Raw genomic sequence first — 57,671 nt, 5'->3', positions numbered from 1 at the left:
GATCGAGCATTATTTACCAATTGGGGAGGTGGCGGTTTATGGAATCGCTGTTTACATCGCCACGGTCATTTCGGTTCCTCAAAAGGCCATGCACCAAATCACGCATCCCCTTACAGCGAATTTACTTAATGAAAAGGACAGAGAGGGGCTGGATGACCTCTATAAACGAAGTTCTCTTAGCCTGCTCGTGGTAAGCGCCCTTATCTTTATCCTTATTATCGTGAATCTAAATATGCTTTACGAACTCATCCCCGAAGAATATCAAATGAGCACAATGATCGTCCTGTTGATCTCTCTTGTGAAATTATATGATAATATGCTCGGGAATAATAACAGTATTCTTTTTAATTCAGATTATTACCGGCTGGTCCTGGTAGTTGGTGTATTCCTGGCGATTCTGGCATTTGTATTTAATCTTATCTTCATTCCTTTATTAGGAATTTTTGGAGCGGCCCTGGCTACTTTTCTTGCATTTTCAATATATAATACCTCCAAGATCTTCCTGGTTTTTCAAAAGTTCAAAATGCATCCTTTCTCACGAAAAACGTTGATCATCCTGTTATTTACTGCTGTGCTTACTGCAGGATTCTATTATTGGGAATTTCCCTTTCACCCCATTATTAATATCATTTTAAAGTCTGCACTTGTAAGTATAGTGTATATGGGAGCGGCTTTACGCTTTGGTTTCTCCAGTGATGTTACCGGCCTTGTTTCAGGAATGTATTCAAAAGTAACTTCTTCGCATAAAAGCGGAAATCCCTAAGGCGATCTTGCGATACGACCTGTAGGGATCTCCTAACTAACCAACCAAAAAATTAAATTATGAATATGTTACCCTCTTATTCCTGAGCTTCTCGTTGTACCGGAGGAAGACCTGCCTGTTGTTGGTCTTACTGTGCTTGATCTTTGCGTTGGTACTGTTGATCTCACACTACTCCTGTTTGTATCATTCTGAGTACTTCTTACATTAGTACTTCTTTCACGTACATTAGATCTTGTTGCATTGGCCTGAACCCTTGTTGGAGTTGAACGGTTTACAGTTGTGGATTGTGAACTCGCAGCGTTCGTACTTCTCCTGGTTTCAACCGCTCTGGCCTGGGTGGGAGTACTGGTTCTTGAATTGCGAACCACAGCTTCCTGCCTTGCTTGATTTGCAGCTCTCCCGCTTAAAGTCTCATTCCTCGCGGTATTTCCTCGTTGGGCTTGTACCGCAGCCTCATGTCTTTCAACATTCGCGCGTTCCCTTGCAACATTCCCACTGTAAGTATTTCCTGTGGAGTTTCTCCCACTGTTGTTGTTACTTCTTACAGCAGCTTTATTACTCGTATCATTACTTGCATAATCCCTGCTTACGTTCTGGTTTGATCGCACTGCCGGGGAAAGGTCCCTTTCATTCGTGGTCCTGCGTCCATAATTATAGGAAGCAACCTGCTGCCCTGGACGGTAAAAATTGGACTTATTATAGTAGTAATTATTAGTTTGATACACATTGGTATACTGCATATAGTTCATCCTAACAGGCTGATAAAATGCTCTGTATGGTTCGTAATAAACTACCCTGTGGGACATATGAGGTCTAACATAATATCTGTGCCACGGCCTGTAGACATATCGTGTATTGTAATGATTGATAAAACCAATATACCTCACCGGCTGGTTGAAGCTGTTATACCTTATTTGAAGGTTTCCAACTCTTACTATATTCCCACGATTATTATAGTTTATCATTACATTACCGGCCTGGATGATCCTTCCGTAATAATCATAGAAAACAGGTACATTTTCAATTTGTATCACTGCTCCATAATCATCGAACTGCACAAAGGCATCATAATTATAACCGGCATTATAACTTACATTATAACCGGGGTGGGAGATATTTACCACGGGTGTGTTTATGAAACGGGGATTATAGTGAAAATCAAATTCCCCGTCTGGATATACCGCGAATTCTACTCCGCCTTCTACGAATATGAAGGCTTCCCCGTAGTTGGGTCTCAATATGTTATTTGTTGATGATGCATAAGTCGTCCATCCCGCAAAGAATAAAGCGACTATAAGTGTAAAATTTTTCATAAGGCGCAAATTTAGGTTGTGGTTAATAATTGAATGGACGTCTTTCTTTATTTAATGCAAAGTACGTGCCAAAAACCCAAATTACACTCTTAACCTCCTATCGCCGGGAGATGATATTTTATTGAGTCTCTATAAAAAATTGATTTAGAGATGTTTAATGGTAATTATAATTTTTCCTGAAGGTAAGGTGCGGTATAAGATCTTTTGTTTTTCGCTACTTCTTCTGGAGTTCCTGCAGAAATAAGGTAACCTCCCGTCTCTCCACCTTCCATTCCCAGGTCAATTACATAGTCTGCACACTTCACCAGGTCCATGTTATGTTCAATAACTATTATAGAATGGCCTTTTTCTATCAATGCATTAAAAGATTTAAGCAGCTTTTGAATATCATGGAAATGTAAGCCTGTTGTAGGTTCATCAAATATGAACAGGGCTTTCTCTTTCGTGATCCCCTTGACAAGGAAAGAAGCAAGTTTGATTCGTTGTGCTTCCCCGCCCGAGAGGGTAGAGGAGCTTTGTCCTAATTGAACATAACCTAATCCTACATCCTGTAGCGGTTTCAGTTTTTTGGTGATCTTCTTTTCCCCATTGGCCTTGAAGAACTCAATTGCATCATCTATAGTAAGATTAAGCACATCATCTATATTCTTTTCAGCAAAAGTAACTTCCAGCACCTCCTTTTTGAATCGTTTACCGTTACAAACCTCACACTCCAGGTGAACATCTGCCATGAATTGCATCTCAATGGTTACTTCTCCTTCTCCCTTACAGGTTTCACAGCGGCCCCCCTCCACATTGAAAGAAAAATGCTTTGGCTGAAACCCGCGGATATCTGATAGTTTTTGATTGGCAAACAAATTCCTTATATCATCATAGGCTTTGATATAGGTTACAGGATTGGATCTGGAGGACCTTCCAATTGGATTTTGATCCACAAACTCTATGGAAGTAGTGTTTTTAAAATTTCCTTCCAAACGGGTAAATTGTCCTGCTTTTTCACCATAGCCACCTGTTTCTTTTTGCAAAGCCGGGTAGAGTATCTTTTTGATAAGCGTACTTTTACCACTACCGGAAACTCCCGTTACAGCTGTAAACACTCCAAGAGGGAAAGTCACATCAATATTTTTGAGATTGTTTTCCCTGGCTCCAATTACCGTTACCTCCTGTTTCCAGCTTCTCCTCTTTGCAGGAACTTCAATGCGCATTTGGTTATTAAGATATTGAGCTGTAAGGGAATCTTGCTGCAGGATCTCCTTAAAGGTTCCTGTTGCTACTACATTTCCCCCGTGGGTACCTGCCTCCGGGCCTATGTCTATGATCTCATCTGCCGCCTTCATAATATCCTCATCATGTTCAACAACAATCACCGTATTACCAAGGTCCCTTAGTTTTTTAAGCACTCCAATGAGCCGTTCTGTATCCCTTGGGTGGAGCCCAATGGAAGGTTCGTCCAATATGTACATAGAACCAACTAGGCTGCTTCCCAAAGAAGTGGCAAGGTTAATCCTTTGGGATTCCCCACCGGAAAGTGTATTTGATTTTCGATTAAGGGTAAGGTAATTTAATCCCACATTGGAAAGGAATTCCAGTCGATTATTGATCTCGGCCAGTAATCTTTTCGCGATCTGGGCATCGTATTCATTCAGCTCCAGATCTTGGAAAAAAGCCCTCACCTTATCTATGGGTTTTTCAACCAGGTCGGTAATGGTGGTGCCTCCAATTTTTACATAGTTAGCTTCCGGGCGTAATCGTTTTCCTTTGCATAAAGTACATTTTGTCTTTCCCCTGTACCTTGAAAGCATAACCCTGTTTTGGATCTTATATGCTTTTGATTCAAGGAATTCAAAGAAACTATTAAGTCCTTCAAAATATTGATTACCGGTCCACACAAGCTCCTTCTGGGCATCGGTCAATTCAAAATATGGTTTATGAATTGGGAATTTGAATTTATGCGAGTTATTTACCAGTTGATCCCTGTACCAGCTCATACTCTCACCGCGCCAGGGAAAAATTGCATTTTCGTAAATGGACAAACCGGTATTGGGTATTACGAGGTCCTCGTCAATTCCTATGACATCGCCGTAACCTTCACATTTAGGACATGCCCCGTAAGGATTATTAAAGCTGAAGAGATGTACATTCGGCTCCAGAAAGTTAATTCCATCAAGTTCAAATTTATTGCTGAACTGCCTTAGGTCACCGGTTGATAGGCGCTCTATAAAAAGTTCGCCCTTACCTTCAAAAAATGCGGCCTGGGTGGCATCTGCCAGCCGGTTATAAAAATCTTCCTCGTCCTTTGTTACGATCCTGTCTACTACCAGCCATACTTCACCTTCTTTTAAGGGATCAAGATCTGTTTCATCTATTCTAACCACTTTATCTTTCACCTTGATCCTGCTATAGCCCTGCTGGAGAAGGACTTTTAATTTTTCGGCCAGGGTACGGCCTTCTTCAATATGAATTTCTGAAAGTAACAGGAGCTTTTCCCCCTGCTCAAAAGATTTGATGTAATTCACAACATCTGTAACTGTATCTTTTTTAACCTCATTACCAGAAACAGGGGAGTAGGTCCTGCCAATCCTTGCAAATAGCAATTTTAGATAATCGTAAATTTCGGTAGAAGTACCAACGGTCGAACGGGGATTGGTGGAATTCACCTTTTGTTCAATGGCTATGGCTGGAGCTATTCCTTTTATATAATCCACCTTGGGCTTATTGAGTCTTCCCAAAAATTGACGGGCGTAAGAGGAAAGGCTTTCTACATAACGGCGTTGTCCTTCAGCATACAGAGTATCAAACGCCAAACTGGATTTTCCAGATCCCGAAAGACCAGTTATAACCACGAGTTTATTCCGCGGGATTACAACATTAATATTCTTGAGATTATGAAGTTTTGCGCCTTTAATTACAATATTTTTCCTGGGATCTACCCCCGCAATATCTACAGCCATAGTGTGGATTTACCATTCAGGTGGCAAAGGTACTTAATAAGGAGGAGTGTAGAAAGTGAAGTATTTCAGTAAAAAATGTTAAAAAAAACAGTGGCCTCTTGCTTATGTTAAAAATATGTTGCTATATTTGAATCTCAAACGAACATACTAAAAAACTATTGCCTATTGCATAAAGTTACTTTTACACTTTTAACCTAACCTACAGGTATCCCCTAAAATACCTGGATTAAAGTAACTATTATGGAAAATACCAGTGCAACAGATGCTGCTTTAGTACGTTCGTACCTTCAGGGGAATGAGAATTCACTTTCAACCCTTATTACCAGACACCAACACCGCATTTATAGCTTTATTTATTCCAAGGTCTTTGATAAAGATATTGCGGAAGATGTATTTCAGGATACTTTTATTAAAGTGATCAATACCCTTAAGCGTGGTAAATATAATGAAGAAGGGAAATTCCTTCCCTGGGTGATGAGAATTGCTCATAACCTTATCATTGACCATTTCAGAAAGAACAAAAGGATGCCAATGTTTGAAAACAAAGGGGATTTTAATATCTTTTCTGTTCTATGCGATAGCGAGCTTAATGTAGAGAAGCAGCTTATCAAGGATCAAATCGAATGCGACGTACAGGAATTGATCAAAGAATTGCCTGCAGACCAGCTCGAAGTATTGACCATGCGTATATATAAAGATATGAGCTTCAAGGAAATATCAGAGCGCACCGGGGTGAGTATTAACACTGCCCTTGGACGAATGAGATATGCCTTAATAAATCTTCGTAAAATAATCGAAAAGCATAACTTAATTTTAACAAACTAAGCTGCAATATCCCCCAAAGGTTACGTTATTTTAAAACATTAACCACAAATTAATATAATGGGGAAACTTTACACTAAATCTTCGAAAGGAGAACATTTGAGAAATTTGAATCCAAAAAAAGAAACCATAAAATTTCTTCTTAATTATTCAAAGGCCCTACGCATCACGGAGTATAAGTCGATGAAATTTGACACACTCCTGAATTGAATAGAAAAAAGACCTGTTTATTAGCCTACAGGTCTTTTTTTTTGCTTTTAGTTGAAGGAAAGAAATTACATTTATTTCTTCTTGCTGTAATATTCTTTTATTACACTTTTTCTCCCAATAGTTTTGGTAATAATATCTTTTTCCAGGTCCCAGCCGCGGGCAGGAGAGTATTGCCTTCCATACCAGATTATCTGTAAATGTAAAATATTCCAAAGGTCTTTCGGAAATAACCGTTTTGCATCTTTTTCTGTCTGCACCACGTTTTTGCCATTGCTAAAATTCCAGCGATACATTAACCGGTGTATATGAGTATCTACGGGAAAAGCGGGTACATTAAAAGCCTGGGCCATCACGACACTTGCGGTTTTATGGCCCACTGCAGGGAGGGATTCCAGGGCTTCAAAATCGGCAGGGACCCTTCCCTCGTATTTGTCAATTAAGATGTGAGAAAGGCCGTAGATCCCCTTGGCTTTCATTGGTGACAGGCCTACCGGTTTAATGATATCCCTTATCTCGTCTACTGAAAGTTTGATCATATCATATGGATTATCGGCAATATTAAAAAGTATGGGAGTGATCTGGTTTACCTTAAGATCTGTACTCTGGGCTGAAAGTAATACTGCAATAAGCAGCGTGTAGGGATCTTTATGGTCTAACGGGATAGGAACCTGCGGATATATTTCTTTTAAGGTATCAATAACAAACTGTACCTTTTCCTTCTTGGTCATAATGCTTACATTTATAGCAAAAGTAATAATTATGACAACATTAAAAGAAGGAGATAAAGCTCCAGATTTCTCTGTCCCCGACCAGGATGGGAATACAAGAAATTTAAGCGACTATAAAGGGAAGAAACTGGTACTGTTTTTCTATCCCAAGGCCAGCACCCCGGGTTGTACGGCAGAAGCCTGTAACCTGCGAGATAACTGGGAGCATTTTCAGAAAAAAGGCTATGAGATCCTTGGCGTGAGTGCCGATTCTCAAAAAAAGCAACAGAACTTTAGGGATAAATATGAGCTGCCATACCCTTTACTTGCCGATGAGGATAAGGAAGTGATCCACGCTTATGGAGTTTGGGGCCCAAAGAAATTTATGGGAAAAGAATACGACGGGATCCACAGGACCACTTTTGTAATTGATGAAGAAGGGAAGATCGAAGATGTTATTGGAAAAGTAAAGACCAAGGAGCACGCCTCCCAGATACTTTAATTACGGTAAATTGTTTGCCACGAATGCACGAATGTTTTTTTTCTATCAGGTTTTTAAAGCACCTGCAAGATCAACGTTATTCGTGCATTAGTGGCTTAAAAATGTAACCGTCTTTACCTGTTCCGAAGGTCTAAGCCATTTAGATCCTGAAATGAATTCAGGATGGCGGTATCTGGATCGCTCTAAAGTCTAAAGTAGAACTCGCTATCGTTATGCTGAACTAGTTTCAGCATCTAACGTACGCGGGGAGTAACGCCGCTCTCTATTTCTCTTCATTATAATCTAGTGGATCCTGAATGAATTGAGCATTCAATGGTTTGCCACGAATGCACGGATGTATAAAATTTTCCTATTGGCATTTCCTTCCACGTCCTGAACTTAAAAATATTCGTGCATTAGTGGCTTACAATAATACCTGTTTGTGTCTGTTCCATAGTTCTAAGCCATTCTATCCTTAAATGAAGTCAGGATAACTGGGCCTTAAAAGGTTCAACTTTTTCCACATCTAACGTGCGGGTTAATCGAGGAGCTCTGCCTTTTGAATAGTCGCGGTGGTTTCGCAATTCTCGATTTGTAACTCCAGCACCTTTTCCTGGAATTCCCCTGATACAAAGTAGATATTACAGGGATCATTATCTGTTTTACTTTTTCCAAAATCTACTTTTCCATTTTTTAATATGGAGGAAACCCCACTTGTGTCAATATTTTGTACAGCGAAAAACTGGAGGGCTTCATCAGTAAAAATCCGGTCCTTGATTCTAATATTTTTAAGTACCCGGGCTGTGGGTGAATAATCACAGGAGGTTCTTTTTCCTCCCAGGAAGAATATAAGAATTACTATTCCAAAAAAAAGTCCGACTGAAAAGTAAGCGAAACGATGAATTATTTTCATTCTGGTATGCATGTAACCTTATAGGCCACTTTGCTTTAAATTAATAAACCGGTCGTGCCGGGGTTGAATCAACAGTTCTTTAAAAGATCAAAAGGTTGATATCCCGGTAAGAAAGATCAAACCAGTCTGCTATAGATTTGTTGGTTAAAATTCCGTGGTAAAAGTACAAACCATTTCGCAAACCTCTGTCAAATCTTAGGGTGTTTTCTATCCCACCCTCTTCAGCAATGTGTAACAGATAAGGAGTGAAGATGTTACTAATTGAAATTGATGAGGTCCTGGCGTATCTGGAAGGGATATTCGGGACACAATAATGAATCACATCGTGTTTTGTGAAAATAGGTTTATCATGAGAGGTGACTTCGCTTGTTTCAATGCAGCCTCCCATATCTATACTTACATCTATGACCACTGCACCTTTTTTCATTCCCTGTACCATTGCATCTGTAACAATTACAGGAGAGCGGTTTTTACCGCGAACGGCCCCTATTACAAGATCACATCTCTTTAAGGCTTTGGTAAGGGTTTTTGGTTGCAGGGTAGAGGTATACAGGGTCTGACCAAGGTTGGTCTGGATTTGGCGTAACCTGGTAAGGGAGCTGTCAAATACCTTGACGCTTGCGCCCAGCCCAACAGCACTTCGAGCTGCAAATTCGCCCACCGTTCCTGCACCAAGGATCACCACCTCAATAGGAGGTACCCCGCTTATATTTCCAAACATAAGTCCGTTACCCTCAGCATTATTGCTCATAATTTCTGAGGCTATAAGCACCGAGGCTGTTCCTGCGATCTCACTTAAAGCACGTACGGCAGGATAACTGCCATCATCATCCCTTATAAATTCAAACCCCAATGCTGTGATCCTTTTTGTAGCAAGTTTTTGAAAATATTCTTTGCACTGGGTCTTTAACTGAAGTGCAGAGATAATTGTGGTTTGAGGATTTATCATTTCCAGCTCTTCCAGGGAAGGTGGTTCCATTTTAAGGATAGTAGGACAGGAGAATACTTTTTTTGTATCCTTTGTGATCTCTGCACCCGCATTGGAAAAATCTTTATCGCTGAACCTGGCGTATTTTCCCGCTTCAGATTCTATCATGATCCTGTGGCCGTGTGCAGTGATTGCCGCAACAGCATCAGGCGTAAGGCAAATACGTTTCTCCTGGTAAGAGGTTTCTTTAGGGATACCAATGAATAACTGACCCTTATTTTTGTAAACTTCCAGTTTCTCTTCCTGGGGAATAAGCTGTTCTTTGGTAAATGGTGAGGTTTGGCTGGCCATGCTGATTGGTTGTTAACAAACTAAATTACAACATTTTTCAGCAAATATAAGAGGTATCTGGAATTTTCCGTCGCCCTGGCCGGGAGAATGGATTACTTTATAGCTTCCTGTAATAATCCTCTGCCGGTTCATTGGCTACAGCAAAATCCTGCTGGCGGAAGAAATCTAATTCTTTTTCGTCTTTAGAGGAAAGACCTTTAGAGAAAACTGAGATATCAGTTTCGTTTAATTCACTAAGATCAATTCCATATATGCGGTCGAAAATTTGGGTCCGAACTGTATATAAGATAATTAAAATAAGAAGGAAAAAAGGAGCTAAATAAATTAAACCGTTTGTATCCAAAAGGAATTCGCTTTCAAGATAAACATCATCATAAAATGTTACTAGTATTTGGAAAACATACATCGCGATAGGGATGAGAATTGCATGATACCACCAGTGTTTGCAGGTGAAGAACCAAATAAGTAAAAGAAAGAGTGGAGTGATCTTGCCTAAATAAGTCCAGGCAGCTGCCATTACACTTTCATAATATTTGCTTTCGTACGTAAATAAAGAATTTTCCCAGACGCGACCGTCTGGGAAAATTTCATATAAATAAAATATATAAGGTGAAAATGCTATGGAAAGAGCTAAAATACTACCCAGCAGAAGGTATCTTGATGAGCCTTTTGTCCATTGCTTGCTTTTCGATTTTTGTGTCATTTGCGTTGTTTTCAGTATTTGAAGTTACAAAAAAAGTTGCTCCAAAGATTGCTGCTGCGAAAAGTACTGCTTTAATTTTCATAATGTATAGGGTTTAGTGTGATTGTTTCGTTTGATTTCTGAAGCAAACCTATACAAATATAAAATGCTAATACTTACTACTTTAATCGTACCTTTGCACCCTTTTTTTAGGCACAAAAGAGCCGTATTTCCTGGATTTTTACTTTCCAAAAATAAGCTAAAATTCAACAATTTTCGTTGAAGAACTAAAAATTTAAAACTGCCCCTTTCACATACTCAAAAAATGTGGTATATTTCTTACAATTACTTTTCCGCGCCTCCTGCGCCACAATTTTAATCTGTTAACAAAACTTTAACTTTCTGGCGCCGTTGTCAAGAACCCCAATCTCCAGTTTTTGCATGTCATCGTCAAGTAAACTTTCAATTTTTTGTGGCCATTCAATCAGTTTCCAGGAATCGGTATTGAGGTAATCCTCAATCCCCATGTCCAGGGCTTCGGCCTCATCTTCTATTCGGTAAAAATCGAAATGGAAGATTCGTCCTTCAGCAGTTTGATATTCGTTAACCAGCGAGAAGGTAGGGCTGGAGGCCAGGTCTGGCGCACCAAGCGCTTTAACAAGCGCCTTTATGAGGGTGGTTTTTCCTGCCCCCATGTTCCCGTAAAATAATAGCGTTTTGCTTTTTACTTTGGAAAGTAATTGCACAGCTATACTATCAATTTCTGACAGCTCGTAGGTTAAGCTCATTCAAATATAGATTTATTAGGCGCTGTAAATATATGTAATATATTCTTATCTAGGCGATAAGACCACAAATGGGATGATCATTTCCTCCATAGAAACTCCTCCATGCTGGTAGGTGTTCTTAAAATAATTCACGTAATAATTATAATTATTTGGATAGGCAAAGAACATGTCCCCCTTCGCAAAGATGAAAGAGCTGCTCATATTAAGAGTTGGCAAGTGAATGGTTTTGGGATCCCTGGCGGCAAGCACATCCTTATCTTCATAGGTAAGGCTCTTACCTGTCTTATACCTTAGGTTAAGGCTGGTATTCTTATCTCCTATTACTTTTGACGGGGTCTTCACATTAATGGTTCCATGGTCTGTTGTAAGTATTAGCTTAAAACCAGATTGTTGCGCCTGCTGTATGATCTCCAATAGCGGCGAGTTCTTAAACCAGCTTTGAGTAAGGGAACGGTAGGATTTATCATTTGAAGCAAGTTCTTTTATCACCTCCATCTCTGTCTTGGAGTGGGAAAGCATATCTACAAAATTATAAACGACCACCGTAAGATCATTTTCCTTTTGAGTCTTGAAATTTTCTACAAGTTTTTTTCCTGCCTTTAAACTGGAGATCTTGTGATATTCATATTTAATATTAGATCCCAGGCGCTTTAACTGTGAAGTCAGGAATTCTTCTTCAAAAAGGTTTTTCCCACCTTCATCTGTATCATTAAGCCAGTACTTTGGAAACAATTTTTCCATATCACTTGGCATAAGGCCAGAGAAGATTGCATTACGCGCATATTGTGTAGCCGTGGGAAGAATACTATAATAAGGTGTCTCCTGTTCCTTTTTATAATAATTGTTGATGGTTGTCTCAAATGATTTCCACTGGTCATAGCGCAAATTGTCTACCACCACTAATAATGTTGGCCTCTCCTTACTTACCTCCGGCAGGATCCTGGTTTTAAAAAGGGTATGAGACATTACCGGGGCATCTGCATCTTTCTCAAACCAGTGCGGATAATTTTTATCAATGAATTTACAGAATTGATTGTTGGCTTCCACTTTTTGGCTCTCCAGGATCTCAAACATCCCGCTGTCCTCAATGTCCTCCAGCTGCATTTCCCAATAGATCAATCGCTGGTAAAGTTCTGCCCATCCCTCAAAAGAATTTACAGAAGACATATCCATGGCGATCTTCCTGAATTCCTGCTGATAGTTGGAAGTAGTCTTCTCTGTTACCAGCCGGGAATTATCCAGGTTCTTCTTAAGGCTCAATAGAATTTGATGTGGATTCACCGGTTTGATAAGATAATCGGCTATTTTGGATCCAATGGCATCCTCCATAATATATTCCTCTTCACTCTTGGTGATCATAACTATAGGAATTTCGGTTCTCTTCTCCTTGATCTCAGAGAGAGTCTCCAGGCCGGTCAATCCCGGCATATTCTCATCCAGAAAGACAATGTCAAAATTTTGTTTATCTATTTCTTCAACGGCTTCCATCCCGCTTTTGCAGGTGGTAACTTCATAATTTTTGGATTCCAGGAACATTATGTGTGGCTTTAGCAAATCGATCTCATCATCTGCCCAAAGTATTTTTATCTTATTCATGTATCAGTATTTTTGTTTCAGCTATAAACCCCTTTAATTTTGGGGCCAATCGGCATTTAGTTCTACAAATGTCCAATATGGACTTCATATATGTATATTTGTTTCTCATTTAAAGGATTTAAAGCTTTGGCCCTTAAAACGAAACTTAAAATATTCAACGATCCAATTTACGGTTTTATTACCATTCCAAGTGACCAGATATTCAGGATCATTGCACATCCTTACTTTCAAAGATTACGCCGAATTTCACAGATGGGGATGTCATACCTGGTTTATCCCGGCGCTCATCATACCAGGTTTCATCACGCCCTGGGTTGCCTGCATCTTATGCAAAAGGCAGTGGATATCCTAAGGTTTAAAGGAATAGGTATCTCAATTGATGAGGAAGAAGCCCTGTATATCGCTATTTTGTTGCACGATATTGGCCACGGTCCTTTCTCCCATGCTATGGAACACAGCATCGTCGAGGGGGTTTCTCATGAACGTATTTCCCTCCTTTTTATGGAGGAAATGAATGAGGAGTTTAACCAAAGTTTAACTCTTGGCATAGAGATCTTCAAAGGAACATTTGGCAGGAAATTTATGAATCAGCTAGTGTCAAGTCAGTTGGATATGGACCGGCTGGATTATCTTAAAAGGGATAGTTTCTATACCGGGGTGGCAGAGGGCAACATCAACAGTGAGCGTATTATTACTATGCTCAATGTGGTAGATGATCAAATAGTTGTGGAGGAAAAGGGCATTTATTCTGTAGAGAAATTTCTTGTTGCCCGCAGGTTGATGTACTGGCAGGTATATTTACATAAGACAGGGGTGGCAGCAGAGCAGTTACTAATTAGAGTCCTTAAACGAGCAAAAGAACTTATAGACAAAGGTGAGAAACTGGAATGCAGCCCCGCCTTCGGTTTTTTTCTGAATAATAAGGTAAGCCTGGAACAATTTGACAGTGAGGTGCTACATACATTTTCGAAGCTTGATGATTACGATATTATTTCAGCAATGAAAATATGGAAGGACCATAAGGATTTTGTATTGAGCAACTTAAGTGAAATGTTATTAAACCGGAATCTTTTAAAGGTTAAGCTGAAGAAAAAACCAGTGGCTGAGGAAAAGCTGCAAAAGCATAGGATAAAGGTGCAGGAGAAATATAATTTATCTGAAGCTGAAGCAAATTATTTTGTATTCTCGGGGGAGATCTTCAATATTGCTTATTCCACAGGTATTAACAACATTAGGATCCTTCATCCCAATGGAAAGGTGAGCGATGTCGCAAAGGCATCAGACCAGTTAAACCTGAAAGCGCTGTCCCGCCCGGTGACCAAATATTATATGTGTTATCCAAAGACTAAAGATTAAACCATTTTTTTTACTTTTGCCAGAATGAAGTTCAAAGCATCACAAATAGCCGAAATTTTAAACGGAACCGTTGAGGGAGATCCTGAGACTGAAGTTGACAAACTGGCAAAAATTGAAGAAGGTACCCGTGGATCCCTTACTTTTCTAAGTAATCCAAAATATACTTCTTATATATATTCAACCAATGCATCCATCGTTATTGTTAAGGATACCTTTAAGATAGAGGAGAAGATCAATACCACTTTGATTAGGGTTAAAGACCCTTATAAGGCATTTTCAACTTTGCTTGAATACTATAACCAGGTTAAGCTTAACAAAAGTGGAATAGAAGAACCTAACTTTATAAATGAATCTGCCACTCTGGGAGAGAACCTCTACCTGGGAGCTTTTACATATATAGGTAAGAATGTAAAGATTGGTAATGACGTTAAGATATATCCAAATTGTTACATTGGAGATAATGTAGCTATAGGTGACAATACGGTTGTTTTTGCCGGAGTGAAGGTCTATTCTGAAACTACCATTGGTAAAGACTGTGTCTTGCACGGTGGGGCAGTAATAGGTGCAGATGGATTTGGTTTTTCCCCGGGTGACTCGGGTGAATATTCCAAGGTACCTCAAATAGGGAATGTGATCCTTGAAGATATGGTAGATATTGGGGCAGGAACAACAATAGACCGTGCTACCCTTGGTTCTACCATAATAAGAAAGGGCGTAAAAATAGATAACCAGGTGCAAATAGCGCATAATGTAGAGATAGGAGAACACACAGCTATTGCCGCACAAACAGGAATTGCCGGCTCCACCAAGATTGGAAAGAATTGCCTTATAGGTGGGCAGGTTGGAATAGCCGGGCATTTGACCATTGGTAATAATGTGAAGATACAGGCCCAATCTGGAATAGGACGAAATATTCCAGATGGAGAGGCAATACAGGGCTCACCTTCCTTTGGTTATAATGATTTTAATAAATCCTATGTTCATTTTAAGAATCTTCCCAGGATCGTAGATAGACTAAACCAATTAGAAAAAAAACAACATAATGGCTGAAAACCCTATTAAACAGCGTACCATTCGCAAAGAGGTCTCTTTAGAGGGAGTGGGACTTCATACCGGGAAAAATGTAAAACTTGTCTTCAAACCTGCGCCTGCAAATACCGGTTACGTATTTCAACGTACAGATATCGAAGGTGAACCTATAGTTGAGGCAGATGCTTCTTACGTGGTGAACACACAGCGCGGGACAAACCTGGAAAAGAATGGTGTAAGTATACAAACTTCAGAACATGTTCTTGCAGCCTGTGTTGGTTTGGATCTCGATAATATTATCATTGCCATTGATTCCTCAGAGCCTCCAATTATGGATGGGTCCTCCAAATTCTTTGTGCAGGCACTGGAGGAAGCAGGAATTGAGGAGCAGGATGAGGAGAGAGAGGAATTTGAGATCAATGAGGTGATTACCTACAGGGATGAAAAAACCGGTAGTGAGATCATCGCTATGCCGGCCGATAATTACCAGGTGACTACCATGGTAGATTTTGGTACCAAAGTATTGGGAACCCAGAATGCCAGTATCCAGAATATATCTGAATTCAGGGATGAAATTGCGAATGCCCGTACTTTTAGTTTTCTGCATGAGATAGAAATGTTACTTGAGAAGGGACTTATTAAAGGGGGTGATCTCAATAATGCCATAGTATATGTCGACAAGGAATTGAGCTCTGCGACAATGGATAAACTCAGGGTAGCCTTTAAAAAGGACACAATTTCAGTAAAACCAAACGGGATACTTGATAACCTTACCCTTCACCATCCAAATGAGGCTGCGAGACATAAATTACTGGATGTTTTGGGAGATCTTGCTTTGGTAGGAACAAAGATTAAAGGAAAGATTATTGCAACAAAGCCCGGCCACCAGGTAAATACTGAATTTGCTAAAAAGCTCGCAAAGATCATCAAGGCAGAGAAGCGGAATAACATGCCAAAAATTGACTTTGATAAGCCGCCTTTGATGGATGTCAATGATATTATGAATACGCTTCCTCACAGGCCACCGTTCCTTTTGGTGGATAAAATTTATAGTATTACGGAAACCTGTGTAATCGGCATGAAAAATGTTACCATGAATGAGCCTTTCTTTGTGGGGCACTTCCCTGGAAAACCTGTTATGCCGGGAGTTCTTCAGGTCGAAGCCATGGCACAAACAGGAGGTATTTTGGCTTTAAAATCTGTCCCAGATCCTGAGAATTATCTTACCTATTTCATGAAAATAGATAATGTAAAATTCAAGCAACAGGTTGTGCCGGGGGACACATTGATCTTTAAATTGGAATTACTCGCACCAATACGCCGCGGTATTTGCCAAATGCAGGGATATGCCTATGTAAACGGCAAACTCGCCACAGAAGCCATACTAATGGCTCAAATTGTAAAATCTAAATAATATAAAATGAACCAACCCTTAGCATATGTTCATCCCGGAGCCAAAATAGCCAAGAACGTGGTTATCGAGCCTTTTACCACAATTCACAATGACGTGGTAATTGGAGAAGGATCCTGGATTGGTTCAAATGTGACTATAATGGAAGGTGCCCGTATAGGGAAGAATTGCAGTATCTTTCCGGGTGCTGTGATCTCTGCCGTTCCACAGGACAAAAAATTCAACGACGAGGAAACCACTACCGAGATTGGTGACAACACAACCATACGAGAATGTGTTACTATTAACCGTGGAACCACAGACAGGATGAAAACGGTTATTGGAAAGAATTGCTGGATCATGGCATATTGCCATATCGCTCATGATTGCCGTGTAGGTGACAATTGCATCTTTTCAAATAACAGCACTCTGGCCGGGCATATTAATGTAGGCGATTATGTTGTCCTTGCGGGAATGGCTGCCGTACAACAGTTTTGCAGTATAGGGAACCATGCCTTCGTAACCGGCGGGTCTCTTGTAAGGAAAGATGTGCCGCCTTTTGTGAAAGCAGGAAGAGAGCCTTTATCCTACGTGGGTATAAATTCCATAGGTTTAAGAAGAAGAGGCTTTAGTACAGAAAAGATCAGGGAAATTCAGGATATTTACAGGATCCTTTATCAAAAGAATTACAATAATTCCCAGGCAGTGGCAATTATAGAAGCAGAGATGCAGGCTACGGCAGAAAGGGATGAGATACTGGAGTTTATTAAAAACTCACAAAGGGGAATTATGAAAGGATATTTCAGTTCAAATTAAACTATATAACCAATGGCAAGTACAAGTGATATTAGAAACGGGTTGTGCATTAGGTACAATCACGACATTTATAAGATTATAGAGTTTTTACACGTTAAACCGGGGAAAGGTCCCGCTTTCGTAAGGACAAAACTTAAAAGTGTTACTACAGGAAAAGTGTTGGAGAATACCTTCTCTGCTGGTCATAAGATCGAAGATGTGAGGGTAGAGACCCATAAGTTCCAGTTCCTTTATAACGACGGGGAATTCTATCATTTTATGAATGTAGAGGATTATACCCAAATAAGGTTAACAGAGAACGCCCTGGATATGCCTAAACTTCTTAAGGAAGGGGAAGTGGTTACTATCCTTATTAATACTGAGGATAATATGCCGCTCTCTGTAGAGATGCCGGCAAGTGTGGTTCTGGAAGTTACCCATACAGAGCCGGGTGTTAAAGGAAATACGGCTACCAATGCCACCAAACCAGCAACTCTTGAAACAGGAGCAGAGGTAAATGTTCCTCTTTTTATCAATGAAGGTGACAAGGTGAGAATTGAAACCGAAAAAGGGACATACAAAGAGAGAATAAAAGAGTAATTACCGGGAAAGGGAAAGCAGGGAAGAATCCATTTGGTTAACAAAGGTCTTTTTTCTATTTTCTCTTTTCTTTTTTCTGAAATAGATTATGAGGTTTCCGCAAAAACATACACTTAAACAAATTGCCACCATAATTTCTGCTGAATTTGTGGGTGATGAGAACTTTCCGGTTCTGGGGATGAACGAGATACATGTGGTGACGGAAGGTGACATAGTTTTCGTGGACCATCCTAAATATTATGATAAAGCTTTAAATTCAGCAGCTACGGTTATACTTATCAATAAGAAAGTTGACTGCCCGCAAGGGAAAGCATTGCTTATATCTGATGATCCTTTCAGGGATTTCAATAAGCTTACCCAGTATTTCAAACCTTTCCAGGCAGCTTCAGAAAAGATAGCAGAATCGGCTCAAATAGGAGATAATACTATTATCCAGCCCAATGTCTTCATAGGTAATAATGTGAAAATTGGCGATAATTGTCTTATTCATTCCAACGTGAGTATCTATGATGATACTATCATTGGAAACAATGTGATCATCCACGCCGGGACAGTGCTTGGAGCAGATGCCTTTTATTACAAGAACAGGCCAGAAGGATATGATAAATTAAGGTCTGGTGGCCGGGTTGTTATTGACCATGATGTAGAGATTGGGGCGAATTGTACCATAGATAAGGGAGTTACCGGCGATACGTTCATTGGTGCCGGCACTAAACTGGACAATCTTATACAGGTGGGGCACGATACCATCATTGGCAAACGTTGCCTCATCGCATCACAGGTAGGAATAGCAGGAGCGGTGGTTATCGAGGATAATGTCACCGTTTGGGGACAGGTAGGAATGCGTAGCGGGATCGTTGTAAAAAGTGGTGGTGTCCTTATGGGTAAGGCCGGGATCACTAAATCCACCAAGGCCGATACTATATACACCGGAAATCCCGCAATGGAAGCCCGCTTAAAATTGAAAGAATACGCGTATATTAGAAAACTGCCTGAAATTATTGAAAAATTAAAATAAACAGATATGGGTTTAAGCGACAAAAAATTAGTAGAAGCCTTTTATAAGTCAGATTTTTACAAGAATCCAGATGAAATAAAGAATTTCCTACATCCTGAAGCTGAACTTTACTGGAACAGTAGCGCCGGGTTCAATAAAATGAACTTTGAAGACATCACCAGGCTTAGTGTCGGGATGTCACAATCATTTGAAACCTTACGTGCAGAGGTGAGCCATCTTTTAAGGGATAAGGACCAGGTAACCATTAGGTGGACATACCATATAAGGACTGTTGAAAATCCTGAGGAAGAAATTCCCCTTGCACATTTCATTGCCATTTGGAAAGTAGAAGATGGTAAAATGATGAAAGGGTATCAAATAAGTCAGCCGGCAGATGAAAACCCTGAAAATTTAAGCTCTTTTCTGGCAACAAAATTTTGAAAACCCTTTAGGGTTTATATATAAAAACCTACTTTTGTATCGCAAAAATCAACAAAAACTATGAGTGTTTTAGTCAATAAGGATTCAAAAATTATTGTGCAGGGATTTACCGGAAGTGAAGGTACTTTTCATGCAGAACAAATGATAGAATATGGAACCAATGTGGTGGGTGGTGTTACTCCCGGTAAAGGAGGGCAAACACACCTGGACAAACCAGTTTTTAATACAGTTTCTGAAGCTGTTAAAGAAACCGGAGCCGATGTTTCCATCATCTTTGTTCCACCGGCATTTGCGGCCGATGCTATTATGGAAGCGGCAGATGCTGGAATAGGTGTTATTATCACCATTACTGAAGGTATTCCTGTTGCAGATATGATCAAGGTATACAACTACATCCAAAATAAAAATTGCCGACTTATAGGCCCTAACTGTCCTGGAGTAATAACTCCGGGAGAGGCGAAGGTTGGAATTATGCCGGGCTTCGTTTTCAAAAAAGGAAAAGTTGGGATCGTTTCAAAATCTGGAACCCTTACTTACGAAGCTGCAGATCAGGTTGTGAAGCAAGGTCTTGGTATAACTACTGCTATAGGTATTGGAGGAGATCCTATTATTGGAACTACTACAAAGGAAGCAGTAGAACTTTTGATGAATGACGACGAGACAGAGATCATAGTGATGATAGGTGAAATTGGTGGCCAACTGGAGGCAGACGCTGCCCAGTGGATCAAAGCAAATGGAAACCGGAAGCCTGTAGTAGGATTTATCGCAGGTGAAACTGCACCCGCAGGCCGTACAATGGGTCACGCAGGAGCTATTGTAGGTGGAAGCGAAGACACTGCCCAGGCTAAAAAGGCAATTTTAAGGGAAAATGGAATTCACGTGGTTGATTCCCCTGCTGAAATTGGAAAGAAAGTTGCTGAAGTTTTAAAAGGCTAGGCAAAACACGATAAGATTTTGAAAGATCTTCCTGAAAACATCTAAAAACAGGTGAATTCAGGAAGATTTTTTAATTTAAAGCCTTTGGCTTTTGTTATATTTGATACGTTTTAAAAATAAAATCATCTAGATATGAAATTACTGGAAGGAAAAAATGCCATTATTACCGGAGGAAGCCGGGGGATAGGAAAAGGAATTGCTGAAGTTTTTGCTAAGCACGGAGCAAATGTAGCATTCACCTATGCCTCTTCTGTAAATGCAGCCAACGAACTGGAGGAGCAATTGTCTAAAACAGGAATTAAAGCCAAAGGATACAAGTCCAATGCAGCCAATTTTTCAGAATGTGAAGAATTGATCAAAAATGTAGCTGCCGATTTTGGCTCAATAGATATACTCATCAATAATGCCGGGATCACCAAAGATAACCTGCTTATGCGTATGAGCGAGGAGGACTTTGACCAGGTGATCGAAGTGAATCTTAAATCTGTTTTTAATATGACCAAGGCGGTGCAGCGTACTATGCTTAAACAACGTAATGGGAGTATTATAAATATGAGTTCTGTTGTTGGGGTTAAAGGAAATGCAGGTCAGTCAAATTATGCAGCTTCCAAGGCAGGAATTATTGGTTTTTCAAAATCTATGGCGCTTGAACTGGGTTCCCGAAATATTCGTACCAATGTTATAGCACCTGGTTTTATTGAGACCGAAATGACAGGAAAGCTGGATGAGAAAACCGTTGAGGGTTGGAGAGAATCCATTCCATTAAAAAGAGGTGGTACGCCCGAGGATATTGCAAATGCCTGTGTTTTTCTTGGTAGTGATCTTAGCAGTTATGTTACCGGGCAGGTATTACAGGTTAATGGGGGAATGCTTACATAGGATAACATCAAACCCACAAACATTGATTAAACCCGTAAGAAATAATTGGTAGTTGTTTTTGTATTTTAGTAAATTAAAACTCTGTTAGTCTATAGTAGTCGACCAGGGTTTATATATTACAACACCAATCCAGTTAATGTCTAATACAACTATAATTTTAATAACCCTGGCAGCAATCTTTGCGCTGGGGTTTGTTTTTTTTAAATATTTCCTAGGGTCGCGGGATAGGAGCACGAGGACATACCTGCTGGCTGGCTTGAGGTTTATTAGCGTTTTTGTCCTGCTACTGTTACTCATCAATCCAGAGATAAAACAAAAGGAATATGAGCTCGAGAAACAACAGCTGTTCCTTGCTTACGACCTCTCTGGATCTATGAAATACCTGGAAACGAAAGAAGAGGTAATAGCTCTGGCAGAAGAATTGAGAGGTAACGGCGAGCTTCGTGACAAATTTGATATCAGGGAATTTGGATTTGGACGGTCCTTAGTTTCCCTGCAGCAGGATTCTATGGAATTTAATGAAAACCAAACAAATATTAGAGTTGCCCTGGATCAACTCGAAAAATTAAGATCCTCCCAAAGAGCAGCAGTAGTTATGGTGACAGATGGAAATCAAACCATAGGGGAGGATTACCAGTATTACAGGCCGGGTCCACGGGTTGATCTCTTTCCCCTGGTTGCCGGGGATACCACAGCAAGAGTTGATCTTGCTATCAATAATCTTAATGTAAACCGGTATGCATTTCTAAATAACAGATTTCCGGTAGAGATCATTCTTAGTTATACGGGAAGCGAAGCTGTAACTTCAAGCATGAAGATAAAACTGGGAGAAACAGTGCTGTTCAGCCAGCAGGTAAATTTTTCAGCAGAAAACACCTCTGAGGTAATAACAACTACCTTACCTGCATCATCCCTGGGGTTAAAAGTTTATGAGGCAGAAATCACTCCCCTTGATTCAGAAAAAAATACTGCTAATAACACTCGTAGTTTTGGGGTGGAAGTTATAGATGAACGAACCTCTGTCCTTATCCTCACTTCCATTCTTCATCCCGATCTCGGCGCGGTAAAAAAGTCTATAGAAGCCAATGAGCAAAGACAGGCAGAGATTATCAATATTAAAGATGTTGACAATGTGGATATTAATGATTTTCAACTTGTTGTCCTATATCAGCCAAACAATAACTTTAACCGTATTATTTCCCGACTAAGAGAACAGGGCATCAACTATTTTTTAATAACAGGAACAAAAACAGACTGGAATTTTATTGCCTCGGTGATGCCATTCGGGAAGGATTTTACCACCCAATCCCAGGATTATTTACCAGTATATAATGCTAATTATTCCCGTTTCCAGTTCGAAGATATAGGCTTTAAATCTCTTCCGCCTTTACAGGATGTCTTTGGAAATATTGAGTTTGAGAATGCCAATCAAAGTGTATTGTTATATCAGCAAATTGAAGGGGTGTCCACTACCACACCTCTACTTGCAACATTGGAGGAGAATAGTTCAAGATATGCCACCCTTTTTGGGGAAAATATTTGGAGGTGGAGGTCCCAATCATATGCTGATAGTGGAAGTTTTGAAGATTTCGATAATTTCTTTGGTAAGCTGGTTCAATATCTTTCCTCTACCCAAAGGCGCGAGCGGTTGACAATAGATGCGGGTAATTTTTATGCAGAGAATGAAGAGGTACTTGTAACCGCCCGATATTTTGATGAAAACTACGAGTTCAACCCCGGTGGGCAACTGGAGATACAATTAAGGAATGTCACAAGCCAGGAGGAGCTGGAGTCTCAAATGCTTCTTAATAACAACAGGTTCACATTTCGTGTTGATGATCTTGCACCCGGCGAATATGAATTTGAGGTGCAGGAAATGACCTCAGGTATTAGCAGGGGCGGCAATTTTACTGTGATCGCATATAATGTCGAAGAGCAGTTTGGGGCAGCCAATATTTCAAAACTTAGGACCTTTGCCGGGACCGCGGGAAGTGATCTTTATTACCTGGATAATTACAGGGCTTTGATCACAGAGCTGCTGGAGGATAATCGTTACCTGCCAGTGCAGAAAAGCCGTGAAAAAGCAGTACCTTTGATAAGCTGGAAATTTTTGTTGATCCTCCTCATACTAAGCTTAAGTGCAGAGTGGTTTACCCGGAAATATTTCGGTTTAATTTAATTAATTTCAATTTTTAATTTATGGATAGATTACCCAAGATTGGTTTACCAATTTTATTTGCTGTAGTGGTCTTAATTATCATTATCGCGAAATCGACAGTTACTATTAACTCCGGAGAAGCCGGGGTGCTTTACAAAACATTTGGAGGTGGGGTTGTAACAGATGAGCCGCCATTAAGTGAAGGTTTTCACCTGGTGGCCCCATGGAACAGGGTTTTTGTATATGAAGTAAGACAGCAATCTCTTGATGAAAAAATGCAGGTTCTTTCTTCCAACGGTTTGGAGATCAACCTGGATGCTACAGTTTGGTTCCAGCCTACCTATGACAATTTAGGAAAGCTGCACCAGGAAAGGGGAGAAGCCTATGTTCAAAGAGTATTACAACCGGCTATTCGCAGTGCTGCACGTAGTGTGGTAGGCCGTTATATCCCCGAGCAACTCTATGCAAGCAAGAGAGAAGCTATCCAAAGAGAGATCTTTGAAGAAACTCAAATCTTACTTGCCAATCAATACGTTCAAATAAATGAAGTCTTAGTAAGGGATGTATCCCTTCCAAAATCTATAAAGGACGCTATTGAAAGGAAACTTGGACAGGAGCAGGAATCACTTGAGTATGTTTTCCGTCTTGAAAAGGCAGAACAGGAGGCAGAAAGACAACGTATAGATGCTGAAGGTAAGGCTCGTGCAAACCAGATCCTTAGTGCTTCCCTTAATGACCAGATCCTTAAGGAAAAAGGTATCCAGGCGACGGTTGAACTTGCAAGATCACCTAATGCCAAAGTTGTTGTAATTGGTGGTGGTGATGGTGGAATGCCGCTTATCCTGGGTAATAACTAAACTAAACAAGTCATAAATTTTTAAAAAGAAGTTTTATTTTTAAAAATTTAATTTAGATTTGCATCAACAATGAGAACAATACAACTACATCACCATCATTTTTACTACTGCGCTCAGGCGAGGTAAATTTGATATGTAGTTAATTCATATTTAAAACCCGTTTGAGCAATCGAACGGGTTTTTTTATTTATTAATTTCCCGGTTAATCCCGTGAGACTTACAAGAACAAAAATGAGCAATCAAAAATTACGTATCGCAATTCAAAAGAGCGGAAGGCTTAATGAAGATTCCCTGAAGATCCTAAAAGAAGCCGGAATCTCCATTGATAACGGGAAAGAACAATTAAAGGCCGTTTCGCGCAATTTCCCCCTGGAAGTTTTATATTTAAGGAATGGAGACATCCCCCAATATCTTCGGGATGGAGTGGTTGACATTGCCATCCTGGGTGAAAATGTTTTGGTGGAAAAAGGAGAGGACATTATTCGCGGCGAAAAATTGGGATTTTCAAAATGCCGTGTTTCAATGGCAGTGCCCAAATCAGTAAAATACAACGGGATCCAGGATTTGGATGGAAAAAAGATCGCCACTTCCTATCCTAATACGGTCAATGCATTTTTAAAAGAAAATGGAATACAGGCAGACCTGCATATTATTAATGGTTCTGTAGAGATTGCTCCAAATATAGGCCTGGCAGATGCTATTTGTGATATAGTGTCCAGTGGGAGTACTTTGTTTAAGAACAACCTTAAGGAAGTGGAAGTAATGCTTAAAAGTGAGGCTATCCTCGCAATTTCCCCTAAGATTACTGAAGAGCGACAGGTAATACTTGAAAAACTCCAGTTCAGGTTAAAATCTGTTCTTAATGCCAGGACCTCCAAGTATATACTGCTGAATGCTCCCAATGATAAGATCGAAGCTATTACAAAATTATTACCAGGGATGCGCAGCCCAACAATACTTCCTTTAGCTGAAAAAGGATGGAGTTCTGTTCACACTGTTATAAATGAAGAGCGTTTCTGGGAGGTTATAGACCAGCTTAAAGAAACAGGGGCAGAGGGAATACTGGTGGTGCCAATCGAAAAAATGGTGATCTAAGCTGAAGAAACATAGAAATAATCAAATTCTCATGAATAAAATTTATAATCCTACCAGGGAAGAATGGTCAAGTCTCCTCCAAAGGCCTACTCAAACAGTGGAGGACATCGAAGCGACCGTGAAGGAGGTTTTTGCAGAGATCCAGTCCAAGGGAGATATCGCTATTAAAAAATACACCCGCCTATTTGACGGGGTATCCTTTGAAAAGCTTAAAGTTTCTGAAGCAGAGATAGAGGAAGCTGCTGCCGGGGTTTCGAGGGAACTTAAAGATGCCATACAACTGGCTAAAGACAATATAGAAAAATTCCACGCCGCACAGCAAACCGGAAAAGTGGAAGTTACCACCTCAAAAGGGGTGAATTGCTGGCAGGAAAAGAGGCCAATTCAAAAAGTAGGTCTATATATCCCCGGCGGTTCCGCACCCTTATTTTCCACTATTTTAATGCTGGCTACGCCTGCAAATCTCGCAGGTTGCAAGGAGATCATCCTTTGTACCCCGCCAGATAAGGAAGGGAATATTAATCCGGCAATCCTTTATACGGCGGCTTTATGTGGAGTAACAAGTATTTTCAAAATTGGTGGGATCCAGGCCATTGGAGCTATGGCCTTTGGAACTGAGACTGTCCCCGCGGTATACAAGATCTTTGGGCCCGGTAACCAGTTCGTGACTGTTGCAAAACAATTGGCTACCCGGTACAATGTTTCTATCGACATGCCTGCTGGGCCCTCAGAATTACTGGTGGTGGCAGATGATACTGCAAATGCAGCCTTTGTAGCGTCCGATTTGCTTAGCCAGGCAGAACATGGGGGTGATAGCCAGGTAATTCTTGTTTCTACTTCAAAAGCCCTTATAGAGGCCGTAGAGCAGGAGGTTGAACAGCAGCTGCAGGAATTACCGAGGAAAGAGATCGCCACCAGGGCAATCGATAATTCCAGGTTGATATATGTGGAGAATGACCGCCAAGCTTTGGACCTCATAAACGAATACGGGCCGGAGCATTTTATAATTTGCACTGCCAATGAAGAATTCTATGTAGATGGTATTATGAATGCAGGATCTGTATTCATTGGGAATTTCACCCCGGAGAGTGCGGGAGATTATGCTTCTGGAACCAATCACACTTTGCCAACCAATGGGTATGCAAAACAATACAGCGGTGTAAATCTCGACAGCTTTCTTAAAAGTATGACCTTTCAAAAAATTACTGAGGAGGGTATGTCCACTATAGGCCCATCTATTGAACGTATGGCAGAGGCTGAAGGTTTACAGGCACATAAAAACGCTGTAAGCCTTAGATTACAGGAGATCGAAAAGAAATAATAACCACAAAAGCGGGAGTGATCAATTGAAGTTCTCCCTTATCGTTCATTAAGCAAAATGACAAATAAATTTAATTTAGATAATCTTACAAGGGAGAACATTCGGAATATAAGCCCGTACTCTTCAGCCAGGGATGAATTTCAATCTACGGGAAATTCTATGATCTTTCTCGATGCCAATGAGAACCCTTTTGAAACAGATGTTAACCGGTATCCCGATCCGCAGCAACGGGACCTGAAGGAAGAACTTTCAGCAATAAAAGGAGTACACCGTCACTGTATTCTTTTAGGGAATGGAAGTGATGAAGTGCTGGACCTGTTGTTTCGTGCTTTCTGTGAGCCGGGGAAGGACAATGTGATCACTTTGCCACCTACCTATGGAATGTATAAAGTTCTGGCAGGGATCAATAATATTGAGAACAGGGAGGTGTTGCTAACTACAGCTTTTGAACCCGATGTAAAGCAGATTTTGAAAAAAATTGATGAAGCTACAAAAATGATCTTTCTTTGCTCGCCGAACAATCCCACCGGTAATTCTTTTTCAGAAGCAAATGTGCTGGAGATCCTTGAAAATTTTAGCGGACTCGTAGTCATTGATGAGGCATATATAGATTTTTCAGAAAAGGAGAGCTGGATCAAAAGGCTGGAGGATTTTCCTAATTTGGTGATCACCCAAACTCTCTCAAAAGCATATGGGATGGCAGGTATAAGGTTGGGAATTTGCTATGCTTCAGAAGAAATAATCAGGATCCTCAACAGAATAAAACCACCCTACAATGTAAATGAGCTCACCCAGCAAAGGGCTCTGGAACGACTTCAGCACAAAGAGGATGTTGACAGCGAGGTATCTGGAATACTGGATGAAAGGAAAGGGTTATTTGAAGCTTTACTTGAAGTGAATTATATTAGTAAAGTATATCCCTCTGATGCTAATTTCTTCCTTATTCTAGTAGATGATGCCGGGAAGAGATATGAGCAGCTTCTGGAAAAGAATATAGTTATAAGAAACAGGACCAAAGAGCCTTTGTGTGAAAACACATTGAGAATTACGATAGGAACAGCCAAAGAAAACAAAGAACTTTTGCAGGCTTTAAAAGAATTGGAATAGCACATGAAAAAAGTATTATTTATAGACCGTGACGGTACTATTATTCACGAACCTGAAGGTTATCAAATTGACCACCTGGATAAACTTGAATTCTTTCCAAGGGCACTATATTATATCACCAAAATTGCCGAGGAATTGGATTATGAACTTGTGATGGTCACCAACCAGGACGGTCTGGGAACAGATTCCTTCCCGGAGGAAAATTTCTGGCCAATCCAGCGTTTCATAGAAAAGACCTTTGCCAATGAAGGTGCAAAGTTTGAACCCCCACTTATTGACCGCAGTTTTCCTGAAGACAATGCGCCTACCAGGAAGCCAGGAACAGGATTACTGGAGGAGAAATACTTAAATTCCAATGGCAATTATGACCTGGAAAATTCCTTTATGGTGGGAGACAGGATGACAGATATGGAATTTGCGCTTAACTTTGGAGGGAAGGGCATCTTCATAGATACTCACGCTGAACTTGGAGCCGGGGAACTAAAGGAGGATATAAGTGAAGTAGAGAAAAGCATTGTCCTTAAAACCGATAACTGGAAGGATATCTATGAGTTTTTAAAGTTAAAGGACCGTACCGCAGCGATCTCCAGGAAAACCAACGAAACCGACATTAAGATCAAACTCAATTTGGATGGAAATGGAAATTCTAATGTTTCTACCGGGATCGCATTCTTTGACCATATGCTGGACCAAATCGCCAGGCATGGTCAAATGGACCTGGAAATACAGGTGGATGGGGACCTGGAGGTAGATGAACATCATACTATTGAGGACACCGCAATTGCTCTTGGAGAAGTATTCAATAAAGCCCTTGGTAATAAACTAGGCATTGAACGTTACGGATTTTGCCTTCCCATGGATGACTGTCTGGCACAGGCTGCTATCGATTTTGGAGGACGTAACTGGCTGGTGTGGGACGCCACCTTTAACAGGGAAATGGTAGGAAAAATGCCAACAGAAATGTTCTACCACTTTTTTAAATCGTTTACAGACGGCGCAAAGGCCAATTTAAACATCAAGGCTGAAGGTACCAATGAGCATCACAAGATAGAAGCCATCTATAAAGCTTTTGCAAAAGCGATTAAAATGGCTGTAAAACGCGATGCAGAAAAAATGATCCTGCCTTCAACGAAGGGAATGCTTTAGTAGATATGAGATTTGAGATATGAGTATTGAGACGAGAGAGATGAGAAGTGAGATAAAGAATAGAGGGGGATTGTTGGTGATTATATGGACCACCTAGATCATTTCCTGAGAAATAAAGATATAAATATGAGTTATCATAGTTCATTTTAAAAAATCTAAAATCTCATATCTAACATCTAACATCTAACATCTAAAAAAATGAAAATAGCCATAATAAATTACGGGGCCGGGAATATACAGAGCATCAAATTTGCCATACAAAGGTTGGGATTTGAAGCTGTATTAAGTAGTGATGAGGCAGAAATAAGGGCAGCAGACAAGGTGATCTTTCCCGGAGTGGGAGAGGCGAGCAGTGCAATGAAGATGTTGAGAAGTACCGGTTTGGATAAGGTTATCCCCACCCTTAAGCAACCGGTCCTGGGTATTTGTCTTGGAATGCAACTTATGTGTGAACACTCTGAAGAGGGAGATACCCGGGGGCTTGGGATTTTCAAGGCAAAGGTAGAAAGGTTTGACAGTTCGAATAAAGTACCTCAAATAGGATGGAACAAGATCTTTAATCTCAAGACTCCGTTGTTTAACGGAGTAAAGGAAAATGACTATGTGTACCTGGTCCACTCATACTATATACCTGAATGTGCAGAAACTATAGCATCTACAGAATATGTGGTGGAATATACCTCGGCCATTCACAAGGATAACTTTTACGGGGTGCAATTCCATCCTGAAAAAAGCAGCAGTGCAGGAGAATTGATCCTGAAGAATTTTTTAAATATTGAAAGCCTCATTGCTACAGCAGCCGTGAACAGGAAGCAGGAAGAAGACTTGATCAAATAAATATAAAACTAAAAGGCTACGGAATTTTGAAATTCGTAATCTAATAAATATCAAAAAATGCGAATTATACCCGCCATAGACATTATCGACGGTAAATGTGTGAGACTTTCCAAAGGTGACTACAACACCAAGAAAATCTATAATGAGAATCCATTGGAGGTGGCAAAGGAATTTGAAGCCCATGGGATACAATATTTACATTTGGTTGACCTTGATGGCGCCAAATCCAAACATATAGTCAATCATAAGGTGCTGGAGGAGATAGCCTCGAAGACCGGCCTGCAAATAGATTTTGGGGGAGGTCTTAAATCAAATGAGGATCTCAGGATCGCTTTTGAAAGTGGTGCTAAACAGATAACAGGGGGGAGTATAGCAGTAAGCGAACCTCAAACCTTTCTTTCCTGGCTGGAGCAATTTGGTCCTGACAAGATCATCCTTGGTGCCGATGCTAATAATGAAAAGGTGGCAATAAGCGGCTGGCAGGAAGAATCTAAAAAGGAATTGATCCCGTTCATCCAGGACTACGGGAGCAAGGGAGTTCAATATGTGATTTGTACCGATATTTCCAAAGACGGAATGCTGGAAGGCCCTTCCTTTGATCTTTATAAGAAAATACTGGATGAAACCGGAAAAGAGGGATTGTCCATTAAACTCATTGCCTCCGGGGGTATATCAACCTTTGACGAATTACCGAAACTGGCTGAAATTGGCTGCGAAGGAACGATCATAGGTAAAGCCATCTATGAAGGAAGAATAAGCCTGAAGCAGCTGGAAAGTTATATACTGCAAGCCCCCCGGCACCCGAAGGGGGAGTAATGCTCTCGAATGGAATCAAGAAACAAAAGAAGAGAATAGAGAAAAAAGAATAGGGAGAAAAGAATAGAGAGAAGAGACTATAGAGCGAGAACACAAATCTAACGTCTCAAATCTCACTACTCAATACTCACTACTCACTACTCAATACTAAAAAAATATGCTGACAAAAAGAATAATTCCCTGCCTTGATATTAAGAACGGCAGGACCGTAAAAGGTGTAAATTTCCTGGACCTTAGGGATGCGGGAGATCCCGTGGAATTGGCTGCGCTGTATGCAGAAGGCGGGGCAGACGAGCTGGTTTTTCTCGATATATCAGCTACTGAAGAGAAAAGACGGACCCTGGCAGATCTAGTGCTTAAAGTAGCAGAACGAGTAAATATTCCGTTCACTGTGGGTGGGGGGATCTCATCCATTGAAGATGTGGATATCCTTCTTCAGAACGGGGCAGACAAGGTTTCCATAAACTCTTCAGCAGTAAAGAATCCGCAGCTTATTAATGATCTGGCAGCCAAGTTTGGCAGCCAGTGTATCACCGTGGCAATAGATGCCAAGGAAGTTGATGGGGAATGGCTGGTGCATTTGGTAGGGGGGAAGCAACCTACAAGCATAAACCTTTTTGACTGGGCTAAGGAAGTTGAACAAAGAGGGGCAGGGGAGATCCTTTTCACCTCGATGAATAATGACGGTACAAAAGAAGGATTTGCAAATAAGGCGCTTGCAAGATTATCACAGGAATTGAATATTCCAATCATTGCATCTGGCGGTGCTGGAAATATTGAGCATTTTTGTGATGCTTTCGTGGAAGGAAAGGCCGATGCTGCTCTTGCTGCCAGTGTTTTTCACTTCAAGGAAATCGAAATAAAAGACCTTAAGGAAGCTTTGAAGAGAAAAGGTGTTGAGGTGAGACTTTGAGGTAGTATTGAGTATTGAGTAGTGAGTATTGAGTAGTTAGAAGTTGATATAAGGTTTGATTTCAACCAGGAATAAAAAGTCCCGAAACAAGAACCAGGAATTTGGTGCTATAATAATTGGGCGTGTTTCATAGGATAAGATTAAAAAATAAAATTTTAATGATGATCATAGATTTTAATAAGAATAAAGACGGACTCGTGCCTGCAATCATTCAGGACTCCTTGACTAAAACGGTATTGATGCTGGGCTATATGAATGACGCAGCATTACAGAAGACCAGGGAAACAGGAAAGGTTACATTTTATAGCAGGACAAAGGAAAGATTGTGGACCAAAGGTGAGGAAAGTGGAAATTTCCTGATACTTGAGGAAATTAAGGTAGATTGTGACAACGATACTCTATTGATCACTGTGAAACCTCAGGGGCCAACCTGCCATAAGGGTACAGATACTTGCTGGGGAGAAAAGAATGAGCAGCACTTTGGTTTCATTTCCAATCTAGAGGGGATCATTACTCACAGAAAGATGCAGAGTGAAAAAAGCCCTGAGACCAGAGATGAAAAAAATAGTTACGTAGTTTCACTTTTTGATTCAGGCATCAATAAAATTGCCCAGAAAGTGGGGGAGGAAGCCGTGGAAACGGTAATTGAGGCCAAGGATAATAATGACGACCTCTTTCTTAATGAAAGTGCCGATCTATTTTTCCATTACCTCATATTACTGCAGGCAAAAGGATTTAAACTTCAGGATATAGTAAAAATCCTGGAAAAGAGACATTAAGCTAATCCTGCCACCTGCCAAGTCTGCCGGCCTGGAAGTCATCGTAGGCCTGGTTGATCTCCTGCATGGTATTCATCACAAAAGGGCCACGGGCTACAACTGGCTCATTAAAGGGTTTTGCAAATCCGAATAAAAGAGTGCTGTCTGCAAGGGCTTCAATTTGAAGTTCTTCATCGTCGTTTTGAAATTCCACCAGGTGGAGAGATTGTACTATTTGCTGGTTTACCCTTACCTCGCCTTTTATAAGATAGAAGAATATATTTTTATCCTTCGGGACCTTTAGCTCCAGTTTTGAGTTCTCTTTAAAATTAATGGTGGTAAGGGTAATATCTGTGAGGATATCAAAAGCACCTTTAGTTCCCTCAAAATTTCCGGAAACCACGCTGGCATTTATTTTTCCCTCATCAAAAACTGTAGTAGGGATTTCATCCTGTTGCAATCCTTCATAACGCGGTTCTGTCATTTTAAGTTTTGCCGGTAAATTAACCCACAATTGCAGGATCTCCAGGTCACCGCCAAATTTTTTAAAATCACTGGAAGAAACTTCTGCGTGTAGCAATCCGCTGCCTGCTGTCATCCATTGTACCCCGCCGCTGTATATGACGCTCTCATGTCCCCCGGAATCTTTATGAGAGATATCCCCGTCGAGGATAAAAGTCACGGTCTCCATGCCCCGGTGCGGGTGCGGGCCAAATGGCAAACCATTATTATTGGGGCCATAAGTTTGCGGCCCATGGTGGTTAAGGAAAAGAAAGGGATCTATCATTTCGAGATCCCTGGTAGGCATGGGGGAATAGGTTTTAAGGTCGGCTATTGGCCGGTACTCTGCAGTATGTATCTTTTTAATGGTTCGCATGAGGTTAGTTTTTTCCTAATCCTGTTTTTCTATTTAATCTTTATTCCGCACATATATAAGTTTGAAACGTCCCTTCTGGTTTTCCCTGGATTCAATTTCAAATTTATTGATAGAATTGATCATTGGGGTTAGCTTTTGAAAGCCATAATTCCTTGAGTCAAAATTGGGCTGCTTCTTTTGAAGTAAACTTCCCACATCTCCAAGGAATGCCCACCCGTCTTCATCGGCAACATCAGAGATTGTGCTGGAGAGCAATTTTATGACTTTTGGAGTGATCTTATCTACATCATCCTTTTTCGAGGTTTTTCCCTTACTTGGTTCCTGCCCGCTTTCACGGCCTGTACCTTTAAGGATCTCGATATATATAAATTTGTCACAAGCAACTATAAATGGTTCGGGAGTTTTCTTTTCTCCTATTCCTATTACATTTTTCCCTGCTTCCCTTAATCTGGTTGCAAGTCTTGTAAAATCACTATCACTTGAGACCAGGCAGAACCCGTCAACCCTGTCTGAATAAAGAATGTCCATGGCATCTATGATCATTGCAGAATCTGTTGCATTCTTTCCCTGGGTATATCCGTATTGTTGTATTGGATTAATAGCATTTTCTAATAATACTGCTTTCCATTTTGCAAGATGTGGCTTGGTCCAGTCCCCATATATCCGTTTAATAGTTGGGTTGCCGTATTTGGCTATTTCCTCCATCATTTCCTTGATATATGCAGAGGGGATATTGTCCCCATCAATTAGAACTGCAAGTTTATTTTCCATAAATTATAAATAATCTTTAAAGATAAAATTTTTTAATGATAAAAGGCGGCTGTACGGCCGCCTTCGATGAATATATTTAGAATTGTCCTAGTAATTATAACGCAGCAAGGCGTTCATTTTCGATTCTTTTTCAGGCATAAAAGCCGATTCAAGAAGGAAGATCGAGCCTCCCTGTTCCATTACTTTCTTGGCCGCCAGGTTCATTAGGGAAACATTATCCTCTGTTTGCCCGTCCTGGATCTCTACTTTCATATTCTCCTCATTAAAGGTTCCAAAGATATCTTCCCGGTTTTCCAGGAAAAGAGTATCCACCTTTCCTTCTATAATAGAGGGAAGGATATCTGTTATCTTTGTTGAGGTACGCTCCGGCGGCAATTCGTTAAACTCCTTAAGTTTTTCATTCTTCTCCTTTTCGAAGAATGGCTCCAGAGTCTCAATTGTTTTGGCATGTAAGTCCAGCATGTTCCTGTAATCTGAAGGGTTACCGGGTACACATTTTTGATATAGGTTTTTATAAGTATTTGCTTCCTGGTATATAGGGAAAAGATAATCCTGGCAAGCCACCACCAAAGGTACTTTCTCATCATGCAATATAGTATCAAGGCCCTGGTCTACAGCCCTGAAAAACCTAAGGAATTCATCCTTTCTTTCGCGGGTTGCAGGTTCATATCCATGTTGTGTAGCTACCCCGCCCATATTATGCTGGGTTTTATGCTTCCGGTTCTGGTCTTCATAATCATAGCCTACCCTGTCTTCAAGACGGGATGGGGTAAGGTCCTCTACATCAACCTTTCCTATGCTATATCTTGTAGCCTCATATAAGGCGACATTAAAAATTTGCAATTCCAGGATATAAAATCGGCCATTGCCAGAAAATATCGGGGCCAGCGGTTTAAGATAAAATTCTTTGGCTATGTAATGATGTGCTTCAAAATTAATTGGAAGCGTATACTTTTTCAGGATCCCTTCAGAAGCAAATATCGCGAGCCCATCAGACTGATGCCTCCAAAAACTTTTGTCATCAATTAATTTATTGATTGGCTCCCCAATAGTTGCAATTCTTTCTTTGGATATTCCTTTTTCTGAAAGTTTATCCTTTATTTCTTTCCATTGAGATTTAAGATGCAGGGAATTTTGTTCTTCTAAAACTTCTTTTCCACCTCTATGGGTTGGGATAAAAATGGATACACATATCTCATTGTTAAATTGTGCCAAATCTAAAAATTCCTCTTTACTAAGTATAGACATATTTCTTATTTTTTTGGTTGAAACGGGATTGAAATTCAGTAGGTTATCCCTTTGTTTCTTCTAATTATTAATATGTAAAAGATAAGCCGATTTGAGACAAAATCAAAGATAGCTACAGGTAGATACTGCTAAATGTTTCTTAATTGTTGTTATAGAAAACCTTTTAAATCCAATTATAGCTAAGGATTTTTGACTTTTAAAATAAGGTGTGCAACCAGAATTTTTGAGAGGTTTGTTTCAAACTAAATAAACCTTTTAACCAGGAACCGAATTATGAAACCCAGGAGAAGCAGACTGATGCCTGAAAGCATCACTTTTGCATCGAGGGATAAAGCTATAAGAAGGCAGCCTAACAGTCCCAGGACAGGAACTACTAATCCAAATCTGCGTTCATTTTTTGGCTGGACATAGGCGGCAATATTCGTAATACTATAATATAACAATATTGTAAAAGCGGCAGAGGCGAGGATGAATTCAAATGTCCCGAAGAGGCATAGAGCCACTATGATAAGCCCGGTGAAAAGAATTCCAAGATGGGGAACCTGATATTTGGAATGCACTCGCTCCAGCATAGGGAAGAGATCCTGCCTGCGTCCCATGGCAAGCATCATCCTGCTTATTCCAAGGATCTGGCTTAGCAGGACCCCTAACATGGCTGTTGAAGCCCCCAGTGTTATTACTGCGGAAATTCCGGGTGTCCTCATGGAGCTTGCAACCAGTTGGAGAGGAGATTTATTAAAAGCCATAGCCTCTGCGCCAACTACCCCAACAGCTACCAGGGATACTAACACATATAAAATGATAGCACTGGCGATGGTAATTATAACCGCCCTGGGAATAGTTATTTCCGGTTCTTTTACCTCTTCGGCCAGAGTGGCAATACGGGCATAGCCTGTGAATGCAAAAAATAATAAAGCTGTGGCTTCAGCAATACCAGACAGCCCGAAAGGAGCAAAAGGGATGAAATTATTTTCATCAATTTCAGGTAATCCACTTACGGCAAAATAAATAAGGGCCAGGATAGTTAATCCTACGATAAACAAATTAAGATAGCCGGTTTTTTTTATTCCGAAGAAATTTGCGAGAGTTAGCATAAACACAGCTGCAATTGAAAGTGCCAGGGGAGATCCGTAGGGTAAAAGCAGGTAAAAATAACTTCCGAAGCCAATTGCCACTACACTGCCTGCAGCGAGTTTACTCATTAAGAACATCCAGCCGGCAGCAAATCCCATATAGGGATTTAGTAGCCTGTAGCCATATTCATAAGTTCCTCCAGATTGAGGATAAACTGCTGCCAGTTGTGCAGAGCTGAGGGCATTGAATGTTGCCACAGTCCCGGCCAATAGCAAACTTATTAAAAAGGCCGGTCCTGCAATTCCCGCAGCTACTCCCGTAACTACAAATATACCGGCACCAATAATGGCTCCCAGACCTACACCTACTGCATCTTTTAAGGAAAGGACCCTTAGGAGATTTCCTGGTTTATCCATTTTTATATTATTAAATGCCGTAAGACTAATGTATACGAGCCAGAATTATTTGGACCACCAAACTATAAAAAATCGCTCAAATATTCCCGATTTATCATTCATCCATATTAAGGGTGATTTTTTTGCTTCGAGTGATCTTTGAACCTGTGGCATTATTTCCTGAAAAGAATGCCATGTATCATTTTTTGAAGGATCAATGGGCCAGTCCTGCTTTAGCGGAATAAAGAATTTGCAATCCCCGTAATCTTCTTTTGTGAAATCACTTTTATGTATCCATGTTCCAGACAGACACTCGGGATTGATGCAGGGAACGTCTCTTTGTTGTAAATCTTTGGGAAGGAATAAATGGGCAAGAAATGAAACCTGTTGTTTTACAGCCTTGCCGGCTATGTCCAGGGCTGCAGTCGCTCTTAAAGTTTCTTCCCTATAAAGCAACGGTAATTGTTTTTGTTCCAGTTTATTCAGCTTCTTAAGCAAGGTATCTTTTCGATTTGGTCCTATCCATTTTTCCAGTTCCCCATTTATATTCGGGTCATATATATAGAACTTATATACTACCTCCAGATGTATTACTTCTTCCTTTCCCGTTTTTTGCAGAAGAAAATCCAATTCGCCAAGGGTTATTTTATCACTAAAGATCTGCATTCCCTGTGCTATGATAGAATAGGGTTTAGATTTTTGAAGGACTAGACTGTAAAAGCTTTCAATGCGTTTTCCCAGGACAAAATTTGACTCCAGAGAAGGTATTTCCTCCTTAAGATTTGAAGGCCTATTAAATTCTACAGGGGGAAGAGTAAATTGGTCTAAGTTAAAGACTTCATTTTCTAACCAAAGCGGAGGGGTAGAAAGAAACCCCAGGAATTGAAACCATTCTCTATTTTCCATCTTTACGAAGATAAGGATAGGTGGCAGGTGTCGCAAATCCTTTAATTGACAAACTTAATAGCAAAAAAAATCCGGGCATTTTGCCCGGACTTTGTTTTTAAAAGTTTACCTGTGCCTGCAGCCTTAGTAGGCTACCTTCCTGCAAATTATCCTGTAGCAGGAAATCTTCATACCTTCTTGAAGAGAAAGTATACATAGCTACCAGTTCAAAGGCTTTAACAGGTCTCCATTCAATTCCTACTTCCAATTCACTTACTTCATAGCTACGGGCATCACGTTCAAATTTCTTACCTCCGTCATAATAGTGGTAACGGGTAAAAGGGTAGAATAGCTGGTTTCCTATAACTGTTTTATATGTAAGTGTGGCGTATCCACCATGAAGTGGAGTTTCTTCAATTGCACCTGTTTCCTTATTGAACTCGGGGCCGCGTCCAAAATTGTATTCTGCCTGGATCCCGAATGGTTGTGGATAAAGTACAAAGGTTGCTGCCACTCTTTGATCGAGATAATTAAGGTCTGGGTCCACCATAACCCCGGGACTTAAATTACCAGCCGGCATTTGATATTGTCCTGTATAACCCTGTATCCCCGGCTCAATTATTTGTCGGCCAATTTGAAAGGGGTAGGAGAGGCGGGCAACCACATGTAGATCATTATTTAATTCTGGGGCATTTCCGGTTTGGCCGTTGAAGACACCAAACCCAAAAACACCGTAATCACCAGATCCTTTTAGACCTTCCCGGGTCAACATAGAAAAGCGTTTTCGTATTTTCTCTGGCGCCCAATAGAAGAATACACCCAGTTCCCGCTCATTTCTAATAGAACTGTTAAGAGCATCATTACGATCAAGAGGGATCCTGTTTTGACTGGATTGCATGTTCTCAAATCCAAATGGAACCTTGCTTTGTCCTATTCTGAATCGATACTCACGTTTCTTATCCAGGCTTACATCGAAATATGCATCCCTTAATTGCCCGTAATGTATACCTCCTGCGGCAGAACTGGCAAAATCTGGTTGAATATAGAAATATACATAATCACCAATATTTCCCGAAAACTTTAGACGTACCCTTCTAAGAGAAAATCCGTTTCCTTCACCCCAGCTTCCGTCACATTGGGCGCAACCCAATTGGGGGTTGGTTTCAAAAAGCCTGTTATAACGTGCCTGCACATATCCTCCCAGATTGATGTTTTCAAACCATTTGGTGGTGGATTTTTGATAGGGTAAAGTATCATTTTGCGACCAGGTCGTAGTTGAAAATAAAAGTACTACCAGCAGTAGAATTAACCTTTTAAACATAATTTTTTAAAGTTTAAGATATTTTGTTCCTTAAAATTCGGTGCAAATAAATACAATATGAACTTAGGAAACATTAACTTAAAACAAGCATATCCTTTTCTTAACTATTTAGAAACATATAAAAATAGGAGTTTAATCTTTATCATTCTGCTTATCAGTACTTAAGAGATAGCCGAAAGGTTTTAAAGGTTTCACGTGACGTAAGATCACATTTAAAATCCCTAATACTGGAATTGCCAGGATCATACCCATAACCCCCCATATCATATTTCCTGCGATAATAGCAAGAATAACCAAAAAAGGGTGGAGGTTTACCTTATCTCCTACCACATAAGGCTCAAGAATATAGCTTTCTATAAACTGCACCAATGTGAAGGTGATAATTATGCCTATTAAAACTGTAGTTTCCCCGGTGGTAAGAAAACCAAACACAAGGGCAAGCATAAATCCTATAATGTTACCTATAAATGGTATAAGAGAGAGAAATGCTGCAATGAAAGAAATAAGTATAAAATTATCCACGCCAGAGAATCCCAACCCCACACTGTATAAGACGGAAAGAAAAACAATTAAAAAAGCTTTCCCTACGAGGTATTGCTGTACTATGGTAGCTGTGCGATGAATAATCTTCCTTGCATTTTGTTGCTGCTCTTTGGAGACAAGTCTTAAAAAGAAATTTTTAAATCTATTCCTGTAGTTTATAAGAAAGAAGATATAAATAAATGTGAGAAGATAGTTACTTATAAAATCCACAACTTTTTTCATAAAGGAAAAAGCACGCTCCCCACTGCTACCACTGGAAGCCAATGTGGAGAGATTATTCTGTTCCTTATATTCCTCAAAATCTTCTTTAGATAAATTCGTGTGTTCGTAAATATATTCTTCAGCCTGTTCAATTTTTGGCTGCATTTGTTCCTTTATTTCTTCCCAGTCATCTACAAAATTCTTAACCTGGAAGGAGAGAACTGCAAAAATACCCAGAGAGATAAGGAATAGAATAAATGTGCAAATTAGAGAGGCAAATGCCCTGTTGATTTTAGTTTTTTCAATTTTTTTTGCCAGCGGGATCATAAGCAGGGCCAGGACAATGGCCATTACAAGTGGGGCAAGAAAACCCTGGGCCTTAATTAAACTTAGAATTAAAAAATAAGAACCTACAATAAATAAGGTGGCTGTAAGTAAAATACTTTTTCCTCTGGATAGTTCCATTAAACTGGGATTTTCTTTAATTATTTGAAGGTAAATAATTTTAGTTCTCTCTTGTGGGGTTTTAAGAAAGTTTAACCACCCTGCTCCACCTTTTATTATTAAAAAAGCAATAAACCCCTTCCTTTCTTTAAGAAAAGTATAGGAATTATTTAACTGTGAGAAATTCTGAATATCCCCTTTATTTAAGATTTTTGGGATAGAACAAATAGAACCTGGAAATTATGGATAAAGGAGAAAGAAATGACAAGGAAACAAACAAAAAACTTGATGACCTGGAAAAGGAAAAAAAGGATGGCACAGGAGAATTTTTAACTACTTCTACCGGTGTGAAGGTCAATGATACCCAAAACCAGTTAACCGCCGGAGACAGGGGGCCTACCTTAATGGAGGATTTCATCTTTCGGGAAAAAATGCAACATTTTGATCACGAAAGGATTCCGGAAAGAGTAGTACATCCAAGAGGATCTGGAGCCCACGGTTATTTTCAGGTTTATGAGTCCATGAAAGAATATACAAAAGCGGGTTTCCTGCAGGATCCATCTAAAAAAACACCTGTCTTTGTGAGATTCTCTACCGTAGTAGGATTTAGAGGTTCTACAGACCTTGCAAGGGATGTTAGGGGATTCGCAACGAAATTCTATACTGAAGAAGGAAACTATGACCTGGTAGGCAATAATATGCCTGTCTTTTTTATTCAGGATGCAATGAAATTTCCAGATCTTGTACATGCTATTAAACCAGAGCCCGATAGTCAAACCCCGCAGGCTTCTGCAGCTCACGATACCTTCTGGGATTTTGCGTCATTAATGCCAGAGTCCATGCATATGCTTATGTGGGTAACATCAGACAGGGCAATACCAAGAAGCTTAAGAATGATGGAAGGCTTTGGAGTTCATACCTTTAGATTTATCAACGAAGAAGGAAAAGCTACATTCGTAAAATTTCACTGGAAACCTTTACTCGGTGCCCATGGGGTGCTTTGGGATGAAGCTCAGAAAATAGGAGGTAAAAACCCCGATTTTCACAGGATGGACCTTTGGAATGCCATTGAAGATGGAAATTATCCTGAATGGGAACTGGGTGTACAACTAGTGCCGGAAGAAGACGAACATAAATTTGATTTTGACCTTTTAGATCCTACCAAGATCATCCCAGAGGAGCTTGTACCGGTTAAGCGGATTGGAAAGATGACCCTTAATCGCAATCCAGATAATTTCTTTGCAGAGACCGAGCAGGTAGCATTTCACCCAGGACACGTGGTGCCGGGGATTGACTTTACGAATGACCCCTTGTTACAAGGAAGGTTATTCTCGTATCTGGATACTCAATTGATAAGGCTGGGTGGGCCCAATTTTAATGAGATCCCCATCAACCGGCCAATTGCTCCTATGCATAATAATCAACGGGATGGTTTTATGAGGCAACAAATAAATAAAGGTACCCATTATCATCCTAATTCAATTGGAGGTGGTTGTCCTTTCCAGGCAAAGATGAGTGAAGGCGGATTTGTACATCATGCAGAGAAAGTTGAAGGCAATAAGATTAGGACCCGTAGTAAAAGTTTCCTGGATTTCTTTAGCCAGGCAACCCTTTTCTATAATAGCCAGACAGATGTTGAGAAGAAGCATATAATTGATGCCTTTGGATTTGAATTAGGTAAGGTTAAAAGAATCGAAATAAGGGAGAGAATGGTAGGCCTGCTTACACAGGTGGACCAGGGACTAGCCCGGGGTGTTGCAAAAAAACTGGGAATGGACCCGGTGCCGCAACCAGAGAAACCTATGAATAAAGGTGTACCAGCAGATGCCGGCCCGGAGGAATTTGAACCTATACACGTGGAGCAATCCATTAAATCATCAAATGCTTTAAGTATGCTTAAGAATCTGGTGGAATTTATTGCCAGTAGAAAAGTGGCTTTATTGTGTGGAGATGGAGTAGATTCCTCCTCTCTGGATAACATTAAAAAGGCGCTTGAGGAGAAAGGTGCAACGGTGAAAATAGTAGCCCCGCATTCAGGAAAACTAAGGACATCCTCGGGGGAAATGATGATAGACGAGAGCTTTATCACCACCAGTTCTGTATTATTTGATGCTGTATTTGTTCCCGGTGGCGAGGAAAGTATTAAAGCCCTCAAAGAGGATGGAGAAGCAATCCATTTCCTTGATGAAGCTTTTAAGCATTGTAAAGCTATAGGAAGCGACGGCGGGAAAGGTCTTCTGGAAGAAACTCACTTTTGGAAAAAACTTACAGCCAATGAAATGATGGAGAAAGGGATCGTTCTTGATAAAGATCCTTCAGAATTTATTACTGCAGTTGGAAAACACCGTTTCTGGAACAGGGAAAGAGCCGATTCAATCCCGGCCTGATCATATTTTATTTTAATTGTTGTTAAAAGAGATACCCGCCGTAGCATATTTTCGGCGGGTATTTTAATTCTTATCTTTTTTGCCAAATAATCTTTTGAAGAAGCCTTTCTTTTCTTTCTTTTCTTCCTTTTGAGGCTTATCGGGATTCGTAAATAACCTTTTGAAGAAACCATCCCTTTTCTCAGGTTCACAATCTAATGAACTAACTACTGTTGCTGAAGGTGCGGTGAACCGAGAGGAGGTGATCTCCTTATATTCTTCCTGTGAATTCAATTCCTGCAGGAATAAGGCAAATATTGGTAAGGCTGAATTTGCTCCCTGTCCAATGGAGGTGCTTCTAAAACCGATACGATGATCATCTGCTCCCACCCAGGTGACGGTGACCAGGTTGGGTAAAAGTCCTACAAACCAGCCATCTTTATTGGATTGAGTGGTTCCCGTCTTCCCGGCTATATCATTCTTTAATCCATAAATAGTCCTTAATCGTACTGCAGTACCTTCATTTACTGTAGATTTCATCATCTCCAGCATAACCTGCCTGTTGGTATTTGAAAATGCAGGGGCAGAATTATTTTGCGGTTCAAATTCTGCAAGAAGGTTTCCCCTTCCATCTTCTATCCTGGTAATGTAGTAGGGGGTGCTGGGTTTTCCGCTATTAAGATAGGTGGTATAAGCTTTAGCAACTTCCCGTAGACTTAACTCTGCTGTGCCAAGGGCAATAGAAGGTACTGCAGGTAGCTCTGTAGTTATACCCATCTTGCGGGCTTGTTTGAGCACATTGCTAATACCGGTTTGCATAAGGACTTTTACGGCAATAGTATTAATAGACCTGCTTAATGCGGTTTGTAAATTATAATTTATATAGGGGTCTTCCTCAGGCTGTCCAGAATTTCCCGGGGTCCATCCCCCTTTGTAGGTTACCTCATTTAAGGAAAAATATGTGCACGGCTCCATCCCGCTTTCAAGAGCTGCGGTATAAACAATAGGTTTAAAAGTGGAACCCACCTGTCTCTTACTTTGGGACACATGGTCATATTTAAAGTGCTCAAAATCGATACCTCCAACCCAGGTCTTTACAGCACCTGTTGTTGGTTCTACTGCTAAAAAACCTGCATTAAGGAATTTCAAATAATGTGCAATACTGTCCAGGGTAGTTCCTTTTATAACCAGGTCTTCCCCATAATTAAACAGTTCTATTTCCCTTTCCTCCCTGTCCAGTCTTTCAAGGATCTCTCTGTCTTCCAGGCCTTCCTTTTGCAGGCGCTTATAGTGCTCTGTTTTTTTAACAGCTTCCAGTAGAAGATTTTCATTTTTCCAGGGCCCGCTGTTGCCATAGGATCTTTCGTGGGCTTCCTGTAGTTTTGACATATGAGTGCGCATAGCCTCTTCAGCTATTTCCTGCATTTGATGGTCCAGCGTGGTATGAACGATCAATCCATCCTTATAAATGTTGTATTTATCTCCGTTTTTATTTGGCAGGGTATCAAGAATGGCCACCAGGTCCTTTCTTAATTGTTCCCTGAAATAGGGAGCAAGCCCCTGGTCATGACTGTACCCCTGATAGGTCAATTGCAACTCCTTTAACTTGGCCTCTTCAGCTCTTTGGGGGGTGAGGTATCCATATTTTTCCATTTGAACAAGCACCACATCCCGTCTTAGCCTGCTTCTTTCAGGAAAAATTCGCGGATTGAAATAATGAGAAGCCTTAAGCATTCCTACCAAAACAGCGGCTTCCTCCAGCTCCAGTTCACTGGCATGTTTATCAAAAAATTTGACAGCTGCTGCCTCAATTCCAAAAGTATTATCACTAAAAGGTACAGTGTTAAGATAAAGGGTTAGGATTTCCTTTTTGGAGTAAATATCCTCAAGGCGTTTAGCTATAATCGCCTCCTGTACTTTATTGACTACAATCCCAAGAGGGCCAAAATCTTTTCTTCCATAAAGGTTTTTTGCCAGTTGCAGGCTTATGGTACTTCCTCCACCCGAGGAGCGATCCTGTAAAAGAAGGGTTTTAAAAAAGACTCTTAAGAGACTCCTGTTGTCTATGCCGTCATGTTCATAGAAACGAACATCCTCTGTTGCAATAAGTGCATCTATAAGATGCTGTGGGAGTTGGTCATAGGTAATAGGTTGCCTGTCAAAAATGTAATATTTACCTATGAGTTCGCCGGTTGAACTTAAGACCTGTGTGGCTTCATTTTGTTTGAGTTCTTTTAATTGAGAGGAGTTGGGGATCTTTCCAAAAAGCCCAAAATAAATACTTAGATAGAACAAAAGGAAAATACTCAGGACACCAAGAAAAATTCCTGCAACCCATTTTAACCTGGGGGATTCTTTAATTCGTTTAAGCATAATGAAGGTTATACCGCACAAATAAACGAATACTTGGAAAGAAATATTGGGGCGTTATATATTTTTTATGAAATGATAGTTGGTTATTAGGGGAAAAAATATAGCCGGTCGCTTACTGGCTACCGGCTATGGTTCTAGGGAGAGTTTCATATCTCGAGAATTTTTAGGGTTATTATTCTCTTCTAACATCGGCTGTAGCCGATAATTTCTGGGTTAACCTATATCGCAAATTTTAAATTAGCTTTCCTGCGGCTTAACCAGCTGTTTCTGTTCGTTTCTCGTATATTAAGGAAGTGCTTTCGGGAAATTATACCCCCCTCCTTAATTCCATTGTAATTGCCAATAATTCCTTCAAGAGTTTTCATAATATTTATTTTAAGGATTGATGTTAAGAGGAATAGCGTCTTTTGCTGTTCCATTTACTTTGGCCTGTTTCTTTCTCCTGGTTCCAAAATGCCCTGCGGTTGTTTGCTGAAGTTTTCATGATGACGATTTTTTTTAAGTTATTAATTAGAAGGAGTAGCGCCTTTTGCTGTTCCATTTACTTTGGCCGGTTTCTTTCTCCTGGTTCCAAAATGTCCTGCGGTTGTTTGCTGAAGTTTTCATGATGACGATTTTTTTTAAGTTATTAATTAGAAGGAGTAGCGCCTTTTGCTGTTCCATTTACTTTGGCCGGTTTCTTTCTCCTGGTTCCAAAATGTCCTGCGGTTGTTTGCTGAAGTTTTCATGATGTTGATATTTAATATTTTATTAATTAGAAGGAGTAGCGTCTTTTGCTGTTCCATTTACTTTGGCTGGTTTCTTTCTCCTGGTTCCAAAATGTCCTGCGGATGTTTGCTGAAGTTTTCATGATGATGATTTTTTACAAGTGAATAGTTAGAAGGAGTAGCGTCTTTTGCTGTTCCATTTACTTTGGCCGGTTTCTTTTTCCTGGTTCCAAAATGTTCTGCGGTTGTTTGCTGAAGTTTTCATTTTTAATTGTTTAAGGTTAAATAATACTTATATCTAAGAGACTGATGAACTATTCCTTTGTTACAGTACTATGTATAAAATAGTAGTATATTAACTTATAATTAACATATCCGGCTGGATCCAGCCAAAAAATAACACCCAATTGGATATTGTAACAAAGACGACAGGTCTTGAAAATAGTTAAATATGACTTAAAGTATAGCTTATAAACAGCGGGGGATTTTATTTTACAATGGAAAGCTGTAATATAGTAGAACATTGGCATGAATACCATGAAAGGGATGACTCGAATAGCTTTGGGAATTGTTATAGCTGTACTTCTGGTAGCGGCTTTTATCTATTTCTCTTTTAAATCCCGTCCATCTACTTATATACATCCTGCAGCAGAGGAAGTAGAGATCTCTCAAAAATGGGAATTGCCGGGGGAACTTGAAGAGGTGTCTGGTATAGCCTGGATAGGGGAAAACCAAATCGCTGCCGTACAGGATGAGGAAGGAATTATTTTTATTTATGACCTTATATCCTCGAAAATAATACGGGAGATCCCTTTTGGAGAAAGAGGTGATTACGAGGGGATAACCCTGGTAGATTCCACCGCTTACGTTTTAAGAAGCGATGGGGTTCTATTTGAAGTAAAGGATTTTCTTGAACCAAATCCTCAAACTAAAATCCATAAAACGGGATTAAAGCGAAATCTGGATGCAGAAGGTTTATGCTATGATCCCCGCGGCAACAGGTTGCTCATTGCCATTAAGGATCATACTGGAAAAGATTTTAAACCTGTTTATGCTTTCAGTCTTTCCGGTAATAATCTTGAAGAGGAACCTGCCTTGAAAATCAATTTTGATGATCCTGTTTTCGCCATATTAGATCAAAGGCGTAATCATAAAGTTTTGAGGCCTTCAGAAATTAATATTCATCCTGTTACCGGGGAGTATTATATCCTGGAAGGGGTAATTCCAAAATTATTGATACTGGATCCTCAGGGCAATTCGAAAAGGCTTTTGGTACTGGACAGGGAACAATTCCCCCAGGCAGAAGGTTTAACATTTAGCCCTAACGGGGACCTATATATATCAAACGAAAGTAATAATCAAAAACCAAATATTTTAAAAGTAGTATTGGAATAGAATTGTATGGAAGAAAAAATTGAATCGGCCTCAGTAAAAAAAAGTAAAGCTCCGTTATATATATCATTAACTATACTTGTCCTTATCCTGGCATCTTATTTCTTTATCCCGCAGGTAAAGGACTTTATAGATGAAGCCTGGGCTGCATTGAGCAGTGGGGATGAGCAAAGGATTGAGCAGTGGGTGTCACAATTTGGGTATATTGGACCATTGGTGATCATCCTTGCTATGATCCTGCAAATGTTCCTTCTTATTATTCCCACAATAGCATTAATGGTTGTTTCCATATTGGCTTATGGACCTTTATGGGGCAGCCTTATAGTTTTTGCGGCGGTATATTGTGCATCTACAGTGGGTTATCTTATAGGTGCCTACCTTGGGCCTGTCATTGTAGAAAAATTAATTGGTGCAAAAACTGAAAAAAAAATTGGGCAGTTCATTGAGGATTATGGCTTTTGGGCCATTATCATCACCCGCCTTAATCCTTTACTTTCAAACGATGCCATTAGTTTTGTTGCCGGCCTGTTACGCATGGGTTACTGGAGGTTCATTGGAGCAACCCTGGTGGGCATCGCGCCATTAACGATATTCATTGCAATAATGGGTCGAAGCAACGATACTTTAATACAAGGCCTGGTATGGGGTTCTGTGGTAAGTTTGATCTTATTTATTGGTTATGTTTGGTGGGATAAAAAAGCCAGGAAACAAAAAAGACAGGCTTAATGCCTGTCCCTCTATTTGCTTTTTTAGATAGAACTTAGATCTTTTGCATATTCTTTGCAACTGCTTCAACCTCGTCCATTACCCTTAACAGGTTTCCTCCCCATAATTTTCCAATTTCCTCCTCGCTATAACCTCGTCTAACTAATTCTATGGTCACATTCAGAGTTTCACTGGCATCGTTCCAGCCCTCGATGCCACCACCGCCGTCAAAGTCTGAACTTATACCCACATGCTCAAGCCCAATGAGGTCCACCATATAGTCTATGTGGTCAACAAAATCGGCCACATCTACAGGGGGAACTTCCTTTTTAAGAGCTTCGATTTGTGGTTTCGCAGCTTCAGCTATTTCCCTGAATTTTTTCATATACGCTGCTCTTTCTTCCTGCTCCAGCATTCTTACCTCGCTACGATCAAGAACTTTAAATCCTTCTTTTTCCCCCTCTGTTCTGTAAACCTCCATCTGGGCAGCAGTGAAGGCATTATGTTTTTCGGTGTTGACGTATGCACTAAAAGCTACTGTTTGCACCACCCCACCATGCTCCTTAAATAACATAAGGAGCTCGTCATCCAAATTCCTGCTGTGGTCACACAAAGCCCTTGCTGAAGAATGAGAAGCTATAAGCGGGGCTTTGGAGATCTCGAACATTTGCTTTATCGCTTCTTTTGAGGGGTGGGATACGTCAATCATCATACCTACCCGGTTCATTTCTCTTACTGCTTCCTTGCCCATATCGCTTAAACCATTATGAAGCCAAACGTTATCTTCTTCGCCGGTATTACTATCACTTAACTGGCTGTGGCCATTATGTGAAAGGGACATATATCTGGCACCCAGGTTATAGAATTTCTCAATATTTCCCAGGTCCTCGCCAACAGGATAGGCATTTTCAACCCCAATCATCCCTACCAGTTTCCCCCGGTTAACCAGGTTGCGCACCTCAGTCGAGGAAGTTGCAAGACCAATCTTATCTGGCGCGATCTCATTTACCAGCCTGTGAATAGCATCAAATTTTGACATGGCATTCTCGTATGCCTTTTCATATCCTGCGGGTGTGAGTTCCCCCTGGCCGGTATAAACAATGAACCAGGCCACGTCCAATCCACCGGCTTCCATCTTTGGCAGGTTTACCTGGGTGTCAATATCTGTAGTGTAATTTTTTTCAGCAGTAAAATTATTCACGTTTATATCGGCATGGGTGTCGATCGTAATGACATTCTTATGTATTGCTTTGGCTTTTTCAAGGAGTTGGTTCTCATTTTGATCCTGAGCAACAGCAAGGTTGAAACCTAAAATACTTAGTAACAGGCAAATTGGTAATTTCATTTTCTTGTTTTATTTATACCTGCGGAATTTACATAATTTATTTTTAAATGCTTGTGTGGAATATGGTGTGGGATAGAATAATTTATATGAATAGCCTTATTTGTGAATGGTATTTTTATCTAACTTTGATAGAATTTTAAAAGCTGTAATGAATAAGTTTATAGTTGTAAACAACCCCGAAAAGTGGCCTGTTCCGGTAGAGAATATCACCCTTGTTTCGTCTAAAGAATACCTGACCAATCCTGAATTTGCAAAAATAAAAAAGGCAAGGATCTTTAATTTATGTAAAGATTATTCCTACCAGTCTAAAGGCTATTACGTTTCACTACTGGCAGAAGCCCGGGGGCATTTGGCCATACCAACTGTCAAGAATATAGTAGACCTGCGGGAACCTAAACTTGTGAAGATAGTTTCCAATGAATTTGAGGACCTCATCCAAAGCAGTCTTAAAAATATCAAATCCCAGGAATTTACCCTTAGTATTTATTTTGGACAAAATGTCGCTCAAAAATATAAGGAACTTAGTGCCATGTTCTTCCGGCATTTTCAAATTCCCTTCCTGCGGGTTAAATTTAATTACACTACTCGTTGGAACATAAGGAGCATTAAAGCTATATCTGAATCTGAAATACCTGTCGAGCACCGTGATCTCATGCAGTCTTATGCCATGGATTACTTTGCAAAAAAGCGCTACGACATCCCGCGGCAACAGTCCTATGAATATGACCTTGCGATCCTGGTAAACCCAAAGGATCCTGCCCCTCCCAGCAATGCCAAAGCCTTACGAAAATTTATTGATCTTGCTGAGAAAATGAACTTTTATGTGGAAATCGTTGGTCCGGAAGATCTGTCAAGGTTATCCTCATTCGATGCCCTTTTCATTAGACAGAGTACAGAGGTTAATAATGAAGCCTATGCCTTTGCCCGTAAAGCCCAGCAGGAGGATATTGCTATTATCGATTATCCAGATGCAATACTCAAATGCTGTAATAAGGTTTTTATGGCAGAGGCGTTGGAAAATGCCAATATTCCAACCCCTAAAACAGTTATAGTCCATAAATCAAATGTCGAGCAGGTTATGGGCATCACCGGCCTCCCCTGTGTTCTGAAGTCCCCGGATTCCACTTTTTCGTTCGGCGTGAAAAAAGCAAAGACACAAGAGGAATTTGAAAGCCTTGTCAATGGAATGCTCCGGGAATCAGATCTTATAATTGCCCAGGAATATACCCCTTCGAACTTTGACTGGAGAATTGGGATACTTGATAATATTCCCATTTTTGCCTGTAAATATTATATGGCAAAAGGGCACTGGCAAATCTATAACTGGAACGCCGTAAAAAAAGATGACCAGGATGGCAATGCCGATTGTATGCCAATAGAAGAGGTGCCCCGCAAAATACTGCAGGTGGCACTGAGAGCAGCCCGGTTAATGGGAAAAGGCCTTTATGGAATAGATGTGAAGGAAGTGAACGGGAAACCATTGGTGATTGAGATCAATGATAATCCAAATATAGATTTTGGAGTAGAAGATGGTTACTATGGCGATGAAGTTTATATCAATATATTATCTGCATTAAAAAAGCGACTGGAAAAGAATTTTTTATGAGTTATCACCTTTTTGAAGTTTTCGGGATTGAGCTGGAATACATGCTCGTAAATAAAAATTCTCTCAAGATCTCCCCTCATGTGGATCGTCTTATGATCCTTAAAACAGGAGAGATTATGAGTGATGTTGATAACGGCAAAATAGAATGGAGCAATGAACTTGTGGCGCATGTGGTGGAACTAAAAACAAATGGTCCAACTGCGAACCTTGAAACCCTGGATGAGCTTTTTGCTGAAAATATTACTGAGATCAACAAACTTTTACTGAAGGAGGATCTCATGCTACTTCCCACTGCAGCCCATCCCATGATGCTCCCCGATAGAGAAATGAAGCTATGGGAGCACAGTTATAGTAAAATCTATGCCTTATATAACAGGATCTTTGATTGCAGGGGGCACGGCTGGAGCAATCTTCAAAGTATGCATATTAACCTGCCATTCTTTGATGATGCCGAATTTGAAAAACTTCATGCTGCAGTAAGGATCCTGCTTCCTATTATTCCTGCATTAAGTGCCAGTTCACCTGTTCTTGAAAACAAATTGACGGGCTTCAAGGATATGAGGATGCAGGTATATAAGACCAACCAAAAGGAAATTCCTGAAATGACAGGAAAAGTGATACCGGAGCAGGTTTTCTCGCGTGAGGAATATTTTCAAAACATATTTACTCCAATTATTAAGGCTGTCAAACCTTATGATACAGAAGGGATCCTTGACCATCACTTTCTTAATTCCCGGGGTGCCATAGCACGCTTTGACAGGAAAGCTATAGAAATAAGGGTAATAGATTTACAGGAATGTCCTGCGGCCGATGTTGCCATTGCTGTACTAATTATCGAAAGCCTAAAATTACTGGCAGGGGAGGAGCTGGTTTCCTTAAAAGACCAAAAGAACTGGCACGAGGATGATCTTCTTCAGATTTTTAACGAGGTGATAATAGATGCAGAAGCTACTCCTATAAAGGATCAAAGATATTTAGCGCTCTTTGATATACAAGGCAATTGCAGCGCAGGAGCCTTATGGCAATCGATCTATCAAAGGGTGAAGAATGAAATTTCAGTTAAACACAGAAATATTCTGGATTTATTGTTTCTCCACGGTAGCTTATCTACGCGGATAATAAAAGCTTTGGAAGGAGATCTTTCCGAAGAAAGTATTACAAAGACTTACAGGCAACTGGCAAATTGCCTGGCCAGGAATGAATTTTTTATCCCATGAAAGTAGTTTTAACCTGTGAACACGGTGGTAACAATATCCCGGGGGACTTCGCCGGTCTGTTCAACGGCAAGGAAGAGGTGTTAAACTCACACAGGGGTTATGACCCAGGGGCTTTGGAATTATTTATGCAACTTAAAGATCTAGCCGATTATAGTTTTTACAGTACCACTAGCAGGTTGCTGGTGGAGCTTAATCGCTCTCCACACAACCGGCAATTGTTTTCTGAATTCACTAAACCTTTATCCAGGGATGTGAAGCAGCGTATTATGCAGGATCATTATTTTTTCTACCGGGACAAAATAGAACAGCTTATACAAAGGGAGATCTCGCAAGGAGAGAAAGTCCTTCACATTTCTGTTCATACGTTTACTCCCGTTCTTAACGCTAAGGTAAGAAATGCCGATGTGGGCTTATTATTTGATCCCTCAAAAGCTTTGGAGAAGGATTTTGTGCGGATATGGAAATTCAATTTTAAAAAGATAGCCCCGGGGTTGAATATACGTTTCAACTATCCTTATCTGGGCCGCGATGATGGATTCACAACATACCTTAGAAAGAAAAATCCAACAAATTATCTGGGAATTGAATTGGAAGTGAACCAGGCATTTTTTAGAACCGGCAGTATGGATGATGAGATATGCGGTGGTTTATATAAATCCCTACAGCAAACATTAAAATAAAAAAGAAGACAAAAACTTACTTCGGGATAGAGACCGTGGGGGTCCTTGAAAGAGCTTTTTTGTCTTCTTTTTATTTTTTAAACCTTCAACGGAAGAAATTCCTTGATTTCCTTTGGCATTTGATTGATAACTTCTTCAAGTTGGTTTCCTTTTAAAAATCTTTTTAGCGAGGCAAGCGTAATTGCTATGATCTCTTCTGTAGATTTGCTCCAGGGGAAATCTTCTTCCCCATATCTCGCCTGCAGGTCTTTAACCTGTGTCTTCATTTCTTCCAGGGTTGTATAATTAAGAGGTGGTTTTTCCCGGTACTTCCAGTTCTCCACATAGATCCCTTTAAAGATCATTGGCAGGGGATCCATTATTTGAAATGATTCTCCCAAATGTATCCTGTCCCGCACTGTATGCATAACCGCTCTCCATATCTTTAACACCCTGCTTTTTTCTTCTGGATGTCCAAGGTCATCAGCGAGTTCATTCACATATGTATGGGCATCCTGTGCAAAACTTTCGAAATTTAAATGTGACTGTGACATAACTATAATATTTTAGTTAGTAAATCCAATCATTGATTTAGCACAGCATCTACGGTAATTTTGGTATCAAGTAGTTTGGAAACAGGACAATTATCCTTCGCTTTATTAACAAGTTCCTGGAATTTATCATTATCAATATCCCTCACCCTGGCTTTTAAATTTAAATGGGATTGGGTAATAGAACCATCATCCAGGGTTACTTCTCCTGTAGCTTCCAGCGATTGGGGTTCAAAACCTTCTTCGCCTAAAAAAGCTGACAATTGCATTGCAAAACATCCTGCATGTGCGGCTGCTATTAACTCCTCAGGATTTGTTCCCGTACCAGATTCGAACCTGGATTTAAAGGAATACTGGGTTTCCTTTAAAGTTCCACTTTGAGTGGTAAGATTTCCTTTTCCTTCCTTAATGGTACCATTCCAAATGGCTGTTGCTTTTCTCTTCATGATTGTTTTAATTATTTCCATTAATTTAAGGATAGGGAAGATCAAATGAAAATTTTTACCATAACCTTAAGTCATGATTAACAAGCATTTGATAGTGTGCTTTCTGGGCATCAATAAAATGAAAAAAGGCCGGAATCATTGATACCGGCCTTTTTTAAAATAATTCTTTAATCTTACTTGATCTCTACAACTTCAAGATCAAAAACAAGGTCTTTACCTGCAAGTGGGTGATTACCATCTACCACAATACTGTTTTCCTTAACATCTTTTACTATAAGGTTCATTTCACGGCCATCTGGGCTTTTAGAAACAAGTCCCATTCCAACCTCAGGCTTAATCTCCTCTGGCAGCTGGCTCTTGTCCACTTCCTGTACAAGGTCCTCTCTTGGCTCCCCGTATGCTTCTTCCTTTGGAATATTTATAGTTTTCTTTTCGTTGACTTTCATATCGATAAGGCCTTTTTCAAATCCCGGGATCAATTGTCCCTGGCCTAAAGTAAACTCTATTGGCTCACCTCTTTCTACAGAACTGTCAAATACCTGTCCATCAGTTAATTTTCCAGTGTAATGTACTTTTACCGTGTCATTTGCTTTTACTTGACTCATAATATTGTTTTTCAAATTTTGAAGGCCATTTTGTCCCTCTTGTTTTTATACGATTATTCTGCATTGTGCCAAAACCAAGCCAAAGTCAGGTTTCAGCATTCTTGCTTTCGGATTCATGGTATTAGAGATAAATTAACGGAATAATTCTGATGGGATGTAGGTCATATCGGCTGTTAAGGGATTTTTTAGAGATTTTATTTAGGGTGGTAAAGATTGATAAAAATTCTCTGAAATTATGTCAGGTACAGGTTTTTTCTGGTTTTTTGGAGGTTTTAAATGGGAAGATTGGATTAAAAGTATTTTACTTCAGAAATATTTCATACTTTTTTCCCTTCAAATTCCAACTAACTTAAATTTTTACCTGGCTTATGAAAAAAAAGAGCACTTCCCTTAGTAGTTCCAGAAGATCGTTTTTAAAGAATACTGCCCTAGCGGCAACCGGCGTTATGATAGTACCCCGACATGTGCTTGGGGGCCCCGGATTTATAGCTCCAAGTGACCGGCTAATTGTAGCTGGAATTGGTGTAGGAGGAAAGGGAGAAAGCGATTTGGCAAATTTTGCAAAAAGCGGGAAAGCGGAAATAGGATTTTTATGTGATGTAGATGACAGGAGGGCGGCAGCATCAAGAGCCCGTTTTCCAAAAGCAAAATATTATAAAGACTACCGGGAAATGCTGGATAAGGAAGGTAAGAATTTTGATGCTGTATCTGTTTCCACACCAGACCATAATCATGCTGTACAAACCATGGCTGCCATGGAAATGGGGAAACATGTGTATGTGCAAAAACCTCTAACGCATGATATTTACGAAGCCCGGGCATTGACAAAAGCAGCCCGTGATTATAAAGTAGTGACACAAATGGGAAACCAGGGAGCATCTGGTGATGGGGTGAGGATCATGCAGGAATGGTTCAATGCCGGGTTGCTTGGAAAGGTTCATACAGTTTATTGCTGGACAGACAGGCCTGTATGGCCGCAGGGAATTCCATGGCCCAGTGAACCTGCCCCTGTGCCAGAAGGTTTAGATTGGGATCTATGGCTTGGAACTGCCCCCAAAAAGAATTATATTGAAGGACTGGTACCTTTTAACTGGCGAGGCTGGTGGGATTATGGTACAGGTGCCCTGGGAGATATGGGTTGTCATCTTGTAGAAGCCCCGTATAAAGTCCTGGATCTAAGTTATCCAAAAGATGTTCAATGTAGCGTGGGAAGTGTATATGTGGGCGAGTTCCAGCGAGGTTATTTCCCAGAAAGTTGCCCTCCTTCAAGCCATGTGATCATGACTTTCCCGGGCAATGAACGTACAGATGGTGACCTTACCATGCACTGGATGGATGGTGGTATTAAGCCAAAACGACCTGAAGAACTGGGACCAAATGAGACTTTTGGTGATGGTGGTAACGGGGTTCTTTTTATAGGAACAAAAGGTAAGATGATGTGTGGTACCTATGGTACGAATCCAAGGCTGCTTCCAACGTCAAGGACTGAAGAGGTGAATGTGCCTCAACAGCTTGATCGTGTTCCTGGAGGAGCCCAGGGTCATTATGCTCAATGGGTGGAAGGTGCCATCGCGGGATACGGAAAAAAAGATTTAAGTTCCCCATTTGAGATTGCCGGCCCTCTTACTGAAACTTTATTAATAGCCAACCTTGCCATAAGAGGACAGGATATTAGAAATGAATCACAAAATGAACAGGGGCGCACAGTCTACCAATTCCCAGGACGCGATATTAAAATGCTGTGGGATGCAGAGAATATGAAAGTGACAAATTTTGAGGAGGCCAACCAGTACGTGAAAAGGGAATACAGGCAGGGCTGGAGTTTATAAAACATTGAAATGAACAACCGGAAAAGTAAGAGACATACATACTTTAAACCCCTATTACAGGTACTACTTGTAACGGGATTTTTATATTTATCTGCAGGTTTTTCCGGTTGTAATTTTAACAGTGAAGCAGAGGAGCCTGTAGAGATATGGGACAGCCTTACGGTAACTGCCTCTGCCTATAATTCTCTGGGTTATCAAACCGGGGGAAATCCCAGGGTAACGGCCTGGGGTGATACCATCGAGCCCGGTATGAAGGTGATTGCAGTATCCAGGGACCTCATTGAAAAGGGACTGGACCATAACACCCCGGTAAAGATCGAAGGGTTTGAAGGTGTATTTTTAGTTAAGGATAAAATGCATTACCGCTGGAAAAACAAGATTGATATTTATATGGGCGAGGATGTCAAGCGTGCCCGTAAATGGGGCCGTAAAAAAGTAAATATCGCCTACCAGATCATTCCTGCCGATACATTACAGACAACGGAAGATTAATGCTCTGGCTCGTAGATCAACCTTATAAAAGAACTAAATCTTTCCTCATCCCTGTTTAATGAGATACCCGGTACAATTCCTATTTTCAAGGAGTCCTTTATCTCTACTCTCATTTGCGGCCTTAATACCGTTTTTAATTGCCCGTCCTCGATCAATTGATTCACCTCCAGTCCAATAAAGTTGGAGGTATTTGGAATCATATAGTGCAGGTTTGAGTTAATTTCGTAGGCAAAACTGTTTTCATGTCCATTCCAGCCTGTAAAGAACCTTGGTCCCGTGTATAATAAGGCGTGCCAGGAGGATGTAAGCCTTGTGGCGGCAACAAAGAAGGGATTGATAACCAGCCCTTGTGTGAGATTATTAAAAGAAAGGCTGTTTAGATCTACAAGTTCTATCTCTGCAATATTTCCAATTGCTAGGGAGGTTTGAAGTTTTTCTGAGACGAGAAAAGTATATTGTCCTGCCAGTTTCAGGCTTTCTATCCTGTCATTGGGCCGGTTAAACATTCCCCGGTTTAAAGCATTACGGCTGAAGATTGTTACCGGAACTTCAATTTCCAGGCCCAGCCTGTCTGCCACTGCCCACTCATATTCAACTAAGAATTCGTAACTGTCAAAATCGAGGTTATCTGAAATTCCTGCACCTATGTTCCACTCCTTTTCACCCTTTCTGGCACCCAGATCCCTTATGAGGTCAATATAAAGAGGCTCGGCATGTTCAAGTTTTAATGGTAGGTCTTCCTCACTCCGGTTGCCGTTTTCCTGGGCTTTCATAGCATTAGGAACCATGAATAATATAAATAAAAAAAGAAATGAGGTGGATGTACTATTCATAGTCTGAATTTTTTCTGCAAAGAAATTCAGAAACACTAAAAATGGCTTGTGAAAGAGATTAGAATATAATTAAAAGTTTACTGCCTTTGGTAGCTCTACCTTTATAATTGATCCCTTGTTTGGACGGGATTCTATATTGATCTCCCCTTTATGGATTTTTACAATATTGCGGGTAAGCGCGAGACCTATGCCGTAGCCTTTTTTCGTCCCGGCATTGCTGCCACGGTAGAACGGCGTGAAGATCTTTTCTATCTCATCATTTGCAATTCCAATGCCTTTATCTTCAACAAAAACCTCGACCTTTTCCCTGGCATGAAGGAGGGTGACTTTCACAGGTTTGTTTCCGGAATACTTGAGGGCATTTGTGAGCAGGTTGGTAAAAGCTATTTCCAGCCATAGCTCATTTCCAAGGATCTCAAAGGAATCTGTCGATAGGGTTTCAGTATCCTTATATTCGAGATGAATCTTTCCTGCTGAAATTGTTTGGTTGGTATTTATAACAACTTGTTGCACAAGCTCATCCAGGCGCAGGATCTCGAAACTTGATTGGAAATTATCATTCCTTATTTCTGAAAGCTGTAACAAGGAATTTAATAATTGCCTTAAATGATCTGCCTGTTGATATATTTTTTGCATTGCCATTTCCTGGTCCTCCTCTAATTTGCCCGATTTAAGCGCATATTCTGCCTCACCGAGGATTACAGTAAGAGGGGTGCGCAATTCGTGAGATGCATTTTGAATAAATTTCCTTTGTGTGTAAAATGAATTTTCAAGACGGGAGAGCATCTCATTAAACGTTTGTGCAAGCCTGGAAATCTCATCCTTACCCTTTCCCTCATCAAGACGCAGT

General features: G+C 40.4%; 54 protein-coding genes (2 of these 54 cut by a window edge). 30 read left to right on the top strand and 24 right to left on the bottom strand.

Annotated elements, in window-relative coordinates:
* On the top strand, positions 1-763 hold the 3' portion of the coding sequence (locus tag FHG64_RS01870) for an oligosaccharide flippase family protein (protein WP_139064822.1). It extends 722 nt beyond the left edge of the window; only the last 763 of its 1,485 coding nucleotides appear in the window; its start codon lies beyond the left edge, outside the window; its stop codon occupies positions 761-763.
* A 68-nt stretch (positions 764-831) separates the two neighbouring features.
* Here FHG64_RS01870 and FHG64_RS01865 read toward each other — a convergent pair whose 3' ends face one another.
* Positions 832-2,076 carry a hypothetical protein gene (locus FHG64_RS01865; protein ID WP_139064821.1) on the bottom strand — a complete coding sequence of 415 codons (1,245 nt, stop codon included), beginning with the start codon at positions 2,074-2,076 and terminating at the stop codon, positions 832-834.
* A gap of 164 nt (positions 2,077-2,240) precedes the next feature.
* Positions 2,241-5,027, bottom strand: a complete 2,787-nt coding sequence (uvrA, locus tag FHG64_RS01860) for an excinuclease ABC subunit UvrA (RefSeq protein WP_139064820.1) — start codon at positions 5,025-5,027, stop codon at positions 2,241-2,243.
* 240 nt (positions 5,028-5,267) lie between these two features.
* On the opposite strand from uvrA, the gene FHG64_RS01855 reads away from it, so the two are divergent.
* A complete protein-coding gene (locus tag FHG64_RS01855; RefSeq protein WP_139064819.1) occupies positions 5,268-5,852 on the top strand; it encodes an RNA polymerase sigma factor in 585 nt (194 codons plus the stop codon).
* 278 nt (positions 5,853-6,130) lie between these two features.
* On the opposite strand, the gene FHG64_RS01850 is transcribed toward FHG64_RS01855, so the two are convergent.
* Positions 6,131-6,787, bottom strand: coding sequence for an endonuclease III domain-containing protein (locus FHG64_RS01850; protein WP_139064818.1), 657 nt, complete (start codon positions 6,785-6,787; stop codon positions 6,131-6,133).
* A gap of 31 nt (positions 6,788-6,818) precedes the next feature.
* Between FHG64_RS01850 and bcp the strand changes: the two genes are divergently transcribed.
* Positions 6,819-7,268 (top strand): thioredoxin-dependent thiol peroxidase, encoded by a 450-nt coding sequence (gene bcp, locus FHG64_RS01845; protein WP_139064817.1) that lies wholly within the window; start codon positions 6,819-6,821, stop codon positions 7,266-7,268.
* A gap of 517 nt (positions 7,269-7,785) precedes the next feature.
* On the opposite strand, the gene FHG64_RS01840 is transcribed toward bcp, so the two are convergent.
* From FHG64_RS01840 to porX, 6 genes are all read right to left on the bottom strand, one after another.
* Complete coding sequence (locus FHG64_RS01840) at positions 7,786-8,160, bottom strand: DUF4258 domain-containing protein (RefSeq protein ID WP_139064816.1); 375 nt, start codon at positions 8,158-8,160, stop codon at positions 7,786-7,788.
* A 79-nt stretch (positions 8,161-8,239) separates the two neighbouring features.
* On the bottom strand, positions 8,240-9,439 hold the full coding sequence (locus tag FHG64_RS01835; RefSeq protein WP_139064815.1) for an alanine dehydrogenase: 1,200 nt from the start codon (positions 9,437-9,439) through the stop codon (positions 8,240-8,242).
* Between the two features lie 97 nt (positions 9,440-9,536).
* Positions 9,537-9,956, bottom strand: a complete 420-nt coding sequence (locus tag FHG64_RS01830) for a hypothetical protein (protein WP_246054244.1) — start codon at positions 9,954-9,956, stop codon at positions 9,537-9,539.
* Between the two features lie 121 nt (positions 9,957-10,077).
* Complete coding sequence (locus FHG64_RS19080; RefSeq protein ID WP_168191287.1) at positions 10,078-10,224, bottom strand: hypothetical protein; 147 nt, start codon at positions 10,222-10,224, stop codon at positions 10,078-10,080.
* Positions 10,225-10,504: 280 nt separating this feature from the next.
* Positions 10,505-10,909 carry a tRNA (adenosine(37)-N6)-threonylcarbamoyltransferase complex ATPase subunit type 1 TsaE gene (gene tsaE / locus FHG64_RS01825; protein ID WP_139064813.1) on the bottom strand — a complete coding sequence of 135 codons (405 nt, stop codon included), beginning with the start codon at positions 10,907-10,909 and terminating at the stop codon, positions 10,505-10,507.
* Between the two features lie 45 nt (positions 10,910-10,954).
* The gene (gene porX / locus FHG64_RS01820; RefSeq protein WP_139064812.1) at positions 10,955-12,505 is read right to left on the bottom strand and encodes a T9SS response regulator signal transducer PorX; all 1,551 of its coding nucleotides are present in this window, start codon (positions 12,503-12,505) and stop codon (positions 10,955-10,957) included.
* A gap of 126 nt (positions 12,506-12,631) precedes the next feature.
* Here porX and FHG64_RS01815 point away from each other — a divergent pair, with 126 nt between their 5' ends.
* The 19 genes from FHG64_RS01815 to hisIE all read left to right on the top strand — a co-directional run bounded on the left by FHG64_RS01815 (position 12,632) and on the right by hisIE (position 31,957).
* Complete coding sequence (locus FHG64_RS01815) at positions 12,632-13,861, top strand: HD domain-containing protein (protein ID WP_139064811.1); 1,230 nt, start codon at positions 12,632-12,634, stop codon at positions 13,859-13,861.
* A 24-nt stretch (positions 13,862-13,885) separates the two neighbouring features.
* Positions 13,886-14,911, top strand: coding sequence for a UDP-3-O-(3-hydroxymyristoyl)glucosamine N-acyltransferase (lpxD, locus tag FHG64_RS01810; protein WP_139064810.1), 1,026 nt, complete (start codon positions 13,886-13,888; stop codon positions 14,909-14,911).
* Positions 14,904-16,304, top strand: coding sequence for a bifunctional UDP-3-O-[3-hydroxymyristoyl] N-acetylglucosamine deacetylase/3-hydroxyacyl-ACP dehydratase (locus FHG64_RS01805; protein WP_139064809.1), 1,401 nt, complete (start codon positions 14,904-14,906; stop codon positions 16,302-16,304). Before lpxD ends, FHG64_RS01805 begins: the two co-directional genes overlap by 8 nt.
* Before the next feature lie 6 nt (positions 16,305-16,310).
* Positions 16,311-17,096, top strand: a complete 786-nt coding sequence (lpxA, locus tag FHG64_RS01800; protein WP_139064808.1) for an acyl-ACP--UDP-N-acetylglucosamine O-acyltransferase — start codon at positions 16,311-16,313, stop codon at positions 17,094-17,096.
* 12 nt (positions 17,097-17,108) lie between these two features.
* Positions 17,109-17,675: an elongation factor P gene (gene efp, locus FHG64_RS01795; RefSeq protein WP_139064807.1), complete on the top strand. Its 567-nt coding sequence runs from the start codon at positions 17,109-17,111 to the stop codon at positions 17,673-17,675.
* 88 nt (positions 17,676-17,763) lie between these two features.
* On the top strand, positions 17,764-18,693 hold the full coding sequence (locus FHG64_RS01790; RefSeq protein WP_139064806.1) for a UDP-3-O-(3-hydroxymyristoyl)glucosamine N-acyltransferase: 930 nt from the start codon (positions 17,764-17,766) through the stop codon (positions 18,691-18,693).
* Positions 18,694-18,699: 6 nt separating this feature from the next.
* On the top strand, positions 18,700-19,113 hold the full coding sequence (locus tag FHG64_RS01785; RefSeq protein WP_139064805.1) for a nuclear transport factor 2 family protein: 414 nt from the start codon (positions 18,700-18,702) through the stop codon (positions 19,111-19,113).
* A gap of 60 nt (positions 19,114-19,173) precedes the next feature.
* Positions 19,174-20,049: a succinate--CoA ligase subunit alpha gene (gene sucD, locus FHG64_RS01780; RefSeq protein ID WP_139064804.1), complete on the top strand. Its 876-nt coding sequence runs from the start codon at positions 19,174-19,176 to the stop codon at positions 20,047-20,049.
* A gap of 132 nt (positions 20,050-20,181) precedes the next feature.
* Positions 20,182-20,928 carry a 3-oxoacyl-[acyl-carrier-protein] reductase gene (fabG, locus tag FHG64_RS01775; RefSeq protein WP_139064803.1) on the top strand — a complete coding sequence of 249 codons (747 nt, stop codon included), beginning with the start codon at positions 20,182-20,184 and terminating at the stop codon, positions 20,926-20,928.
* A 136-nt stretch (positions 20,929-21,064) separates the two neighbouring features.
* Positions 21,065-23,107 (top strand): vWA domain-containing protein, encoded by a 2,043-nt coding sequence (locus tag FHG64_RS01770; RefSeq protein ID WP_168191298.1) that lies wholly within the window; start codon positions 21,065-21,067, stop codon positions 23,105-23,107.
* Positions 23,108-23,127: 20 nt separating this feature from the next.
* Positions 23,128-23,943 carry a prohibitin family protein gene (locus FHG64_RS01765; protein WP_139064801.1) on the top strand — a complete coding sequence of 272 codons (816 nt, stop codon included), beginning with the start codon at positions 23,128-23,130 and terminating at the stop codon, positions 23,941-23,943.
* Between the two features lie 231 nt (positions 23,944-24,174).
* Complete coding sequence (hisG, locus tag FHG64_RS01760) at positions 24,175-25,038, top strand: ATP phosphoribosyltransferase (RefSeq protein ID WP_139064800.1); 864 nt, start codon at positions 24,175-24,177, stop codon at positions 25,036-25,038.
* Positions 25,039-25,069: 31 nt separating this feature from the next.
* A complete protein-coding gene (gene hisD / locus FHG64_RS01755) occupies positions 25,070-26,359 on the top strand; it encodes a histidinol dehydrogenase (protein WP_139064799.1) in 1,290 nt (429 codons plus the stop codon).
* Positions 26,360-26,416: 57 nt separating this feature from the next.
* Entirely contained in the window at positions 26,417-27,466 is a 1,050-nt protein-coding gene (gene hisC, locus FHG64_RS01750) for a histidinol-phosphate transaminase (RefSeq protein WP_139064798.1), read from the top strand.
* 3 nt (positions 27,467-27,469) lie between these two features.
* On the top strand, positions 27,470-28,612 hold the full coding sequence (gene hisB / locus FHG64_RS01745) for a bifunctional histidinol-phosphatase/imidazoleglycerol-phosphate dehydratase HisB (protein WP_139064797.1): 1,143 nt from the start codon (positions 27,470-27,472) through the stop codon (positions 28,610-28,612).
* A gap of 198 nt (positions 28,613-28,810) precedes the next feature.
* Positions 28,811-29,449, top strand: coding sequence for an imidazole glycerol phosphate synthase subunit HisH (hisH, locus tag FHG64_RS01740; RefSeq protein ID WP_139064796.1), 639 nt, complete (start codon positions 28,811-28,813; stop codon positions 29,447-29,449).
* A 57-nt stretch (positions 29,450-29,506) separates the two neighbouring features.
* Entirely contained in the window at positions 29,507-30,265 is a 759-nt protein-coding gene (hisA, locus tag FHG64_RS01735) for a 1-(5-phosphoribosyl)-5-[(5-phosphoribosylamino)methylideneamino]imidazole-4-carboxamide isomerase (protein WP_139064795.1), read from the top strand.
* Between the two features lie 157 nt (positions 30,266-30,422).
* On the top strand, positions 30,423-31,178 hold the full coding sequence (hisF, locus tag FHG64_RS01730; RefSeq protein WP_139064794.1) for an imidazole glycerol phosphate synthase subunit HisF: 756 nt from the start codon (positions 30,423-30,425) through the stop codon (positions 31,176-31,178).
* A gap of 161 nt (positions 31,179-31,339) precedes the next feature.
* Positions 31,340-31,957, top strand: coding sequence for a bifunctional phosphoribosyl-AMP cyclohydrolase/phosphoribosyl-ATP diphosphatase HisIE (hisIE, locus tag FHG64_RS01725; RefSeq protein ID WP_139067867.1), 618 nt, complete (start codon positions 31,340-31,342; stop codon positions 31,955-31,957).
* Position 31,958: 1 nt separating this feature from the next.
* Here hisIE and FHG64_RS01720 read toward each other — a convergent pair whose 3' ends face one another.
* The 7 genes from FHG64_RS01720 to FHG64_RS01690 form a co-directional block, all read right to left on the bottom strand.
* Positions 31,959-32,813 carry a pirin family protein gene (locus FHG64_RS01720; RefSeq protein ID WP_139064793.1) on the bottom strand — a complete coding sequence of 285 codons (855 nt, stop codon included), beginning with the start codon at positions 32,811-32,813 and terminating at the stop codon, positions 31,959-31,961.
* 33 nt (positions 32,814-32,846) lie between these two features.
* Positions 32,847-33,584, bottom strand: a complete 738-nt coding sequence (locus tag FHG64_RS01715; protein ID WP_139064792.1) for an NYN domain-containing protein — start codon at positions 33,582-33,584, stop codon at positions 32,847-32,849.
* An 87-nt stretch (positions 33,585-33,671) separates the two neighbouring features.
* Positions 33,672-34,832 carry a baeRF7 domain-containing protein gene (locus FHG64_RS01710; RefSeq protein ID WP_139064791.1) on the bottom strand — a complete coding sequence of 387 codons (1,161 nt, stop codon included), beginning with the start codon at positions 34,830-34,832 and terminating at the stop codon, positions 33,672-33,674.
* A gap of 242 nt (positions 34,833-35,074) precedes the next feature.
* Positions 35,075-36,322 (bottom strand): APC family permease, encoded by a 1,248-nt coding sequence (locus tag FHG64_RS01705; protein WP_139064790.1) that lies wholly within the window; start codon positions 36,320-36,322, stop codon positions 35,075-35,077.
* Positions 36,323-36,367: 45 nt separating this feature from the next.
* Positions 36,368-37,207 carry a DUF1853 family protein gene (locus tag FHG64_RS01700; RefSeq protein WP_139064789.1) on the bottom strand — a complete coding sequence of 280 codons (840 nt, stop codon included), beginning with the start codon at positions 37,205-37,207 and terminating at the stop codon, positions 36,368-36,370.
* A gap of 97 nt (positions 37,208-37,304) precedes the next feature.
* Complete coding sequence (locus FHG64_RS01695) at positions 37,305-38,507, bottom strand: porin (protein WP_139064788.1); 1,203 nt, start codon at positions 38,505-38,507, stop codon at positions 37,305-37,307.
* Between the two features lie 132 nt (positions 38,508-38,639).
* Positions 38,640-39,716 (bottom strand): AI-2E family transporter, encoded by a 1,077-nt coding sequence (locus FHG64_RS01690; protein WP_139064787.1) that lies wholly within the window; start codon positions 39,714-39,716, stop codon positions 38,640-38,642.
* A 221-nt stretch (positions 39,717-39,937) separates the two neighbouring features.
* Here FHG64_RS01690 and FHG64_RS01685 point away from each other — a divergent pair, with 221 nt between their 5' ends.
* The gene (locus FHG64_RS01685) at positions 39,938-42,082 is read left to right on the top strand and encodes a catalase (protein WP_139064786.1); all 2,145 of its coding nucleotides are present in this window, start codon (positions 39,938-39,940) and stop codon (positions 42,080-42,082) included.
* A 63-nt stretch (positions 42,083-42,145) separates the two neighbouring features.
* On the opposite strand, the gene FHG64_RS01680 is transcribed toward FHG64_RS01685, so the two are convergent.
* Both FHG64_RS01680 and FHG64_RS19075 read right to left on the bottom strand, forming a co-directional pair.
* The gene (locus tag FHG64_RS01680) at positions 42,146-44,434 is read right to left on the bottom strand and encodes a penicillin-binding protein 1A (protein WP_139064785.1); all 2,289 of its coding nucleotides are present in this window, start codon (positions 44,432-44,434) and stop codon (positions 42,146-42,148) included.
* 218 nt (positions 44,435-44,652) lie between these two features.
* The gene (locus FHG64_RS19075) at positions 44,653-44,799 is read right to left on the bottom strand and encodes a hypothetical protein (protein ID WP_168191297.1); all 147 of its coding nucleotides are present in this window, start codon (positions 44,797-44,799) and stop codon (positions 44,653-44,655) included.
* An 870-nt stretch (positions 44,800-45,669) separates the two neighbouring features.
* Between FHG64_RS19075 and FHG64_RS01675 the strand changes: the two genes are divergently transcribed.
* Together FHG64_RS01675 and FHG64_RS01670 are read left to right on the top strand one after the other, a co-directional pair.
* Positions 45,670-46,536 carry an SdiA-regulated domain-containing protein gene (locus tag FHG64_RS01675; protein WP_246054241.1) on the top strand — a complete coding sequence of 289 codons (867 nt, stop codon included), beginning with the start codon at positions 45,670-45,672 and terminating at the stop codon, positions 46,534-46,536.
* A 6-nt stretch (positions 46,537-46,542) separates the two neighbouring features.
* The gene (locus FHG64_RS01670; protein WP_139064784.1) at positions 46,543-47,259 is read left to right on the top strand and encodes a TVP38/TMEM64 family protein; all 717 of its coding nucleotides are present in this window, start codon (positions 46,543-46,545) and stop codon (positions 47,257-47,259) included.
* Between the two features lie 34 nt (positions 47,260-47,293).
* On the opposite strand, the gene FHG64_RS01665 is transcribed toward FHG64_RS01670, so the two are convergent.
* Positions 47,294-48,583, bottom strand: a complete 1,290-nt coding sequence (locus tag FHG64_RS01665) for a dipeptidase (RefSeq protein ID WP_139064783.1) — start codon at positions 48,581-48,583, stop codon at positions 47,294-47,296.
* 148 nt (positions 48,584-48,731) lie between these two features.
* Between FHG64_RS01665 and FHG64_RS01660 the strand changes: the two genes are divergently transcribed.
* The 3 genes from FHG64_RS01660 to FHG64_RS01650 are packed head-to-tail and all read left to right on the top strand — an operon-like array spanning position 48,732 to position 52,086.
* The gene (locus FHG64_RS01660) at positions 48,732-50,189 is read left to right on the top strand and encodes a RimK family protein (protein ID WP_139064782.1); all 1,458 of its coding nucleotides are present in this window, start codon (positions 48,732-48,734) and stop codon (positions 50,187-50,189) included.
* Complete coding sequence (locus FHG64_RS01655; RefSeq protein WP_139064781.1) at positions 50,186-51,406, top strand: glutamate-cysteine ligase family protein; 1,221 nt, start codon at positions 50,186-50,188, stop codon at positions 51,404-51,406. Before FHG64_RS01660 ends, FHG64_RS01655 begins: the two co-directional genes overlap by 4 nt.
* Positions 51,403-52,086: an N-formylglutamate amidohydrolase gene (locus tag FHG64_RS01650; protein WP_139064780.1), complete on the top strand. Its 684-nt coding sequence runs from the start codon at positions 51,403-51,405 to the stop codon at positions 52,084-52,086. Before FHG64_RS01655 ends, FHG64_RS01650 begins: the two co-directional genes overlap by 4 nt.
* A 77-nt stretch (positions 52,087-52,163) precedes the next feature.
* Here FHG64_RS01650 and FHG64_RS01645 read toward each other — a convergent pair whose 3' ends face one another.
* The 3 genes from FHG64_RS01645 to FHG64_RS01635 form a co-directional block, all read right to left on the bottom strand.
* On the bottom strand, positions 52,164-52,619 hold the full coding sequence (locus FHG64_RS01645; RefSeq protein WP_139064779.1) for a DUF2267 domain-containing protein: 456 nt from the start codon (positions 52,617-52,619) through the stop codon (positions 52,164-52,166).
* A gap of 29 nt (positions 52,620-52,648) precedes the next feature.
* Positions 52,649-53,062, bottom strand: coding sequence for an OsmC family protein (locus FHG64_RS01640; protein WP_139064778.1), 414 nt, complete (start codon positions 53,060-53,062; stop codon positions 52,649-52,651).
* Positions 53,063-53,235: 173 nt separating this feature from the next.
* Entirely contained in the window at positions 53,236-53,667 is a 432-nt protein-coding gene (locus FHG64_RS01635; RefSeq protein WP_139064777.1) for an FKBP-type peptidyl-prolyl cis-trans isomerase, read from the bottom strand.
* Between the two features lie 368 nt (positions 53,668-54,035).
* Here FHG64_RS01635 and FHG64_RS01630 point away from each other — a divergent pair, with 368 nt between their 5' ends.
* Positions 54,036-55,496, top strand: a complete 1,461-nt coding sequence (locus FHG64_RS01630; protein ID WP_139064776.1) for a Gfo/Idh/MocA family protein — start codon at positions 54,036-54,038, stop codon at positions 55,494-55,496.
* A gap of 9 nt (positions 55,497-55,505) precedes the next feature.
* Entirely contained in the window at positions 55,506-55,988 is a 483-nt protein-coding gene (locus tag FHG64_RS01625) for a 3D domain-containing protein (RefSeq protein ID WP_317133582.1), read from the top strand.
* On the opposite strand, the gene FHG64_RS01620 is transcribed toward FHG64_RS01625, so the two are convergent.
* Both FHG64_RS01620 and FHG64_RS01615 read right to left on the bottom strand, forming a co-directional pair.
* Positions 55,985-56,821, bottom strand: coding sequence for an HAEPLYID family protein (locus FHG64_RS01620; protein ID WP_139064775.1), 837 nt, complete (start codon positions 56,819-56,821; stop codon positions 55,985-55,987). The genes FHG64_RS01625 and FHG64_RS01620 overlap by 4 nt on opposite strands.
* Positions 56,822-56,890: 69 nt before the next feature.
* A protein-coding gene (locus FHG64_RS01615) for a HAMP domain-containing sensor histidine kinase (protein ID WP_139064774.1) crosses the window boundary here: on the bottom strand, positions 56,891-57,671 show its 3' portion. Its footprint extends 596 nt past the window's final position; the window shows 781 of its 1,377 coding nt (coding positions 597-1,377); the start codon falls outside the window, past its right edge; it ends in the stop codon at positions 56,891-56,893.

The organism is Antarcticibacterium flavum (assembly GCF_006159205.1).
In the GTDB taxonomy this organism is placed as follows: Bacteria; Bacteroidota; Bacteroidia; order Flavobacteriales; family Flavobacteriaceae; genus Gillisia; species Gillisia flava.
Note: the sequence above shows the minus strand (reverse complement) of the source record. Positions and strands in the feature narration are given on the sequence as shown.

Excerpts from the sequence above, each read along its gene's own strand:
- hisF (WP_139064794.1), top strand. The coding sequence starts at position 30,423 with ATGCTGACAAAAAGAATAATTCCCTGCCTTGATATTAAGAACGGCAGG.
- FHG64_RS01675 (WP_246054241.1), top strand. The coding sequence starts at position 45,670 with ATGAATACCATGAAAGGGATGACTCGAATAGCTTTGGGAATTGTTATA.
- porX (WP_139064812.1), bottom strand. The coding sequence starts at position 12,505 with ATGAATAAGATAAAAATACTTTGGGCAGATGATGAGATCGATTTGCTA.
- fabG (WP_139064803.1), top strand. The coding sequence starts at position 20,182 with ATGAAATTACTGGAAGGAAAAAATGCCATTATTACCGGAGGAAGCCGG.
- FHG64_RS19075 (WP_168191297.1), bottom strand. The coding sequence starts at position 44,799 with ATGAAAACTCTTGAAGGAATTATTGGCAATTACAATGGAATTAAGGAG.
- uvrA (WP_139064820.1), bottom strand. The coding sequence starts at position 5,027 with ATGGCTGTAGATATTGCGGGGGTAGATCCCAGGAAAAATATTGTAATT.
- FHG64_RS01655 (WP_139064781.1), top strand. The coding sequence starts at position 50,186 with ATGAGTTATCACCTTTTTGAAGTTTTCGGGATTGAGCTGGAATACATG.
- hisD (WP_139064799.1), top strand. The coding sequence starts at position 25,070 with ATGAATAAAATTTATAATCCTACCAGGGAAGAATGGTCAAGTCTCCTC.
- FHG64_RS01840 (WP_139064816.1), bottom strand. The coding sequence starts at position 8,160 with ATGAAAATAATTCATCGTTTCGCTTACTTTTCAGTCGGACTTTTTTTT.
- FHG64_RS01685 (WP_139064786.1), top strand. The coding sequence starts at position 39,938 with ATGGATAAAGGAGAAAGAAATGACAAGGAAACAAACAAAAAACTTGAT.
- FHG64_RS01670 (WP_139064784.1), top strand. The coding sequence starts at position 46,543 with ATGGAAGAAAAAATTGAATCGGCCTCAGTAAAAAAAAGTAAAGCTCCG.
- FHG64_RS01665 (WP_139064783.1), bottom strand. The coding sequence starts at position 48,583 with ATGAAATTACCAATTTGCCTGTTACTAAGTATTTTAGGTTTCAACCTT.
- bcp (WP_139064817.1), top strand. The coding sequence starts at position 6,819 with ATGACAACATTAAAAGAAGGAGATAAAGCTCCAGATTTCTCTGTCCCC.
- efp (WP_139064807.1), top strand. The coding sequence starts at position 17,109 with ATGGCAAGTACAAGTGATATTAGAAACGGGTTGTGCATTAGGTACAAT.
- FHG64_RS01835 (WP_139064815.1), bottom strand. The coding sequence starts at position 9,439 with ATGGCCAGCCAAACCTCACCATTTACCAAAGAACAGCTTATTCCCCAG.
- lpxA (WP_139064808.1), top strand. The coding sequence starts at position 16,311 with ATGAACCAACCCTTAGCATATGTTCATCCCGGAGCCAAAATAGCCAAG.
- FHG64_RS01850 (WP_139064818.1), bottom strand. The coding sequence starts at position 6,787 with ATGACCAAGAAGGAAAAGGTACAGTTTGTTATTGATACCTTAAAAGAA.
- FHG64_RS01705 (WP_139064790.1), bottom strand. The coding sequence starts at position 36,322 with ATGGATAAACCAGGAAATCTCCTAAGGGTCCTTTCCTTAAAAGATGCA.
- FHG64_RS01650 (WP_139064780.1), top strand. The coding sequence starts at position 51,403 with ATGAAAGTAGTTTTAACCTGTGAACACGGTGGTAACAATATCCCGGGG.
- FHG64_RS01620 (WP_139064775.1), bottom strand. The coding sequence starts at position 56,821 with ATGAATAGTACATCCACCTCATTTCTTTTTTTATTTATATTATTCATG.
- hisIE (WP_139067867.1), top strand. The coding sequence starts at position 31,340 with ATGATCATAGATTTTAATAAGAATAAAGACGGACTCGTGCCTGCAATC.
- hisH (WP_139064796.1), top strand. The coding sequence starts at position 28,811 with ATGAAAATAGCCATAATAAATTACGGGGCCGGGAATATACAGAGCATC.
- tsaE (WP_139064813.1), bottom strand. The coding sequence starts at position 10,909 with ATGAGCTTAACCTACGAGCTGTCAGAAATTGATAGTATAGCTGTGCAA.
- FHG64_RS01855 (WP_139064819.1), top strand. The coding sequence starts at position 5,268 with ATGGAAAATACCAGTGCAACAGATGCTGCTTTAGTACGTTCGTACCTT.
- FHG64_RS01700 (WP_139064789.1), bottom strand. The coding sequence starts at position 37,207 with ATGGAAAATAGAGAATGGTTTCAATTCCTGGGGTTTCTTTCTACCCCT.
- hisG (WP_139064800.1), top strand. The coding sequence starts at position 24,175 with ATGAGCAATCAAAAATTACGTATCGCAATTCAAAAGAGCGGAAGGCTT.
- FHG64_RS01830 (WP_246054244.1), bottom strand. The coding sequence starts at position 9,956 with ATGGCAGCTGCCTGGACTTATTTAGGCAAGATCACTCCACTCTTTCTT.
- FHG64_RS01635 (WP_139064777.1), bottom strand. The coding sequence starts at position 53,667 with ATGAGTCAAGTAAAAGCAAATGACACGGTAAAAGTACATTACACTGGA.
- FHG64_RS01660 (WP_139064782.1), top strand. The coding sequence starts at position 48,732 with ATGAATAAGTTTATAGTTGTAAACAACCCCGAAAAGTGGCCTGTTCCG.
- hisA (WP_139064795.1), top strand. The coding sequence starts at position 29,507 with ATGCGAATTATACCCGCCATAGACATTATCGACGGTAAATGTGTGAGA.
- FHG64_RS01710 (WP_139064791.1), bottom strand. The coding sequence starts at position 34,832 with ATGTCTATACTTAGTAAAGAGGAATTTTTAGATTTGGCACAATTTAAC.
- lpxD (WP_139064810.1), top strand. The coding sequence starts at position 13,886 with ATGAAGTTCAAAGCATCACAAATAGCCGAAATTTTAAACGGAACCGTT.
- FHG64_RS01690 (WP_139064787.1), bottom strand. The coding sequence starts at position 39,716 with ATGGAACTATCCAGAGGAAAAAGTATTTTACTTACAGCCACCTTATTT.
- FHG64_RS01785 (WP_139064805.1), top strand. The coding sequence starts at position 18,700 with ATGGGTTTAAGCGACAAAAAATTAGTAGAAGCCTTTTATAAGTCAGAT.
- FHG64_RS01715 (WP_139064792.1), bottom strand. The coding sequence starts at position 33,584 with ATGGAAAATAAACTTGCAGTTCTAATTGATGGGGACAATATCCCCTCT.
- hisB (WP_139064797.1), top strand. The coding sequence starts at position 27,470 with ATGAAAAAAGTATTATTTATAGACCGTGACGGTACTATTATTCACGAA.
- FHG64_RS01625 (WP_317133582.1), top strand. The coding sequence starts at position 55,506 with ATGAACAACCGGAAAAGTAAGAGACATACATACTTTAAACCCCTATTA.
- FHG64_RS01765 (WP_139064801.1), top strand. The coding sequence starts at position 23,128 with ATGGATAGATTACCCAAGATTGGTTTACCAATTTTATTTGCTGTAGTG.
- hisC (WP_139064798.1), top strand. The coding sequence starts at position 26,417 with ATGACAAATAAATTTAATTTAGATAATCTTACAAGGGAGAACATTCGG.
- FHG64_RS01790 (WP_139064806.1), top strand. The coding sequence starts at position 17,764 with ATGAGGTTTCCGCAAAAACATACACTTAAACAAATTGCCACCATAATT.
- FHG64_RS01805 (WP_139064809.1), top strand. The coding sequence starts at position 14,904 with ATGGCTGAAAACCCTATTAAACAGCGTACCATTCGCAAAGAGGTCTCT.
- FHG64_RS01720 (WP_139064793.1), bottom strand. The coding sequence starts at position 32,813 with ATGCGAACCATTAAAAAGATACATACTGCAGAGTACCGGCCAATAGCC.
- FHG64_RS01630 (WP_139064776.1), top strand. The coding sequence starts at position 54,036 with ATGAAAAAAAAGAGCACTTCCCTTAGTAGTTCCAGAAGATCGTTTTTA.
- FHG64_RS19080 (WP_168191287.1), bottom strand. The coding sequence starts at position 10,224 with ATGAAAATTAAAGCAGTACTTTTCGCAGCAGCAATCTTTGGAGCAACT.
- FHG64_RS01770 (WP_168191298.1), top strand. The coding sequence starts at position 21,065 with ATGTCTAATACAACTATAATTTTAATAACCCTGGCAGCAATCTTTGCG.
- FHG64_RS01640 (WP_139064778.1), bottom strand. The coding sequence starts at position 53,062 with ATGAAGAGAAAAGCAACAGCCATTTGGAATGGTACCATTAAGGAAGGA.
- FHG64_RS01865 (WP_139064821.1), bottom strand. The coding sequence starts at position 2,076 with ATGAAAAATTTTACACTTATAGTCGCTTTATTCTTTGCGGGATGGACG.
- FHG64_RS01695 (WP_139064788.1), bottom strand. The coding sequence starts at position 38,507 with ATGTTTAAAAGGTTAATTCTACTGCTGGTAGTACTTTTATTTTCAACT.
- sucD (WP_139064804.1), top strand. The coding sequence starts at position 19,174 with ATGAGTGTTTTAGTCAATAAGGATTCAAAAATTATTGTGCAGGGATTT.
- FHG64_RS01645 (WP_139064779.1), bottom strand. The coding sequence starts at position 52,619 with ATGTCACAGTCACATTTAAATTTCGAAAGTTTTGCACAGGATGCCCAT.
- FHG64_RS01680 (WP_139064785.1), bottom strand. The coding sequence starts at position 44,434 with ATGCTTAAACGAATTAAAGAATCCCCCAGGTTAAAATGGGTTGCAGGA.